The following is a 45,863-nucleotide window of genomic DNA, read 5'->3' as shown; positions in this document are numbered from 1 at the left end:
GAGCTGGCCGGCGAGCGCGCCGCGCTGGCCCTGCTGGAAGATGCGGGGCATGCGCAGCCGGCGCAGCGGGCGCGCCAGCTCGAAGCCCGCCTGGCCGCCAACGGCCGCGTGCGCGACGCGCTGGAGCGAGCCTTTCCGTTTCCCGAGGATTGGGCCGCCGACATCGCCGACGACACCGTGGTGTGCCGCTGCGAGGAAGTCACCGCGGGCACGCTGCGCGCGGCGGTCCACGGCACCGGCGCGCACGAACTGAACCGCCTGAAGGCGCTGACGCGCGTCGGCATGGGCCGCTGCCAGGGCCGCATGTGCGGCGCCGGCGCGGCCGAAGTGCTGGCGCACGCCTGCGGCGCCGGACCCGACGCGGTCGGCCGCCTGCGCGGCCAGCCGCCGGTCAAGCCCATTCCCGTGGATATCGTCTGCCAGGATCGTTCCGCAAAGGCAGCGCCATGACCGAACGCATCGACACCGAAGTCGCCATTCTCGGCGGCGGCATCGTCGGCGGCAGCGCCGCGCTGTTCCTGCGCCGGCTGGGCGTGCCGGTGGTGCTGCTGGAGGCCGCGCTGTGCGGCGCCCGCGCCAGCGGCGTCAACTACGGCGGCGTGCGCCGCCAGGGCCGCGGCCTGGAGCAGATGCCGCTGGCGCGCCGCGCGCATGAACTCTGGGGCCAGCTGCCGCAGCTGATCGGCATCGACGGCGAATACGTGCGCTCGGGGCACCTGAAGCTGGCTTGTTCCGACGCGGATCTGCAGGCCCTGCATGCCTACCGCGCGCAGACCCGCGGCTTCGGCATGAACCTGGAAATGCTGGACCGCGCCGCGCTGGCGCGGCGTTTCGGCTGGCTGGGCGCGCACGTGGTGGGCGGCTCGTTCTGTCCCGAGGACGGCCACGCCAACCCGCGCCTGGTGTCGCCCGCCTTCGGCCGCGCCGCCCGTGCGCTGGGCGCCGACGTGCGCGAAGGCACTACCGTCACGCAGGCCATCCACGACGGCGAGCGTTTCGTGCTGCGCGCCGGCGACGCGCTGGAGGTGCGCGCGCGCTTCCTGCTCAATTGCGCCGGGGCCTGGGCCGGGCGCTTCGCGCAGGACTTCGGCGAGACCGTGCCGGAGACCGCGATCCATCCGTTGATGATGGTGACCGAGCCGCTGCCGCTGTTCATGGACGTCAGCCTGGGCATGCAGGGCGGCGGCATCTACGCGCGCCAGGTGGCGCGCGGCAACTGCGTCATCGGCGGCGGCCGCGCCGTGTCTTCCGGCCCCGATCTTGCCCGTCCCGGCCGCGAGGCGCTGGGCACCTTGATGGCCAACGCCGAACGCCTGCTGCCGCCGCTGCGCGGCGCGCAGGTCATCCGCTTCTGGACCGGGGTGGAGGGCAACATGCCCGATCACAACCCGGTGCTGGGCCCCAGCGCCACCGTGCCGGGCCTGTTCCATGCCTTCGGCCTGTCGGGCGCGGGCTTCCAGATCGGCCCGGCCGTGGGCGAAGTGCTTTCCGAACTGGTCGTAAACGGCCGGTCTTCCATTCCCATCGACGCCTTCGGCATCGGACGATACACGGGGGCCGCTCACGGCGCCGTGCCTCGGTTGGGGCCTGTTCGTGAGCAAACGCTGGAGTCACCATGATGCACAAGAAACAGGGCGTTCGCCGCCCGTCCAAGGGGAAGTGGCTGCTGGGCCTGGCGCTGGCCGCGCTGTCGGCGGGCGCCATGGCGCAGCAGAAGACGCTGTACGTCGGCATGAACGGCGGCGACATGGAGCGCGCCTTCACGCAGTACGTGTTCCCGGATTTCGAGAAGGCCAACAACGTCAAGATCGTGGTGGTGCCCGGCACCTCCACCGACGTGCTGGCCAAGGCCCAGGCCTTCAAGGACAAGCCGCAGATGCACGTCATGTTCCTGGACGACGGCATCATGGCGCGCGCCATTTCCATGGGCCTGTGCGAGCCGCTCAACGACGATCCGGTGCTCAAGGACCTGTACCCGACCGCCGTCATGAAGGACCGCATGGCCGCCGGCATCGACATCGGCATGACCGGCCTGGGCTACAACACCCGCCTGTTCAAGGAGAAAGGCTGGGCCGCGCCGACCTCGTGGATGGACCTGGCCGATCCCAAGTTCAAGGGCAAGGTGGTGTTCCAGTCGGCCTCGGGCAGCACCTTCGGCCTGCACGGCTTCCTGATGTTCAATCGCATCCAGGGCGGCAATGACCAGAACACCGAGCCCGGCTTCAAGCAGTGGCCGTCCACCATCGGCCCCAACGTGCTGGAATACATCCCCAACTCGGCCAAGCTGGCCGAGATGATCCAGTCCAACGAAGCCGCCATCTTCCCGCTGACGCCCACAGCCATTGCCCGCCTGAAGAAGCGCGACATCCCGGTGGAATACGCCCAACCCAAGGAAGGCTCGGTGATCCTGATGGTGGCCGAGTGCGTCATCGCCAAGAACAGCGAGCCGGAACTGGCGCAGAAGCTGGCGCTGTACCTGCTGTCGCCGCAGGCCCAGGCCAAGGCACTGGAAATGGGCGGCCATTTCCCGTCCAATAAGAACGTTCAACCGCCGGCCGGCAGCGAAGAGGCGCTCAAGCGCTTCCAGGGTTACATGGCCAACGCCAAGATCCTGGACTGGGACCAGATCAACGCCACCCGTCCCGCCTTCAACGCGCGCTGGAACCGCACGGTCGAACGCTGAGGACAGGCGCGCCTTGCCGTCCGCGACGCTGCGCGCGTCGCGGACGGCAAGGCGCCGATCACACCCAGGGCGCGCGCGCCCTTAACGGAGTAGGCGAGGCATGCGGCTCATCATCAGGTCTGGCGGCGAATCGGCCATGGCGGAATGGCGCGAACAATTCAGGGTCCACGCGCCCGATCTGGAGATCGTCAGCTGGTTCGACGACGTCGACCCCGCCTCGATCGACTACGCCCTGGTCTGGGCGCCCGACCACGGCCGCCTGGCCACCTTCCCCAACCTCAAGCTCATCATCAGCGCCGGCGCCGGCGTCGACCACATCGTCTCGGACCCCGCCTGGCCGCGCCACCTGCGCATCGCCCGCATGGTCACCCCGCGCACCGAAACCGAGATGGCCGAGTTCGTGCTGACCAGCGCCCTGATGCTGACCCGCGACCTCAAACGCGCCATCGACCAGCAGGCGCGCCGCCACTGGGAGCTGTACGACTCGCTGCGCGTGGCCGCCGACGTGCGCGTCGGCATCATGGGCCTGGGCCACCTCGGCATCGCCGCCGCCCGCCTGCTGGCCAAAGTCGGTTTCCCCGTCAGCGGCTGGTCGCGCGGCGCCACCACCTTGCCCGACGGCCTGCCGTCCTACGCCGGCCCCGAACAGTTCCCCGAATTCCTGTCCCGGACCGACCTGCTGGTCTGCCTGCTGCCCGCCACCGAGGCCACCCGCGGCATCCTCAACCGCGACACCTTCGCCCACCTCCCCCGCGGCGCCAGTCTCATCAACGCCGGCCGCGGCTCCCACATGGTCACCCAGGACGTCCTCGACGCCCTCGACAGCGGCCACCTGCACCAGGCATTGCTCGACGTCTTCGACCCCGAACCCCTGCCCCCCGAGTCCCCCCTCTGGACCCACCCCCAAATCATCATCACCCCGCACTGCGCCGCCATCCCCGACCGCCAGGAACGCGCCCGCCACACCGCCTGGCTCATCACCGCCAACGAACGCGGCGAGGCCTTGCCCAACATCTACGACCCCGCCCGCGGCTACTGAAAACCCGCCAAGCACTTATCCACAGCCGGCCCGTTGCACAGAAAAACGAGCCCCTGTGGAAAACTCGCTTTCCCCACCAGCGCCCTTGAAGTGAAATCAACAAGAGCCCGGCACGCCGGGGCGAGGGGATGCGGGGCGTGTAGATGCGCCCGACGGAATCCGTAGGGAGCCGAAGGCGGACGAGGATGAGGATGGGGCAGTCCGGAGCGGACGCTCCGGACCGCAATCGTAGCCCCGCATCCCCTCGCCCCGGCGTGCCGGGCGTCTAAAGAACCCCACTCCCCACCAGCAACAACAACCGCCCAACCCAAAGAAAAAAACCGCAAAATCTGCAAACCAGGCCCGCCTACATTGCTCCCCAAGGAGCCACGCACTTGAAACCCCAAACTCGCACCACCTACGCCCACCGCCTGGACCCCGTCCTGCGCTGGCTGGCCAGCCACCCCGACGCCGACCCCGACCTGTACCGGTTGGCCGACCTGGCTTGCCTCTCGCCCTACCACTTCCACCGCGTCTACCGCGCCGTGATGGGCGAAACCGTGAACGCCACCGTGCAACGCATCCGCATGCACCGCGCGGCCGTCTCGCTGGGCAGTACCGGGGATTCCTTGCGTGACGTGGGGCAGCGCGCCGGCTATGAGTCGGACGCCGCCTTCAACCGCGCGTTCGGCGCGACCTTCGGCATCTCGCCGGGGCGCTACCGCGCGGCCCGCTCCCGACCCTTCGACCCCAAGGAGCTAGGCATGTATCCCATCACCATCGAAACCTTCCCCGGCGCCGTGCTGGCCGCCCTGCCGCACCGTGGCAGCTACCAGGAAATCGGCCCGGTCTTCACCCGCGCCTTCATGCTCGCCGGCAGCCGCGGCCTGGCGCGTCCCGAGGCCATCGGCTTCGGCGTGTATTTCGACGATCCCGAGCAGGTGCCGCCGGCCCAGCTGCGCTCGATGGCCGGCATGTCGGTCGCGCCCGACGCCGTGTTGGGCGACGAGCTGGAACGCTTCGAGATCCCCGCCATCCGCTGCGCGATGCTGACCTACACCGGCCCGTACAACGAGATGGACAAGCCCTATAACTGGATGTTCTCGGAATGGCTGCCCGGCAGCGGCATGGTGCCGGCCGACTTCCCCATGTTCGAGCAGTACCTCAATGACCCGCGCACCACGCCGCCGGCGCAATTGCAGACGCGCATCTGCATGCCGTTGAAGTAAGCGCTGGGCGCCGCTACCCCAGCACGCCCGCCAGGTATTGCCGCAGCCACGCATGCGCCGGATCGTCCTGGTAGCGCTCGTGCCAGTACAGCGACACGGTGATCGCCGGCAGGCTCAGCGGCGCCTTCAGCGTCACGATGCGCGCGCTGCCTGACATGGCCTTGGCGATGCTCACCGGCATCGTCGCGATCAGGTCCGAGGCTTCCACGATGAACGGACAGACCATGTAGCTCGACAGTGTCGCGACGATGCGGCGGCTGCGGTTCTGCCCCATCAGGATGCGGTCGATGGCCTTGCTGAAATAGCGCGTGTGGGCCGCCAGGTCCAGGTGCCCATAGCTGAGATAGGCATCCAGGTTCCAGCGCTTGCGCAGACAGGGATGGCCTTCGCGCACGATGCACACCGCCGGTTCCTGGTACAGGAAGCGCGTGCGCAGGTCCGGCGCCGGATCCGGAAAATAGCCGGCGATCAACTCGACGTGATTGGTGTCCAGCATGCTCAGGCCGTGCTGCGGCCGCGCCGGCACGATCAGCAGCTGGAAGTGCGGCGCGTCCACCGCCAGCCGTGGAATCAGCTTGGGCAGCAGCGTGTACTGCACGTAGTCGGTGGCGTAGAACGACAGGCTGCGGGCCGAGTGCGCGGGGTCGAACACCTCGCGCGTGCGGGTGGCGCGGCGCCAGCTCTCCAGCAGCGGCAGAAAGCCCTGGTGCAGCTCGTGCGCGCGCTGCGTCGGCTGCCAGGCGCCGCCTTCGCGCACCAGCAGCGGATCGCCGAACAATTGCCGCAGGCGGTTCATCGCGGCGCTCATGGCGGGCTGGCTGATGCCCAGCTGCTCGGCCGCGCGCGACACGTTGCGGCAGCCCATCAGCGCGTCGAAATGCAGAAGCAGATTCAGGTCCGGATTCTTCACCGCCGCCCACCTATAAATGGCATCTATATCAATATAAACCGTCAGGACTGCTGGCGCGCGCCGGCCAGGCCTAGGATGTTCCCGTTGTTGCAGTGAACCCGAGGCAAAGCCTCTCAGGTCCGACATCCATGATCGGGCCGCAAGGAAGTTCTATCAACAAGGGGAAGTCATGAACGCAGCGTTCATTCGCAGTTGCTGTCTTGCATTCGGGGCGGCCGCGCTGGCCGCCACCGCGCTACCGGCCCGCGCCGAGTGGCCCGACAAGGTGATCCGCATCGTGGTGCCGTTCGCGGCGGGCGGGTCCACCGACCTGATCGCGCGCAAGGTCGCCGAAGGCCTGGGCCAGCGCCTGTCGGCCAACGTCATCGTCGAGAACCGCCCGGGCGCCGGCGGCACCGTCGGCACCGAGTACGTGGCGCGCCAGCCGGCCGACGGCTACACCATCCTGATGGGCTCGGTCAGCACGCATGGCAGCGCGCCCTGCGTGTACACCAAGCTGCCCTACGACCCGGTCAAGGACTTCACGCCCTTGACCGTCGTCGCCACCATTCCCAACGTCATGTCGGTGAACAAGTCGGTGCCGGCCAACAACCTGCAGGAATTCGTGGCGCTGCTCAAGAAGGAGCCCGAGAAATACTCGTTCGCCTCCAATGGCCAGGGCACATCGAACCATCTGGCCGCCGAGCTGTTCAAGAGCACCGCCGGCGTGTCGATGGTGCACGTGCCCTACCGCGGTTCGGGTCCGGCGCTGATCGACCTGGTGGGCGGCCAGATCAACATGATGATGGACGTGGTGATGACGTCCTATCCGTACATCAAGGACGGCAAGATCAAGGCGCTGGCGGTGACCTCGCCGCAGCGCTCGCCCATGCTGCCCGACGTGCCGACGGTGGCCGAGTCCGGTTATCCCGGCTACGAGGCCATGGTGTGGTTCGGCATGCTGGCGCCGGCCAAGCTGCCCGAGCCGCTGCGCGCCAAGCTCACCGACGCGCTGGTGCAGACGCTGCACGCGCCCGCCATGAAGACCTATCTGGAACAACAGGGCGCGCAGGTCTCGGACGTGGCCGGCCCGGCCTTCGGCACCATGATCAAGAGCGAAATCGACAAATGGTGCGGCGTGGTCAAGCAGGCCGGCATCAAGCTGGACTGAGCGCCGCCGCGCCCTTCTTTTCTTTCAGGGAAGCACAAGCATGTATCGCATAGGGATAGACGTCGGAGGCACGTTTACCGACTTCACGATGATCGACGAAGATCAAGGCATCGTGCATTTTCACAAGGTGCCGTCGACACCGTCCGATCCGTCGGAAGCCATCGCCACCGGCATCGGGCAGATGCTCAAGGACCATGGCGTTTCGCCGTCGCAGGTGTCGCACGTGGGCCATGGCACCACGGTCGCGACCAACCTCATCATCGAGCGCAAGGGCGCGCGCGTCGGCCTGATCACCACGCAAGGCTTTCGCGACGTGCTGGAGATCGGCCGGCAGACGCGGCCGCACCTGTACGACTACAGCGTCGGCAAGCCGCCGGTGGCGGTGCCGCGCGAGTTCCGCGCCGAGGTGGGCGAGCGCGTCAATGCGCAGGGCGAGGTGCTGACGCCGCTGGATGCGGACGCGGTGCGCGCGGCGGCGCGGCGCTTTGCCGCCGCCGGCATCGACGCGGTCACGATCTGCTTCCTGCATGCCTACCGCAACCCCGCGCACGAGCAACAGGCCGCGCGCATCGTGGCCGAGGAGATGCCCGACGCCTATATCAGCCTGTCGTCGGACGTGCTGCCGGAGTTCCGCGAATACGAGCGCCTGTCGACCACGGTGCTGAACGCGGCGGTGGGGCCGAAGATGGCGCGCTACCTGGAGCGATTCCTGCAGCGCGTGCGCGAGCTGGACATCGGCCACGAGCCGCACACCATCCACTCCAACGGCGGCCTGATGTCGATCGCCACGGTGCGCCAGTATCCGGTGCGCACCTGCCTGTCGGGGCCGGCCGCCGGCGTGGTGGGCGCGGCCGCCGTGGGCCGCGCCATCGGCAGCCTGAACCTGGTGACGTTCGACGTCGGCGGCACCAGCACCGACGTGTCGCTGATCTGCGATGGCCGGCCGTTGTTCACCTCGCATCGCCAGGTGGCGGGCTATCCGGTGAAGACGCCGATGGTGGACATCCACGTGATCGGCGCGGGCGGCGGCAGCATCGCCTGGCTCGATGACGCGGGCGCGCTGAAGGTCGGGCCGCACAGCGCCGGCGCGGTGCCGGGACCGGTGGGCTACGGCCGCGGCGGCAGCGAGCCGACCATCACCGATGCCGAGATCGCGTTGCAGCGCCTGAATCCGGTGGCGCTGTTGAACGGCCGCATGCCGGTGCACGCCGAGGCCGCGCGCCAGGTTATCGACGAACGCGTGGCGCGGCCGCTGGGCCTGACGCGCGAGGCGGCGGCCGAAGGCATCCTGCGCATCGCGGCGGCCAACATGAGCCGCGCCATCCGCGCCGTGTCGACCGAACGCGGCTACGACCTGTCGCAATTCGCCCTGTATGCCTATGGCGGCGCGGGGCCGCTGCACGCGGTCGAGGTGGCCGAGGAATGCGGCATCCCCACGGTGATCGTGCCGCAGGAGCCGGGCACCATGTGCGCGCGCGGCATCCTGCTCAGCGACATCTCGTTCGACTTCGTGCGCAGCGAGATCTCGCTGGCCAGCGCGGAAAGCTGGGACGGCGTCTCGGCGATCTTCGACGGGTTGCGCGATCAGGCCGAGCGCTGGCTGGAAGAGGAACGCGTGGAGCCGGCGCTGCGCCTGTACCGCAGCGCCATCGACGCGCGCTACGAGGGCCAGAACTTCGAGGTGCAGGTGGCGCTGGACGACACCGGTGCCGACGGCTACGCCGAATTCGCGCGCCGTTTCGCCGAGGCGCACGAGCGCGAGTACGGCTACACGGTCGATGACCGCAAGGTGCAGATCATCAACTGCCGCATGCAGGCGGTGGGCCAGGTGGTGAAGGCGCCGCTGGCGCCGCGCCAGGTCGATGGCACGCTGGACGGCGCCCGCATCGGCGAACGCCGCGCCTATTTCGGCGAGCGCCACGGCTGGCTGGACACGCCGGTCTATGACCGCGACCGCGTGCCCACCGGGGTGCGCTTCAGCGGCCCGGCGCTGCTGGAGGAAATGAGCTCGACCACCGTGGTCGGCGCGGGCCAGGACGTCGAGGTCGACGCCTACGGCAACCTGATCATCCGTTTGCAAGGAGGCTCCCATGCGTGAAGCCCATGAAGCCAATCAAACCAGTCACGACGCGGGCGTGGCCCTGGCCGACCCGGTCGGCATGGAGGTGTTCTGCAACCGCCTGCTGTCGATCACCGAAGACATGAACAACACGCTGGTGCGGGCCTCGTTCTCGACCAACATCAAGGAACGCAAGGACTGCTCGGTGGCGCTGTTCGACGCCGCCGGCCGGCTGGTGGCGCAGGGCACGCAGATCCCGCTGCACCTGGGGTCGCTGGACGGCGCCATGGGCGCGATATTGCGCGCCTTCCCGGTCGACCAGATCCGCGACGGCGATGTGTTCATCTGCAATGACCCCTATCTGGCCGATGGCAGCCACCTGCCCGACATCAACATCGTCACGCCGGTGTTCTGGGAAGGCACGCTGCGCTTTTTCGCCGCCAACATCGCCCACCATTCGGACGTCGGCGGCGCGGTGCCCGGCTCGATCGCCGGCGGCCTGAAGTCGATCTTCGAGGAAGGCATCCGCATCCCCGCCTGCCGCATCGCGCGCGCCGGCGAGGTGGACGAGGACATGCTGCGCCTGATCTGCGCCAACACCCGCGACCCCGAGGAACGGGTGCTCGACCTGCGCGTGCAGATGGCCACCAACCGCCGCGGCGCGGCCGCGGTGCAGGGCCTGATCCGGCAGATGGGCCTGGCGGCCGTGCTGCGCTCGGTGGATGACGTCATCACCTATACCCGGCGCCGCCTGCTCAACCGCATCGGCGAGCTGGCGCAGGGCAGCTACACCTTCCGCAGCGACCTGGATGACGACGGCATGGGCGGCGATCCGGTGCCGATCCAGGTGACGCTGACGGTCAGCCGCGACCGGCTGCATTTCGATTTCGAGGGCTCGGGCAAGCAGGCGCGCGGCGCCATGAACCTGCCGTTCAACGCGTTGCGGGCCTGCGTGTATTACGCGGTCAAGGCGCTGCTGGATCCGGACCTGGCGCCCAACGCCGGCCTGTTCGACCCGATCAGCGTATCGGCGCCGGTGGGCACCATCACCAACCCCGAGCATCCGGCGGCGGTGGGCGCGCGCTCGATCACCGCGCAGAAGGTCGCGGGCGCCATCTTCGGCGCGTTCCGCGGGCTGCTGCCGGCGGAGAAGACCATGGCCTCCAGCAACGACTGCTGCCCGGCCATCGTGTTCTCGGGCCGCTGGCGCGAGCGCGCCGGCCACTTCGTCTACCTGGAAACGCTGGGCGGCGGCGCCGGCGCGCGCTTCGACAGTGACGGCATGGACGCGGTGCACGTGCACATGACCAATACCTCCAACCTGCCGGTGGAAGCGCTGGAGAACGAGTACCCGCTGCTGATGGACGAGTACGCCATGATCCAGGACTCCGGCGGCGCCGGCCGCACCCGCGGCGGCATGGGCATCGCCAAGCAGATCCGCGCGGTCGGACCGGGCATCGTGTTCTCGGCGCGCTCGGACAGCCACACCGTGGGTGTGGCCGCCGGCGTCGATGGCGGCGCCGATGGCCGGCGCGCGCGGCTGGTGCGCAACTTCGGCACCCCGGCCGAGGAAGAGCTGTTCTCCAAGACCGCCAACATCGCGCTGGCGCCGGGCGAGAGCGTGCGCATCGAAACCCCGGGCGCCGGCGGCTATGGCGCGCCGGCCGAGCGTTCGCGCGCCCGCATCGAGCGCGACCTGGCCGACGACAAGATCAGCGCCGCGGCGGCGCGCGCCGCCTACGGCTACGAGGCCGCTACGCCACGTTGAGCGACATCGAGTACTTCATCTTGTCGTGCGGGAAGGTGGTGATGGTGGCCAGCAGCAGCACCCCGCCGCCGCCGTAGTAGCGGCGGGTGATGACAAAGCCCGCCGTCTGCGGCTCCACCTGCAGCTGCCTGGCGATCCCGGCCGCGATGGGCGTGGCCGAGAACTCCTGGTTGACCTCGTGGATGCGGTTGCCGAAGTGATCTTCGATCAGCCGCAGCAGCGAGATGCGCGGCTGGATGTCGGCGCGCAGGTCGGAATGCGCCGGATCGGCATAGATCAGCGTGCACGCCACCGGCGTGTCCTGGTCGCCCAGCGTTTTGATGGAATTGATGTGCAGCCACGGCTGGCCGGGCTCGGCGCCCAGGGTTTCGGCCAGCCGTTTGGTGAGCTTGACCGTGCGCACGTCCTGCACCAGCAGCGCGGCGTTGCGCGCGTACTGCAACAGGTCCGGAAACTGCGAGATGCGCTGCGTGAAGCGGGTGCTGGCGTGGGCGGTCTCGACGCGCGTGCCCACCCCCGGGCGGCGCGACACCATGCCGGCCACCGTCAGCATGCGGATGGCCTCGCGGATGGTGTGGCGGCTGGCGCCGAACTGGTCGCACAGCTCGTGTTCGGTCGGCAGCAGGGTCATGACCGGATAGCGGCCGGCGCCGATGTCCTGCGCCAGCTGCTGATAGATGCTCTTGTAGCGCGGGCCGCCGGCATCGCCGTCCGGCGCCGCGGCCTGGCCACGCGCTTCGCGCGCGCCGCCCGCGGCCGGCGCGCGTTCGGAGGATCGGGTCATGGGGTGGCTCCTTTTTTCGTTCTATCGGGGTTTGTACGGACAATAACCGATTGACAGCGCCCGCCTTGCGGATCCATTATTTGTCCGGACATTCATGTACGGACAAATTGTACGGCGGACATGAGGTCGCGGGGCAAGCGGGGCCGTGTTTTTTTCGCAGCGGCGGGTCCTCCCCCGGATTCAGGCAGCACCGGCAGTTCTTGCAGTTCTCTTCCAATAACGGGGGTTTTCATGGGCAAGGTACTCGCAGTCCTGACGGCGGCCACAATGGCCGTCGGTGTGTGCGCCAACGCGCAGGCGCAGCAGAAGTTGGTGGTGGCCGGCTACGGCGGCTCGTTCGAAGACATCATGCGCAAGGACATCTTCCCGCCCTTCGCCAAGCAGCACGGCGTCGAGCTGGATTACGTGGCCGGCAACTCCACCAACACGGTGGCGCGCCTGCAGGCGCAGAAAAGCAACCAGCAGATCGACGTCGCCATCATCGACGACGGCCCGATGTACCAGGCCATCGCGCTGGGCTTCTGCGCGCCGATCCAGGGCCTGCCGGCCGACGACATCTACGGCACCGCGCGCTACAAGGACGACAAGGCCGTGGCCATCGGCATCGTCGCCACCGGCATCATGTACAACAAGAAGGTCTTCGACGAGCGCAAGTGGGCCGCGCCCACCTCGTGGAAGGACCTGAAGGATCCCAAGTACAAGAAGCAACTGGTGGTGCCGCCGCTGAACAACACCTACGGCCTGCACGCGCTGGTCGAGTACGCCCGCGAGGGCGGCGGCGGCGAGAAGAAGATCGACGCCGGCTTCAAGACCTTCAAGGACGAGGTCGGCCCCAACGTGCTGGTGTACGAGCCGTCGCCGGGCAAGATGACCGAGCTGTTCTCCAGCGGGCAGGCCACCATCGCGGTGTGGGGCAGCGGCCGCGTCAAGGCCTTCGCCGACACCGGCTTCCCGGTGGGTTTCGTCTATCCGCAGGAAGGCGCCTACGCGCTGCTGTCGTCGGTGTGTCCGGTGGCCAAGGCCAACGCCAATCCGCTGGCGCAGGCCTTCGTCAATTACCTGGTCAGCCCGAAGGTGCAGGAGCAGCTGGCCACCGCCTATGGCTATGGCCCGGTCAACAAGCAGGCCAAGGTGGCCGACGATCCGCGCGTGCCGCTGCCGATCGGCAAGCGCGCCGCCGACCTGATCGTGATCGACTGGGACACGGTCAACCAGAACCGGGACGACTGGAACAAGCGCTGGACGCGCGAAATCGAGCGTTGAGGGTCGTGCACCAGCACGCAACGGCGGCGCGGGCGCGCCGCCAGCGGGAGCATCCATGAGTTATCTCGTATTGAACCGCCTGTCCAAGCGCTACGGCGACCTGACGGCGGTCGAGGACCTGAGCCTGTCGGTCGAACGCGGCGAGTTCATCTCGCTGCTGGGGCCGTCCGGCTGCGGCAAGACCACCACCCTGCAGATGATCGCCGGGTTCGTCGAGCCCAGCGGCGGCAGCATCGTGCTGGACGGCAAGGACGTCAGCCGCACGCCGGCCAACAAGCGCGGGCTGGGCATGGTGTTCCAGAACTACGCGCTGTTCCCGCACATGACCGCGGCCGAGAACGTGTCGTTCGGCCTGGAGATGCAGCGGGTCGGCAAGGACGAGCGGCAGGCGCGGGTGGCCGAGGCGCTCAAGCTGGTGGGCCTGTCGCACCTGGCCGACCGCCACCCGGCGCGCATGTCGGGCGGCCAGCAGCAGCGCGTGGCGCTGGCGCGCGCGCTGGTGATCCGCCCCAGCGTGCTGCTGCTGGACGAGCCGCTGTCGAACCTGGACGCCAAGCTGCGCGAGGAAATGCAGCTGGAACTGCGCAGCATCCAGCGCACCGTCGGCACCACCACCATCCTGGTGACGCACGACCAGTCCGAAGCGCTGGCGCTGTCCGATCGCATCGTGGTGATGAACCAGGGGCGGGTCGAGCAGGTGGCCGAGCCGTTCGCCGCGTATGAGGGGCCGTCCAACCGCTTCGTCGGCGGCTTCCTGGGCAAGGCCAATGTGTTCACGCCCACGCCGCAACCGTATGCGGGCGAGGTGCGCGCATGCGTCGGCGAGGCGCATATCCCGATGGACGGCCAGCCAGTGCCGCAAGGCGCGGTGATCGTGCGGCCCGAAAAGATCCTGTTCGCCGAGGCCGGCGCCTGTGCCCTGCCCGGCCGCATGAAGACGCGCGTGTTCCAGGGCAACCACTGGCTGTGCCAGGTCGAGACCTCGGTCGGCGAAGTCATGGTGATCCGCCAGAACGACGGCGTGCCGGTGCCCGCCGAGGGCGCCACGGTGCACCTGCGCTGGCGCGCGCAGGACATGTGCGCGGTGGCCGGCCAGGAGCCCGGAAAATGAGCGCGCGCGCCAACCCCTGGCTGCTGAGCGCGCCGGCGCTGGCCGTCTACGCCACCTTCCTGGTGGTGCCGATGGCGCTGGTCTTGCTCATCAGCTTCTTCGACTTCCAGTTCTATGGCGGCATGCAGGCCACCTTCACCTGGAAGAACTACATCGAGATTTTCAGCGATGGCTATTACTACGAGATCTACGCCCGCACCTTCGGCGTGGCGGCGCTGGTGACGCTGGCCTGCCTGGTGCTGGGCACGGCCGAGGCCTACGTGTTGTCGCGCATGGCCAATCCGTGGAAGGGCCTGTTCCTGATGGTGGTGCTGGGGCCGCTGCTGATCTCGGTGGTGGTGCGCACGCTGGGCTGGGCGCTGCTGTTCGGGTCCACCGGCCTCATCAACAAGGCGCTGATCGGCATCGGCCTGATCGCGACGCCGATCGACCTGATGTACAGCAACCTGGGCGTGGGCATCGCGCTCACGCACGTGCTGGTGCCGTTCATGGTGATCTCGGTGTGGGCGTCGCTGCAGCGGATCAATCCGTCGACCGAGGCCGCCGCGCTGTCGCTGGGCGCCAGCCAGTTCACCGTGATCCGTCGCGTGATCGTGCCGCAGGTCATGCCGGGCATCCTGTCGGGCTCGATCATGGTGTTCGCGATGGCCGCCAGTTCCTTCGCCACGCCCGCCATCATCGGCGGCCGGCGCCTGAAGAACGTGGCCACCGCCGCCTACGACGAGTTCCTCAACACGCTGAACTGGCCGCTGGGCGCGGCGCTGGCGGTGGTGCTGCTGCTGGCGACGGTGGTGGTGCTGCTGTCGGCCAACCGGTTGATCGAGCGCCGCTATGGCGCGGTCTTCAATCCGTCGGGGGCCTGACATGAACTTCCGCAACGGCCCCATCGGCCTGCTGTTCCACACGCTCTTCATCCTGTTCATCCTGGCGCCCATCGTCATGGTGTGCGCGGTGGCGTTCACGTCCGAAGGCTTCATCTCGCTGCCCAGCGGCGGCCTGTCGCTGCGCTGGTTCCGCGCCATCCTGGACAACCCGCGCTTCATCGAGGCGTTCTGGTTCAGCCTGGGGCTGGGCACGCTGTCGGCGACGCTGGCGATCGGGCTGGCGGTGCCGAGCGCGCTGGCGCTGGCGCGCAACCGCTTCCGCGGCCGCGAGGCGCTGGTGGCGTTCTTCCTGTCGCCGCTGATGATTCCGCACGTGGTGCTGGGGCTGGCCTTCCTGAAGTTCTTCACCACGGTGGACCTGGCCGGCACTTACGTGGGGTTGGTGGTGGCGCACGTGATCCTGGTGATGCCGTACGCGCTGCGGCTGGTGCTGGCCTCGGCCACCGGCATCGATCCGGCGCTGGAGCGCGCGGCGCAGTCGCTGGGCGCGTCTCACTGGACCGCATTCCGGCGGGTGGTGCTGCCGCTGCTGCTGCCGGGCGTGGTCAGCGGCTGGGTGATCGCCTTCATCACCAGCTTCGACGAGCTGACCATGTCGATCTTCATCGCCTCGCCGTCCACCACCACGCTGCCGGTGCGCATCTTCCTGCACATCGAGGACACCATCGACCCGCTGGTGACGGCGGTGTCGGCCGTGCTGATCTACGTGACCATCATCGCCATCTTCATCCTGGACCGCCTGGTCGGCCTGGAAAAGCTGTTTGTCGGAAAGGGACGCTAATGACGGAAGCAACACAACATGCGCCGCGCGCGCCGGCGCATCGCGGCGTCTACGACGCCGTGGTGATCGGCGGCGGCCTGGTCGGCTCGGCCGTGGCCTACGGGCTGCGGCGCGAACTGGACCACGTCGCGGTATTGGACGAAGGCGACGTGGCCTATCGGGCCTCGCGCGGCAATTTCGGGCTGGTCTGGGTGCAGAGCAAGGGCATGGGCCTGCCGCGCTACGGCGTCTGGACCATGACCTCGGCCGGCGCCTGGCCGCAGCTGGCGGCCGAGCTGCGCGACGAGACCGGGGTGGACGTGCACCTGGAGCAGCGCGGCGGTCTGCACGCGCTCCTGAGCGACGAGGAAATGGAAGCGCGCGCCACCTTCATGCGCACGCTGCTGGCGCAGCCCGGCATGGCGCAGTACGACTGGAAAATGCTGGACCGCCACGAGCTCGCCGACATGGTGCCCGGCATCGGTCCCGAGGTGCGCGGCGCCACCTGGACGCCGGTGGACGGCATCGCCAATCCGCTCAAGCTGCTGCGCGCGCTGCACATGAGTTTTGCACAGCGGGCTGTGGATTACCTGCCGCGCTGTCCGGCGCAGCAGATCCGGCAGCGCGACGGCGTGTTCGAGGTGACCACGCCCACCGGCACGGTGCGCGGGCGCAAGCTGGTGCTGGCCAGCGGCCTGTCGAACAAGGCGCTGGGCGAGCAGGTCGGCCTGGCGGTGCCGGTGCGGCCGCAGCGCGGCCAGATCGTGGTGCTGGAGCGCACCCGCCGCCTGCTGGAAACGCCGCTGTCGACGCTGCGCCAGACCGACGAAGGCACCTGGCTGATCGGCGATTCGCAGGAAGAGGCCGGCTATGTGGACAACCAGGTGGGCCTGCCGATCCTGGGCACGCTGGCCGACCGCGCCGTGCGCACCCTGCCCGCCTTGCGCGAGGTGCGGGTGGTGCGCAGCTGGGCCGCGCTGCGCGTGATGTCCAGGGACGGCTTCCCCATCTATCAACAATCCGAGACGTGCCCCGGCGCCTTCGTCGCCACCTGTCACAGCGGCGTCACCCTGGCCGCCGCGCACGCGCTCAAACTGGCGCCCATGATCGCCGCCGGCCAATTGGCCGACGACATGGCGCCCTTCTCGACCCGGAGGTTCCATGTTCAAGAGGCTTGACGAGGCGCAGCGCCAGGCGCAGGGCGCGCCGGTGCGGGTGACGGTCAATGGCGCCGAACTGCAATGCCGCGCCGGCGACAGCGTGGCCGCGGCGCTGTTCGCCGGCGGCGTGCAGGCCTGTCGCGATACCGCGGTGGCCGAGGTGCCGCGCGGACCCTATTGCATGATGGGCGTGTGTTACGACTGCCTGGTCACGATCGACGGCCAGGCCAACCAGCAGGGCTGCATGACGGCCGTGCGCGATGGCATGAAGATCGAGCGCCAGCTGGGCGCGCGCAAGGTGCAGGCATGATCGAGACGACGCAATGCGATTTGCTGGTGGTGGGCGCCGGTCCCGCCGGGTTGGCCGCCGCCACCACGGCCGCGCGGCTGGGCGTGGACACGGTGCTGCTGGATGAACAGGCGGCGCCGGGCGGACAGATCTACCGCGCCATCACCACCACGCCGGTCACCGACCGCGCGGTGCTGGGGCCGGACTACTGGCACGGCGCTTCGCTGGTCGAGCCGTTCCGGCAGTCGGGTGCGCGCTACCTGCCGGGCGCGACCGTGTGGGCGGTGGCCGAACGCACCGCGCCCGAGCCGCGGCGCGGTTTCGAGGTGGCGTATTCGGTCGCGGGCGAGGCGCGCATCCTGCATGCGCGGCGCCTGCTGCTGGCCACCGGCGCGCAGGAGCGGCCGTTCCCGGTTCCGGGCTGGACGCTGCCCGGCGTCATCACCGCCGGCGCGGCGCAGATCCTGCTGAAGTCGGCGGGCGTGGTGCCGGCCGACCGCACCGTGCTGGCCGGCAGCGGCCCGCTGCTGTACCTGGTGGCCTGGCAATATCTGAACGCCGGCGTCAAGGTCGACGCGCTGCTCGAAACCACGCCGCCCGGCCGCCTGCGCCAGGCCTTGCCGAAGGTGTGGGGCTTCCTGCGCTCGCCCTATCTGGGCAAGGGGCTGTCGTTGCTGCGCGCGGTCAAGGCGGCGATACCCATCGTCAAGGGCGTGACGGCGCTGGAGGCATTGGGCCAGGACAAGCTCGAAAGCGTGCGCTACACCAACGCGGCGGGAGACACCAAGACCCTGCCGGCGCAGCAGCTGATGCTGCACCAGGGTGTGGTGCCCAACGTCAACCTGTCGCGCGCCATCGGCGCCGAGCATCGCTGGAATGCGGCGCTGGATTGCTGGGAGCCGGACGTGGATGACTGGGGCCTGACCTCGGTGGACGGCGTCGGCATGGCGGGCGACGGCGCCGGCATCGCTGGCGCGCTGGCGGCCGAGCAGCGTGGTCGGCTGGCGGCGCTGCAGGCGGCGCACCTGCTGGGCCGCATCGATGCGGCGCGGCGCGACAGCGAAGCCGCCGCGCCGCGCGCCGCGCTGGCGCGGGCGGTGCGCGGACGCGCGTTCTTCGATGTCCTGTACAAGGCGCCCGAGAACTTCCGCCGCCCCACCGGCGACACCATCGTCTGTCGCTGCGAGGAAGTGACCGCCGCGCAGGTGCGTGACACCGTCAAGCTCGGTTGCAGCGGGCCGAACCAGATGAAGGCGTTCCTGCGCTGCGGCATGGGGCCGTGCCAGGGCCGCTTCTGTGGCCTGACGGTCTCGGAGATCATCGCCGAGGAGCGCGGCGTGCCGGTGCCGGAGGTGGGCTATTACCGCCTGCGCTTCCCGACCAAGCCGCTGACGCTGGGCGAGCTGGCGTCGCTGCCGCAGACCGACGAGTCGCGCCAGGCGGTGGTGCGCCTGAAGAAATAGGAGGCCGCCATGACGGACGCTTCCCGCTCGGCCGCCGTCATCATCATCGGCGGCGGCCTGCACGGCAGTTCGGCGGCGCTGCACCTGGCGCGCGCCGGCGTGCCGGCGCTGGTGATCGAGAAGAACTACGTCGGCCGCCATGCCTCGGGCGTGAACGCCGGCGGCGTGCGCACGCTGGCGCGGCACCTGGCCGAAGTGCCGCTGGCGCTGGCCTCGCGCGAGCTCTGGTACCGCATCGGCGAACTGGTCGACGACGACTGCGGCTTCGAGCAGCACGGGCAGGTGCGCGTGGCCGAGAACGAGGCCGACGTGGCGACATTGCGCGCGCGCCTGGCCACCATGCAACAGCACGGCTACACGCACGAGCAATGGATCGACCGCGAAGAATTGCTAGGGATGATTCCCGCGCTGACGCCGACGGTAGAGGGCGGCCTGATCGCGCGCGAGGACGCGGCCGCCGACCCCTACCGCACCACGCTGGCGTTCCGCCGCAAGGCCGCCAGCCTGGGCGCGCGCTTCCTGGAAGGCGTGCGGGTGCTGCGCAGCGCGCATGAGCAGGGACAGTGGCGGGTCGAGACCGACGCCGGCGTCTACACCGCGCCGCGGGTGCTCAATTGCGCCGGCGCCTGGGCCGACCGCATCGCGGCCGAATGGGGCGAGCCGGTGCCGCTGACCGCCATCAGCCCGATGATGCTGGTGACGCTGCGCATGGACCATTTCCTGGACGCGGTGGTGCTGGGCACCGGCCGGCCGCTGTCGTTCAAGCAGCGCGCCAACGGCACCGTGCTGATCGGCGGCGGCCGCCGCGCCTGGGTCGATCGCGACGCGGAATGGACCGAGCTGGATTTCCATTCGCTGGCCGAGGGCGCGCGCACCGTTTGTGACCTGTTTCCGCACATGCGGCAAGCGATCGTGAACCGCGGCTGGGCCGGCATCGAAGCCGCCATGCCCGACGAGATCCCGGTGATCGGCCGCAGCCAGCGTTACGACAGCGCCTTCCACGCCTTCGGCTTCTCGGCCCACGGCTTCGAACTGGGCCCGATCGTCGGCCGTATCATGGCCGATCTGATCACCACCGGCGCGACCGATCTGCCGATCGCGCCGTTCGCCATCGATCGTTTCACCGGCGCCGCGGGCGCGCCGGCTTCCATCCCCAAGGAGCAGCACCCATGAATGACATCGTGCGCAAGGATTCCAACGAGCGCCTGAGCCGCATCGTGATTCACGGCGATACCGTGTACGTGGCGGGCGTGACCTCGTCGGCCGACGGCGGCATCGTCGCGCAGACGCGCGACGCGCTGGCCAAGATCGACGGCTATCTGGCGCGGGCCGATTCGGACAAGACCCGGCTGCTGTCGGTGCAGATCTGGCTCAAGGACATCGAACGCGATTTCGCCGGCATGAACCAGGTCTGGGCCGAATGGGCGCCGGCCAACGCATTGCCGACGCGCGCGACCTGCGAGGCCAGGCTGGCCTCGCCCGATCTGCTGGTGGAGATCATCGTCACGGCCGCCAGGCGGCCGGGCTATGTCGGCGGGCCGGCATCGGAAGCCTGATCCAGGCCGGGCCTGATCCCGGCCGCGCCGGAGCGCGCAATCAGCGGGCCGGCGTCTGGAAGCTGACCTGGCCCGGACGGCCCGGCAGGTTGAGCGTGGCGGTGGCCGGCGGCGTGGTCGCCACCACCTGGCCGGCGCGCAGCACCATCAGGCGCGTGGCGCGCAGGCGCAGCGCCTCGACCGGGTCGCGCGCCTGCAGCAGCACCATATCGGCGCGCTTGCCGACTTCCAGCCCGGTCTCGTCCAGGCCCAGGATTTTCGCCGGCGTGGCCGTGACGGCCTGGAAACAGGCGCGCATGGCGTCCTGCCCGGTCATCTGCGCCACGTGCAGGCCCATGTGCGCCACTTCCAGCATGTCGCCCGAACCCAGGCTGTACCAGGGGTCCATCACGCAGTCGTGGCCGAACGCCACCGGCACGCCGGCGGCCAGCAGTTCGGGCACGCGCGTCATGCCGCGGCGCTTGGGATAGGTGTCGTGGCGGCCCTGCAGCGTGATGTTGATGAGCGGGTTGGCGATGGCCGACACGCCGGCCTCGCGCATCAGCGGGATCAGCTTGGACACGTAGTAGTTGTCCATCGAGTGCATCGAGGTCAGGTGCGAACCCGTGACGCGGCCCTGCAGGCCCAGGCGTTGCGTGTGATAGGCCAGTGTCTCGATGTGGCGCGACAGCGGGTCGTCGCTTTCGTCGCAGTGCATGTCCACGCGCAGGCCGCGCTCGGCGGCCAGTTCGCACAGGATGCGCACCGATTCGGCGCCGTCCTGCATGGTGCGCTCGAAGTGCGGAATGCCGCCGACCACGTCCACGCCCATGTCCAGCGCGCGCTTCAGGTTGTCGAGCGCGCCCGGCGCGCGCAGCACGCCGTCCTGCGGGAAGGCCACCAGTTGCAGGTCCAGGTACGGCTTGACCTGCTCGCGCACGTGCAGCAGCGCTTCCACCGCCAGCAGCCGCGGGTCGCACACGTCGACGTGCGAGCGGATCGCCAGCAGGCCGCGCGCCACCGCCCAGTCGCAATAGGCCAGCGCGCGCTCGACCAGCGCTTCCTGCGTCAGCAGCGGCTTCAGTTCGCCCCACAGCGCGATGCCTTCGAGCAGCGTGCCCGACTGGTTCACGCGCGGCAGCCCGAACGACAGGGTCGAGTCCATGTGGAAATGCGCGTCGACGAACGGCGGCGCCACCAGCTGGCCGGCGGCGTCGATGGTCTGCGCGGCCTCGGCCTTCAGCGCCGGTTCGAGCGCGACGATGCGGCCCTGGGCCACGCCGATGTCGATGTGCTGGCGGCCGTCCGGCAGCGTGCAGTTCTTGAGGATCAGATCGAGCATAGTCAAACCTTGTGGATTACCGTTCGCCCTTACGGTAGGGCTTCATCAGGGCCTGCGGGTAGGCGGCGCGGCGCGCCATCACCACCAGGGCCAGGATGGACAGAATATAGGGCAGCATCAGGTAGACCTGATAGGGCAGCTCGGGCAGGCCAGGCAGCGCCGCCCCGCCCTGCTGCAGCCGCAGCTGCAGCGCGTCGAAGAAGGCGAAGATCAACGCGCCCAGCAGCGCCTTGCCGGGCCGCCACGAGGCGAACACCACCAGCGCCACGCAGACCCAGCCGCGGCCGTTGACCATGTTGAAGAAGAAGGCGTTGAAGGCCGCCAGCGTCAGGAAGCTGCCGGCCACGCCCATCAGCGCCGAGCCGGCGACGATGGCGCCCATGCGCAGTCTCGTCACCGACAGGCCCTGGCCCTCGGCGGCGGCGGGGTTCTCGCCCACCATGCGGATCGCCAGGCCCACCGGAGTGCGGTTCAGCACCCACGCCAGGATCGGCACCGCGGCCAGCGCCAGCAGCGTCATCGGCGTCTGCCCGGCCAGCACCGGGCCGATCAGCGGAATGCCGTCCAGGAACTTCATCTCGGCGAACGGCGTGATCGTCGGCGGCGTGTTCACGCTGGGGAAGGTGACGCGGTAGGCGAAATAGCTCAGGCTGGTGGCCAGCAACGTCACCCCCAGGCCCGAGACGTGCTGCGACAGGCCCAGCGGCACCGTCAGCACCGCGTGCAGCAGGCCGAACACGGCGCCCGCCAGCGCGGCCGCCAGCACACCCACGTACAGCGGCGCGCCCAGGTACACCACCAGCCAGCCGGTGAAGGCGCCGGCGGCCATGATGCCCTCGATGCCCAGGTTCAACACGCCGGCGCGCTCGCACAGCAGCACGCCCAGCGTGCCCAGGATCAGCGGCGTCGCCAGCCGCAACACCGCGACCCAGAAGGCCGCGGAACTCAACAGGTCCATCCATTCCATGGCGTGCTCCTCAAGCCCGGTTGCGGCGCAGGCGGTACTGCGCGAATAGCGTCGCGACCAGCATGGCGAGCAACGAGGTGGCGACGATGACGTCGGCGATGTAGTTCGGCACCGCGATGGCGCGGCTCATGCTGTCCGCGCCCACCAGCATGCCGGCCACGAAGATGCTGGCCAGGATCACGCCCAGCGGATGCAGGCCGGCCAGCATGGCCACCACCACGCCGGTGTAGCCGTAGCCCGGCGACATGTCGAGCGTGACGTAGCCGGTGCGGCCGGCCACCTCGATGGCGCCGGCCAGTCCGGCCAGCGCGCCCGACAGCATGGCCGTGCCCAGCATCACGCGGTTGACCGGCAGGCCCAGGAAGCGCGAGGCGTGCGCGTTGGCGCCGACCGCGCGCATCTGGAAGCCGAACACCGTGTAGCGGTTCAGCAGCCACAGACCCAGCGCCAGGCCGGCGGCCCACAGCAGGCCGGTGTGGGCGCGGGTGCGCTCGATCAGCTTGCCCAGCTCCAGGTCGGGGTTGAGCGCCACCGATTGCGGCCAGCCCATCGCCATCGGGTCCTTCATGGGGCCGTCCAGCATCATCGAGACGAACAGCAGCACGATGAAGTTGCCCAGCAGCGTGGTCACCACCTCGTCCACGCCCAGGCGCGTCTTGAGCAGCGCCGGGATCAGCAGCAGCAAAGCGCCGGCCAGCGCCGCCGCCAGCATCATGCCGCCGAACAGCGCCGGCAGGGGCAGGTCGAAGCCGGTGCCGTCATGCAGGCCGCCCACCGCCACCGCGGCCAGCGCGCCCAGGTACAGCTGGCCTTCGGCGCCGATGTTGTAGAAGCGCGCGCGAAAGGCCACGGCACAGGCCAGGCCGGTCAGCATCAGCGGCGTGGCGCGCGTCAGGGTCTCGGACAGCGCGAACTTGGAGCCGAACGCGCCTTCGAACAGCAGCGCGTAGGTGCGGCCCACCGGCGCGCCGGCCCAGGCCACCAGCAGCGTGCAGACCGCCAGCGTAAAGAGGATGGCCGCGATCGGGGCCAGGGCCAGCGCGGCGCGGCTGGGCTCGGGGCGGCGTTCCAGGATCAGTTTCATTCGAGAAATGCTCAGTAGAGGGGGCGCGGCGTCAGGCGCGCGTGCCCGTCATGGCCAGCCCGACGGTGGCGGGCGTCCATTGCGCGACCGGCTTGTCGGCGACCAGCTTGCCGCCGCACAGCACCGCGATGCGGTCGGCCAGCGCGAAGATCTCTTCCAGGTCTTCCGACACCAGCAGGATGCCGGCGCCGCGCCGGCGCGCGGCCAGCAGCTGTTCGCGCACGTAGGCCACCGCGCCGATGTCCAGGCCCCAGGTGGGCTGGTCGGCGACGATGAAGCGCGGTTCGCGCGCCAGGGTGCGGCCCAGGATCAGTTTCTGCATGTTGCCGCCCGACAGGCTGCGGGTGCGCACGTCGAGCGAGGCGGCGCGCACGTCGAACTGCTTGGCCAGCGCCGCCGCATAGGCGCGGCCGGCCTTGGCGCGGATCAGCCCGAAGCGCGAGAAGCGCGGGTCCTTCAGGTCTTCGACGATGGCGTTTTCCCACAGCGGGCTGTCGCCGATCATGCCTTCGCCGTGGCGGTCCTCGGGAATGCGGCCCACGTGGGCGGCGGTCCAGCCGGCCGGCGTGGTGGGCGCGGCGGCGTGTTCGGGGCCCAGGCGGATGGTGCCGTCGGCGGGCTGGCGCAGGCCGGTCAGCACCGACACCAGCGCCTGCTGGCCGTTGCCGGCGACGCCGGCGATGGCCACGATCTCATGCTTGTGCACCACCAGGTCCAGGCTGTCCAGGCGCGGCGCGCCGCCGCGCGGGTCGCGCACGGTGACCTGCGACAGCGTCACCACCGGCGCGGCCTGGCCGGCCGCCGCCATGGCTTCGGCGTGCGGCATGGCGACCTTGCGGCCCACCATCAGCTCGGCCAGTTCGGCCGGCGTGGTGGCGGCGGTCTCGCGCTCGGCCACCAGCTTGCCCTGGCGCAGCACCGCGACGCGGCGCGACACGGCCATGACCTCGTCCAGCTTGTGCGAAATGAAGATGACGGCCAGGCCCTCGTCGACGAAGCCGCGCAGCGTGGCGAACAGGTCCTGCACTTCCTGCGGCGTGAGGACGGCGGTGGGCTCGTCCAGGATCAGCACCTTGGCGCCGCGGTACAGCGCCTTGAGGATCTCGACGCGCTGCTTCTCGCCGACCGACAGGCTGCCGACGCGCGCGTCCGGATCCACGCCCAGGCCGAAGCGCTGGCCCAGCTCGACCAGGCGGCGGCGCGCCTGGCCGCGGCCCGAGGCCAGCTTCCACAGCGACTCGGTGCCGACCATGATGTTGTCCAGCACGGTCAGGTTGTCGGCCAGCGTGAAGTGCTGGTGCACCATGCCGACCCCCGCCGCCAGCGCGGCGTCGGGCCGGCCCGGCGGCAGCGGCTGGCCGAAGACTTCGATACTGCCGGCGTCGGCCACGTAGTGGCCGAACAGGATCGACACCAGGGTCGATTTGCCGGCGCCGTTCTCGCCCAGCAGGGCCAGCACTTCGCCTTGCGCCAGCGTCAGCGAGACACCGTCATTGGCCGTCAGGCTGCCGAAGCGTTTGGTGATCCCTGCCAGCCGCAGGGCGAGAGGCGCTTGATTCATCGTGCCGACGACTTGGGTTCTTTGTCGTTGACCTGCACGCTGAAGCTGCCATCCAGGATGGCCTTCTGCTTGGCCTGCACCTTGGCGATGAGGTCGGCGGGGATCTTGCTCTCGAAGGTGCCCAGCGGCGCCAGCGACGAACCCTTGTGCTTCATCAGCGAGTACTGGCCGAAGTCGGCGGCCTTGAAGGTGCCGGCCTTGACCTGCTTGAGCGCCTCGTCGATGGTCGGCTCCATGCTCCACAGCGCCGAGGCCACCACGGTCTCGGGGTACTGCGGCTGGGTGTCGATGACGTTGCCGATGGCCAGCTTGCCGCGTTCTTTGGCGGCGTCCGACACGCCGAAGCGCTCGGCGTACAGCACGTCCGCGCCCTTGTCGATCATGGCGAAGGCGGCTTCCTTGGCCTTCGGGGGATCGAACCACGAACCGATGAAGGTCACGGTGAATTCGGTCTTGGGGTTGATTTCCTTGGCGCCCTCGATGAAGGCCTGCATCAGGCGGTTCACTTCGGGGATGGGGTAGCCGCCCACCAGGCCGATCTTGCCGGTCTTGCTCATGCCGGCGGCGATCATGCCGGTCAGGTAGGCCGGTTCCTGGATGTAGTTGTCGAACACCGAGAAGTTGGGCTGCTGCGGCTTGCCCGACGAACCCATCAGGAAGGCGGTCTGCGGGTAGTCCTTGGCCACCTTGCGGGCGGCGGCCTCGACCGCGAAGGCCTCGCCCACCACCAGCTTGTTGCCCTGCTCGGCGTACTGGCGCATGACGCGCTCGTAGTCGGCGTTGGTGACGTTTTCCGAGAACGTGTATTCGATTTCACCCCGGTCGCGCGCGGCGGTCAGCGCCTTGTGGATGCGCGACACCCATTGCTGTTCCACCGGCACCGTGTAGATGGCGGCAACCTTGGTCTTGGCGGGCGCCTGGGCCTGGGCGCCGGCCGACAGCAGCAGCGCGCCGGCAGCGGCGGCGGCCAGCTTCAGCAGGCCGCGGCGGGCGATGCCGCCGGCGGCCGGGAGGGAAAAGGATTTCATGCGGAAGTCTCCTTCGCGAGGATGGATGGGGAATGGGCGGGATGGCGGCGATGTCCGGGCGTCGCGGTGCGGCACGCGTGGGCGGGCGGGAACGAGGGCGTGGGATCGGTCATCGGATGGGGGAGCGCCGGGGCGGCGCGCCCCATCCGAATGGGCGGGTTCGCAGCCAGTCCTGGCGAAGCAAGTTGTATGCCATGGGGCATTCCCGCGGCAAGTCGGGGGAATCCTGATGGCCGGGCGGGATTATAGGCACCCTGGCGGGGAAACGTGGCACCAACATGGTGCGCACCGTCGCGGTGCGTGGACACTTTTCGTCGTGGAACAGCTTGTTGCGGCGCGCAAAGGCCCGCCGGGCGGCCATCGGCGCGGGCGCGGGCCTAAAATCTCGCCAATGACGCCGCGCCCGTGCGCGGCAAGCCGGAACCCACCATGCAAGACATTCAATTGCTGCTCGAGCAGTACGGCGGCTGGCTCGTCTTCGCCAACGTGCTGGTCGAGCAGGCGGGCCTGCCCGTGCCCGCCTATCCCATGCTGATCGCCGCCGGCGCCCTGGCCGGCGCGGGCGGCTGGCTGGCGCCATGGCTGGCCGCCACCCTCGCCTGCCTGCTGGCCGACTCGCTCTGGTACGCCGCCGGACAGCGTTACGGCTCGCGCCTGCTGGGCGTGATCTGCAGGATGTCGCTGTCGCAGGACTCCTGCATCCGCCAGACCCAGCGCCTGTACCTGCGCATCGGCGTGCGCGCCCTGCTGGTGTGCAAGTTCCTGCCCGGCGCCGGCGCCCTGTCCACGGTGATGGCGGGCCTGACCGGCACGCCGTACCGCCGCTTCCTGGCGTACGACCTGGCGGGCGCCATGATCTGGGCCGGTTCGGCCCTGCTGCTGGGCGGCCTGTTCCACAGCGTGGTCAACGACGTGCTGGACGTGCTGGGCACCTACGGCCCGATGGGCCTGGCCCTGCTGGCGGCGGTGCTGGCGCTGTACATCATTGCCCGCGCCCTGCGGCGCTGGGTCCTCAAGCGCCACCTGCGCGTGATTCCGCGGCTGTCGGTCGACGAGCTGATGCAGTGGCGCCAGGATGGCCGCCAGGCGCTGGTGTTCGACGTGCGGCCCGAGGCGGTGCGCGAGGAAGACCGCATTCCCGGCGCCATCGCCGTCGACCTGCGCGCCCCGCTGCCGGCCCTGGAGGCCGGCGCCGAGGCCGCCGACATCGTGGTCTATTGCGCCTGCCCCAACGAGGTCTCGGCCGCCATGCTGGCCGCGCGCCTGCGCGCCGCCGGCTATCCCAACACCTGGGCCCTGCGCGGCGGCTACGAGGCCTGGGCGCGGCATATCCACCCGGCCTGAGCGCATAATGTTCCCATCGGCCCGCGCCTCTGACGGGCCAGGGAGACAGGCATGAAGTTGTTGTTCTTGGGCGCCGGCGGTACCGGCGGCTATTTCGGCGGCCGCGCCGCCCAGGCGGGCGCCGACGTGACGTTCCTGGTGCGCGAAGCCCGCGCCGCGCGCCTGCGCGAGCAAGGCCTGCGCATCGAAAGCCCGTTCGGCGACGTCACCCTGCAGCCGCAGCTGGCCACCGCCGACACGCTCAAGGGCTTCTACGACGTGGTGGTGCTCAGTTGCAAGGCCTACGACCTGCAGAGCGCCATCGACGCCATCCGCCCGGCCGTCGGTCCCGACACCGCGGTGCTGCCGATCATGAACGGCGTGCTGCAATACGACGTGCTGGACCGCGAATTCGAGCCGCACCGGGTGCTGGGCGGCCTGTGCCAGATCAACGCCACGCTCGGCGCCGAAGGCCAGGTGGTGCACCTGGGCAAGCACGCCAGCATCGTCTTCGGCGAGCGCGCCGGCCCGGCCCGCAGCGCCCGCTGCGTGGCGCTGGCCGAGGCCCTTGCGGGCGGCGAATACGTCAGCCGCCTGAGCGAGGACATCCACCAGGACATCTGGGAAAAATACGTGTTCCTGACGACCCTGGCCGCCGCCACCTGCCTGATGCGCGGCACCGTCGGCCAGATCGTGTCGACCGACGACGGTGCCGACATCGTGCGCGGCCTGCTGCGCGAATCGCAGGCGGTCGCCGCCGCCAGCGGCCATGCCGTGCGGCCCGATGCCGACGCCGCCGCGCTCAAGATCCTGACCGACCCGTCCCAGCCCATGACCGCGTCGATGTTCCGCGATCTGCGCCAGGGCCTGCCGGTCGAGGCCGACCACATCGTTGGCGACATGGTGCGGCGCGCCCGCACGCTGGGCGTGGATGCCACCACCCTGCGCACGGCGTACACCCATCTGCAGGTCTACCAGGCGCAACGCGCCGCGGCCTGAGGCCGAAGGGACGGGAACCCCGATTGGTGCATGGATTGCAAAAAACTCTTCCATCCCCGTGGGTTCCTGGATCCGGCCGGCCCGAATAGTATGGCTTTGCCTGAGCCCGGGCAGGAAAGGACCGCAACTCGCGGCCCCCGCCCGGCGCCCACCCTTCAAGGAGCAAGACCATGAAAATCGCTTTGATCGGAATTACCGGCCGCGTGGGTTCCCGCGTGGCGGACGAACTGCTCAAGCGCGGCCACCAGGTGACCGGCATCGCCCGCAACCTGGGCGACGTCAATCCCCAGCCCGGCCTGACCATCGCGCAGGGCGACGCCACCGATCCGCAGGGCCTGACGCCGCTGCTCAAGGGCCACGATGCCGTGGTCAGCGCCTCGCGCTTCGTGTCGGCCGACGCCAAGCCGCTGCTGGCCGCCGTGAAGGACGCCGGCGTGCCGCGCCTGCTGGTGGTCGGCGGCGCCGGCAGCCTGGAAGTGGCGCTCGGCAAGCTGCTGATCGACACCCCCGAATTCCCCGACGCCTACAAGCCGGAAGCGCGCGGCGGCGTGGTGTTCCTGGACGCGCTGCGCCAGGAGAAGGTCCTAAATTGGACGTTCCTGTCGCCTTCCGCGCTGTTCGAGCCGGGCGAGCGCACCGGCAAGTTCCGGATCGGCGACGACACCCTGCTGGTCGACGAGGCCGGCAAGAGCTGGATCTCGATGGAAGACTACGCCATCGCCCTGGCCGACGAAATCGAGGCGCCCAAGCATTCGCGCCGCCGCTTCACGGTCGGCTACTGATCCCGGGCAGGCGGCGCCGCGCGCGCGGTGTTGTTTGCACGCGATACCCGACCGGCACGGCCCCCTGCCCGCCCAGGGGGCCGTCCGCTTTTCGGGCAAGGCCGCACAGGCGGCAGGGTCGATTCGGCCGGTTTTGTTTGTAAACTGGCAGGCCGCCAAACCGGCGCACGACCCGAGTAGTCAGTATGAGCATGAAGTTGAAATCGTTGGCCCTGTGTTTGCTGCTGGCCGCCAGCTGTCTGGCCCCGGTCCAGGCCGCCGCGCCGCAGTCGAACAAGGACATCGTGGTGGCGTTCTTCCGCATGATGTTCCAGGACCGCGAGATCGACGAGGCGGTGCGCCTGTATGTCGCCAAGAACAACTACACCCAGCACAACCCCTACATGCGCGACGGCGTCGAGCCGATGGTGGATTTCTTCCCCCATTATTTCGAGCAGCATCCGCAGGCCAGCGTCGACATCAAGCGTGTCATCGCCGAGGGCGACCTGGTGGTGATCCACAACCTGTGGCGCGAATCGCCCGAAGACCGCGGCCAGGCCGTGGTCGACATCTTCCGCGTCGAGAACGGCAAGATCGTCGAACACTGGGACGTGAGCCAGGAAATTCCTGAAAACCCCGCCAACAAGAACGGCATGTTCTGAACAGGCTGCCCATGTCCGCTATCGAACCCGTCGAGCTGTCCCGCGCCTATCTGCTGCTGAACCACGGCCCCACGGTGCTGGTCACCAGCGCCCACGGCGGCGAGCGCAACGTCATGGCCGCGGCCTGGGCCATGCCGCTGGATTTCAGCCCGCCCAAGATGCTGGTGGTGGTGGACAAGAACACCTACACCCGCGCGCTGATCGAGGCCTCTGGCGAATTCGCGCTGTGCATCCCGTCGCGCGCGCAGGCCCAGGCCACCCTGCAGGTCGGCTCGCACTCGGGGCGCGAGGAAGACAAGTTCCAGGCCAGCGGCCTGGCCACTTTCCCCGCCAGCAAGATCGGCGCGCCGCTGGTCGAGGGCTGCCTCGGCTGGCTCGAATGCAAGGTCGTGCCCGAGCCGCACAACCAGCAGGCCTACGACCTGTTCATCGGCGAGGTGGTGGCGGCCTGGTCCGCGCCCGATGTGTTCTCCGGCAACCGCTGGCACTTCGATGACGACGCGCGCCGCTCGGTGCACTACGTCGCGGGCGGGTCTTTCTTCGCCACCGGCGAAGCCTTCTCGGTTTCCGATCCGGAGTAACGCGCCATGCGCCGCGTCTACCTGGCCGGTTTCGACGTGTTCCTGCCCGACGCGGTGGCGCACGGCGCGCGGCTCAAGGCGCTGGCCGCCGCGCACGGTTTCGAGGGGCTGTATCCGCTGGACAACGTGGCGCCCGCCGGCCTGTCCGGCGCCGCGCTGGCGCAATGGATCTACCAGGCCAACGTGGCGATGATTCAGCGCGCCGACCTGGTGATGGCCAATCTCAACACGTTCCGCGGCGCCGAGCCCGATTCCGGCACGGCCTTCGAGGTCGGCTATGCGATCGCCCTGGGCAAGCCGGTGTGGGGCTATACGGCGCAGGCCGGCAGCGTGCGCCAGCAGGTCGCCGTCGGCGTGGCCGCCGACGACCCGCAGCGCGCGGTGGACGCGCAGGGCTACACCGTCGAGGACTTCGGCCTGAATCTGAACCTGATGCTGGCGTGCAGCGCCCGCATCGTGGTGGGCGACGCCGCCGACTGCCTGGCGCGCATGGCGCGCGGCTAGCGCGCCGATACCGCGCCGTCAGCGCGAGCCCGTCATCTCGTGTCAGGCCGCGCCGGCCTTGCGGACCGCCGCGCGGGCCGGCCGGGCCTTGGCGGCAAGGGGCGGCATGCCCAGGTATCCCATCACCGCATCCACCACCGCCCGCTCCAGCTGCTGCGGGTTGAAGCCGATCGGCGGCTCCAGCGCCGCCGCGTGCACCAGCGATTCCATGATGCGCAGCACCACGTAGGTCGCCAGTTCGCGGTCCTGCTGCGCGATCTCGTCGCGATGCAGTTCCAGCAGGTGGCGCATGCGCCGGTGGATGTCCTGGTCGGCGCGGCTGTGTTCGCGCGGCTGGTCGAACAGCGGGAATTCGCGTTCCAGCACGCGGTGCAGCGCCGGCTCCAGCAGGTGCGCGTGCATCGACGCGGCCACGATGGCCGCGACCCGCTCGCGCAGCGTGGCCGCGGGATTGCCGTCCAGCACCTCGTCGATCAGCGCCAGCATCTGCTGGTCGTGGCGGTCGTGCAGCGCGGCGATCAGCGCGTTCTTGTTGGGGAAGTACTGATACAGCGAACCGACGCTGACACCGGCGGTCTCGGCGATCCGGTTGGTGTTGGTGCCGGCGTAGCCGTGCTCGGCCAGAACGCGAGCTGTCGCCTGCAAGATGGTGTCCACGGTCTGTTGCGAACGTTGCTGGCGTGGCGATTTACGGGGCTGCGGGATGGATGTCATGGAGTTCGGGGAAAGCGAGTTTCAAACCTGAGCACCGGCTCATAAAATTTCGATACGCAACTGGAATCGCGTCGAGCACCGGCCGATTATGCCATCGTCGATTACGGCGAGCCGGCCACACGGTGCCGTTTCTCCCCTTTCAAGGAATCCTCATGTCGAATGCATCGACGGCCGCGGTGCTGCCCGCGGCCGGCGGGACCGCGCGTCCCGTCTTCATGCAGATATTGCCCCTGGCGCTGGCGGTCTTCGTCGGCTTCTTCATGGTCGGCCTGCCCATGCCGGTGCTGCCGCTGTACGTCGACGGCGTGCTGGCGCAGGGCGCGCTGGTGGTGGGCATCGTCGCCGGCCTGCAGTTCGCGGCGGCGCTGCTGTCACGCGCCTGGTCGGGCGCGCTGGCCGATCGCCGCGGCGCCAAGCGCGCCGTGGTCACCGGCTTCCTGCTGGGCTCGGTGGCCGGCCTGCTCTACCTGCTGGCCGACGACCTCGCACAGCTGCAGCCGCGCGCGGCGCTGGCCGCGCTGATGGCCGGCCGCGCCCTCATGGGCTGCGCCGAAAGCCTGATCGTCACCGGCGCGCTCAGCTGGGGTGTGGGCCGCGTCGGGCCGCAGAACGCGGGCCGCGTGATGGCCTGGATCGGCGTGGCGATCTACGCCGCCTTCGGGCTGGGCGCGCCCGCCGGCATGCAGCTGTACGGTGCGACCGGTTTCGCCGGCATCGCCTGGGCCACGGTCTTCATCCCCGTGCTGGCGTTGGCGCTGGTGCTGCCGCAGCGCGGCGTGCCGCCGGCAGGCGGCGTGCGCACGCCCTTCTATCGCGTGCTGGGCCTGGTGATGCTGCCGGGCCTGGGCCTGGCGCTGACCAGCGTCGGCTTTGGCGTCATCACCGCCTTCATCACCTTGTTGTTCGCCCAGCGCGGCTGGGACGGCGCGGCGTGGATGTTCAGCCTGTTCGGCGTCGGCTTCATCGTGGCGCGGCTGTTCTTCGCCGGGCTGCCCGACAAGCTGGGCGGCGCGCGCGTGGCGCTGGTGTGCGTGCTGATCGAGGCGGCCGGCCAATGGCTGATCTGGATGGGCCCGACGCCGGCGTGGGCGTTTGCCGGCGCGCTGTTGAGCGGCGCGGGCTATTCGCTGGCGTTCCCGGCCTTCGGCGTGGAGGCGGTGCGGCGCGTGCCGCCGGCCAGCCGCGGCGCGGCCATGGGGGCGTATGTGGCGTTTCTGGACGTGGCGCTGGGCATCGCCAGCCCCGCGGCCGGCTGGTTGGCCGGCATGCAGGGCTACGGCGCGGTCTATGCCTTGGGCGGCGCGTGCGCGCTGGGCGCGGTGTTCGTGGCGATGGCGCTGCGGGGCCGGGCGGCGGCCGCGTAAGGCCGCGGCATTGCGCCGGCCCGGGCTGCGGCCCAGGGCTGGCGTATCGATTGACGATCAAGGCGCCCGCTGACGCGGGCGCCTTTTTACGTTCAGACGGTGGCGGCCATTTCCAGCACATCGTCGTCGACCGGCTGGGCCTGGCCGTCGCGCAGCTGCTGCAGGTGGTCGGCCAGTTCGGCGATGGTCAGGGCGACCAGGCCGTGCTGGGCGGCGTAGCGCTCGAGCGCGGCGCCACGCATCATGGTGCCGTCGGCGTTCATCAGTTCGCACAGCACGCCGGCGGGACGCAGGCCGGCCAGCGTGGCCAGGTCGACCGAGCCTTCGGTGTGGCCGCGGCGGGTCAGCACGCCGCCGGCCTGGGCCCGCAGCGGGAAGACGTGGCCGGGGCTGACGATGTCGTCGGCCTGGGCGGTGGGCGAGATGGCGGCGCGGATGGTGGTGACGCGGTCCACGGCCGACACGCCGGTGCTGACGCCTTCGCGCGCCTCGATCGAGACGGTGAAGGCGGTGGCGAAGCGGCTCTGGTTGCGCTGGACCATGGGGGCCAGGTCGAGACGGTCGAGGGCTTCGCCGGGCAGGCACAGGCAGACGATGCCGCTGCCGTCGCGGATCAGCTGGGCCATGACGGGCACGGTCAGCTTGTCGGCGGCGACGATGAGGTCGGCTTCGTTTTCACGGTCGAAGTCATCCATGAGGATGACGGGGCGGCCCAGGCGCAGGTGATGCAGGGCGCGTTGCAGGCGCGCGGCGAAGGGCTGGGCGGCCAGGCTGGGGAGGGACTGCGGGGTAAGGGTAACGTTGGACATTGAAACGCTCTCGCGAAAAAAGGGGGCGAAAAACGTTTCAGGGCTCATCGACAGCCGAACGCGAACCGGCTGTCCAGGCGCTTGGGCCCGGACAGGGGGGTCTTGTGACGGCACATCTTCTCTCATCCGGACTGTGACCGTCGGCTCTGGCATCTCACCAGATCTGCTGACCCCGGTGTCCTCCGTGAAGGACGCCGGGCGCTCGCGGGCTCGCCAAGTTGCTTGGCATACCGCCGGTGGGGAATTTCGCCCCGCCCTGAAGACGTACTGCTTGTTTGTCGTGTTAACGACATCGGGGATTTTACGCTTGTCTTGGGAATGGGGCGGAATATGCTTATTCGGGGTGGGGTTTTGGGGGTGTGGGGGTGGGGTTCTTGAGACGCCGGGGGTGGCGGGGCTTGGGGGGAGCGGGGCTACGATTGCGGTCCGGAGCGTTCGCTCCGGACTGCCCCTGCCTCAACCTCGTCCGCCTTCGGCTCCCTTCGGTTTCCGTTGGGCGCATCTACACGCCCCGCTCCCCCCAAGCCCCGCCACCCCCGGCTCGGTCAGCTGTACCTTCACGGGCGCTGGGGGAAAGCGGTTTGCTTGGCGTTTTGGCCCAGGATGGGGCTGGGGGGAGGGTCTTGCGGGGTCGCCAAAGGCGGCCGCGCGGGCGGCCTTCTTTGGCGTTTGAGGGGCTTGCGTCGGGGCGGTGCCGGGCTGGATGCCGGGTGTCGGGCGAGCGCAGCTGTTGGGGCTGCGCTGTGGGTGCCCTCGCCGCTTGCTTACTTCGCGGCTTCGGTTTGCGCTTCGGCCGGTTTCTTTTTCTTCTTCTTTTCGGGCAGGGCCAGCATGGTGCCGCGACACGGCGGGGTGCCGCAGAGGCACTTGTAGCCTTCCTTCAGGGCCTTGGTGATGCGGCCGTCTAGGACCAGGCCGTAGTCGTAGGAGAGTTCGGTGCCGCGCGGGATGTCGTTCAGGGCGACGATGTAGACGCGCTTGCCGTGCTTGCCTTCCTGGGCTTCGCAGTTGGGCTCGCAGGAGTGGTTGATCCAGCGGGCGTCGTTGCCCTGGTCGCCGCCGTCGATGACGCGGCCGGAGCTGAGGGCGAAGAAGAAGGTGTGGAAGGGATCGTCGGGATTGGTGGGGTGGCGACGGTCGGCTTCCTTGGCGCTGATGCGGGCGCCGCCGTACTCGATGATGCGGGTGCCCGCGGGGATCTTGCGGGCGGCGAAGACGCCGTTGCCGTGCAGCTTGGAGCGGCGCACGACGTACCAGGGCTTGATGGGGGTGTCTTCGGTGGTCATTGAGTGGCAAGTGTGGCGGTGAGACGAAACAGAATTATATCGGCGCGCTCATGACACGATGACAGGCGTATAGTGAGCGCCGCCTCGTTTCTTTGTTCACCTGCACCATGATTGTCCGTCCGCGTCCTTCCGCGCTGGCTCTGTTCTTTGTCTTGCGCGGTTCCATCATTCCCCGCATCTTCAGCCGCATCCTGGTGATCACCGTGCTGTCGTGCGTGGTGGTCTGGATGTATCACCGGCAATGGTTCTCGCCCACGCACCTGTCGGCGGTGCCGTTCTCGCTGTTCGGGCTGGCGCTGTCGGTGTTCATGGGGTTTCGCAACAACGTCTGCTATGACCGCTGGTGGGAAGCGCGCAAGCAATGGGGCGACCTGATCGTGCAGGCCCGCAGCCTGGCGCGCGAGAGCGCGGTGCTGCTGGCGGCCAGCACCGCCAATCCGGTGCAGGAGCGGCTGGTGCGGCGTTGCATCGGCTTCGGCTATGCGCTGGCGGCGCGGCTGCGCGACCAGGACATGCTGGAAGCGGTGCGGCCCTGGGTGCAGCCCGAGGAACTGGATACGCTGGCCGGCAACCGCAACGTGCCGGACGCGCTGCTGATGGCGATCAACCGCGACCTGGCGGCCTGTCTGCGGCGCGGCGAATTGACCGACATCCTGTACCAGGGGCTGACGCAGCGGGTGGCGCAATGCGCGGCGATCCAGGCGGCCTGTGAGCGCATCAAGTACACGCCGACGCCGTTCGCCTATTCGCTGCTGCTGCATCGCACGGCCTAGCTGTTCTGCCTGCTGCTGCCGTTCGGGCTGGTGGGCACGCTGGAATACCTGATGCCGGTGGCGGTCACCATCATCGCCTATACCTTCTTCGGGCTGGACGCGCTGGGCGACGAGCTGGAAGACCCGTTCGGCCTGGAGGAAAACGACCTGCCGCTGTCGGCCCTGGCGCGGGTGATCGAGATCGACCTGCTGGACGGGCTGGGCGTGCGGCCGCTGCCCGAGCCGGCGCAGCCGGTGGACTGCGTGCTGCGCTGAGCGCCAGGATTCAGGTCGTCGGCCCGTTCAGCGGCAGCATGGTTTCCTTCAGGCGCCGCAATACGAAGCAGGATTTGCTGTGGCGGATGCCGGGGATGCGATACAGCTGCTCGCGCAGCAGCCGCTCGTAGTCGCGGGTGTCGCGCACGGCGATGCGGATGTAATAGTCGTAGTCGCCCGACACCAGGAAGGCTTCCAGCACCTCCGGAATCTGCGCCAGCGCCCGCCCGAACTCATAGAGCGTTTCCTCGCTGTGGCTTTCCAGGGTCACGTGGACGATGACCGTGTCCATGAAGCCCAGGCTGGCCGGGTCGATGTCGACCGTGTAGCCGCGGATGACGCCGGCGGCCTCCATGCGCTTGATCCGGTTCCAGCACGGCGTGGACGACAGGCCGACCGCCGCGCCGATGTCGTTGAGGCTGGCGCGGGCGTTCTCTTGCAGGGCGCGCAGAATCGCCAAATCAAACTTGTCCAGGTTCATTTTCTTTGATTCCTCCGATCCAAAGATAAATTTACTGCGTTTGCCGGCAATTCGTGGAAAAGAAGATAAATATTCTCCCGGATTCCCAATAAGATGGATAGCATGAACGATCGCCTGCACCCCTCCGTCGCCGCCGCGCTTGCCGCCCCTGAAACTCCCCCCGCCAACGGGGCCAGGATTCTGCTGGAAACGCTGATCGCGCACGGCGTGGACACCGTGTTCGGCTATCCCGGCGGCGCCGTGCTGCCGCTGTATGACGCGCTCTATGCCGAGCCGCGCCTGCGCCACGTGCTGGTGCGCCACGAGCAGGCCGCCGTGCACGCCGCCGAGGGCTACGCCCGCACCACCGGCCGCACCGGCGTGGTGTTCGTGACCTCCGGCCCCGGCATGGCCAACACCACCTCGGGCCTGCTGGACGCCATGTGCGACTCGATCCCGGTGCTGTGCATCAGCGGCCAGGTCGCCACCAGCGCCATCGGCACCGACGCCTTCCAGGAATGCGACGCCATCGGCATCTCGCGTTCCGTGACCAAGTGGAACACCCAGGTGCGGTCGGTCGACGACGTCGCCGCCGTCACCGCCCGCGCCTTTGAACTGACGCGCCAGGGCCGGCCCGGCCCGGTGCTGCTGGACTTCCCCAAGGACGTGCAGCTGGCCGTGCCGCGCGATGCCGACGGCGACGACGACACCCCGTCGCAGCAGAAGCTGGCGGCGCTGCGCGCGCGGCGCCAGTCGGGCAAGCTGGCGCCCAAGCTGCCGCAGTCGGCGGTGCGCCGCGCCGCCGCGCTGATCGCCCAGGCCAAACGCCCCATTTTCTACGGCGGCGGCGGGCTGGTGAACGCCGGCCCCGAGGCCTGCGCCGCCTTCACCGAACTGGTGCGCGCCAGCGGCGCGCCCTGCACCCTCACGCTGATGGGCCTGGGGGCGTTCCCGGCCTCCGATCCACAGTTCGTCGGCATGCTCGGCATGCACGGCACCGTCGAGGCCAACCTGGCCATGCACAACGCCGACCTGGTGGTCTGCATCGGCGCCCGCTTCGACGACCGCATCACCGGCAAGCTGTCCGAGTTCTGCCCGCATGCGCGCAAGATCCATATCGACATCGACCCCGCCTCCATCAACAAGGTGGTGCGGGTGGACGTGGCCCTGGTGGGCGACTGCCTGCCGCTGGTGCGCGCCCTGCAGGCCGAGCTGGGCGGGCCGCTCGATGCGGCCCGGCTGGCGCCGTGGTGGGCGCGGGTGCAGGCCTGGCGCGCGCAGGACTGCCTGGGCTACACCCCGGCGGCCGACGCCATCCTGCCGCAGCACCTGATGTCGCGCCTGAACGCGGCGCTGGCTGGGCGCGACGCCATCGTCTCGACCGACGTCGGCCAGCACCAGATGTGGGCCGCGCAGTACCTGCGCTTCGACCAGCCGTACCGCTGGCTCACCTCCGGCGGCGCCGGCACCATGGGCTACGGCGTGCCGGCCGCCATCGGCGCGCAGGTCGCGCATCCGGACAAGACCGTGGTGTGCGTCAGCGGCGACGCCTCGGTGCTGATGAATATCCAGGAACTGTCCACCGCCATGCAGCACCAGGCGCCGGTCAAGGTCGTGCTGTGCAACAACGGCTACATGGGCATGGTGCGCCAGTGGCAGGAACTGATCCACGGCGGCCGCTACAGCCACAGCTACAACGCCTCGCTGCCCGATTTCGTGGCGCTGGCGCGGGCCTTCGGCTGGGGCGCGGCGCGGGTCGAGGACCCGGCGCAGCTGGACGCGGCGCTGGCCGAATGCCTGGCGCACGACGGCCCCTACTTCCTCGACGTGGCGGTGACGGCGCAGGAGAACTGCTTCCCCATGATGCCGGCCGGCCATGGCCACCACAAGATGATGCTGGCCGAAGGCGTCTGGTACCAGGACGAGACGACCTGAGCCGGCGGCGATTGCCGGGCAGGCGGACCTCCCACGCGGGGCCGCCGGAATGACGAAGGGGCCCTTTGCGGGCCCCTTCGCTTTTGCCGTCCTGTCAGAACTGGATCGACAACCCGCCGTCGACCACGAGCACGTGCCCGTTGACGTAGGACGCCGCTTTCGATGCCAGGAACACCGCCGCGCCGGCGATCTCTTCCGGCTCGCCCCAGCGGCCGGTCGGGTTGCGCGCCGCGATGCGCGGGCCGACCGCGGGGTCGGCCACCATCTGCGCATTGGTCTCGGTGGCGAACGTGCCCGGCGCGATGGCGTTGCTGGTGATGCCGCGTCCGCCGAACTCCGCCGCCAGCGCCCGCACCATGCCGGTCAGGCCCTGCTTGGCGGCCGGATAGACCGCGTCGCCGGCGCGCGCCAGCTCGCCCACCACGGAGGTGATGGCGATCAGGCGGCCGCCGCCCTGGCGCGCCATGCGCTCGGCGGCGTGCTTGGCCAGCAGGATGCCGGCCACCAGGTCGGTGTCGATCAGCTCGCGGATCTCGGCGGCGCTGGTGTCGGCCAGCGTCTTGCGGTTGCGCGCGCCGACGTTGTTCACCAGGATGTCCAGGCGGCCATGCTCGCGGTCGATGCGCTCGAAGGCCCGCGCCATGGCGTCGTCGTCGCTGACGTCGAAGGCCAGCGCGTGCGCGTCCAGGCCATCGGCGCGCAGCGTGGCGGCGGCGCTTTCCGCGGCCTGCTCGTTGCGGCCGTTGATCAGCACGCGCGCGCCGCAGCCGGCCAGCGCGCGGGCGATACAGAAGCCCAGCCCGCGGGCCGAGCCGGTCACCAGCGCGACCTGGCCGCTCAGGTCGAAGTTGCGCAGATAGGGCAAGGAAGTCGTCATGGTCGCGGCTCGGTTCATTCGCGGAATTCGGGCGCCCAGTGCAGCAGCCGCCGTTCCAGCCAGGTGACGCAGTACACCAGCGCGATGCCGACGATGGACAGCAGCGTGACCGCCGCGAACATGTCGGTGGCGTTCAGTGTAGCCAGCGCGGTGATCATCAGGTAGCCCATGCCGGTGGTGGAGCCGACGAACTCGGCCAGCACCACGCCGATCAGCGCGAAGCTGATGGCGTTGGGCAGCGCGGCGAAGGTCCAGGCGGCCGCGGTCGGGATGCGCACGCGCCACAGGATCTGGCGCGGCGACCCGCCCAGCGTGCGGCAGAAGTCCACCAGCTCGCGCTCGACGCTGCGCCCGCCCTTGTAGGTGTTGAAGAACACCAGAAAGAACACCACGAACCACGAGGTCACCACCTTGGACGCCAGCCCCAGGCCGAAGAACATGGTGATGAGCGGCACGAAGGCGATGCGCGGCATCGAGTTGAAGGCCACGATGAACGGGTTGAACACGTCCGCCAGGAAGCGGCTGCGGCTCAGCGTCATGCCGACGATGAAGCCGCTGCCCACGCCCACCACCAGTCCGACCAGCGTGGCCTGCAGCGTCAGCCACAGGTGCGGCCAGACCGAGCGCGGGCCGGGTTGCAGCCATTCCCACAGCCGCACCGCCACGCGCGAGGGCTGGCTGATGAAGAACGGATCGAACAGCGTGTTCTGGGTGAACCACGGGATGCGCGTCAGCGTTTCCCAGGAGCCGAGGATGAGGGCCAGGATCAGCACCTGCCACAAGGTGATGCGCATGCGCCGCAGGGCGCTGGCGCGGCGGTCCAGCCGCAGCTGGTCCTGCAGGGTATCGGTGAATTCGGGAGCGGTCATGGCGGAATCAGGCGGCGGCGCGGAACTGCTGGCCCAGCACGCTCCAGAGGCTTTGCACGTGGGTGACGAACTGCGGCGTCTCGCGCAGGGTGAAGACGTCGCGCGGATGCGGGATGGCGATGCGCTCGTCCAGCAGCACGCGGCTGGGCGGGCCGGACAGCACCACCACGCGATCCGACAGCAGGATGGCCTCGTCCAGGTCGTGCGTGACCAGCACCACGGTCTGGCCCAGCTTGCGCCAGATTTCCATCAGCTCGCGGTGCAGGTGGGTCTTGGTGTGCGTATCGAGCGCGCCGAACGGCTCGTCCAGCAGCAGGATGCGCGGCTCCACCGCCAGGCTCATCAGCAGCGCCACGCGCCGCCGCATGCCGCCCGACAGCTGGTGCGGAAAGGCGTCGGCGAAGGCCGTCAGGTGGCCCAGCTCCAGCAGCTCGGCCACCCGGCTGGCGATGCGCGCGGCCGGCACGCCCTGGAACTTCAGGCCCAGCGCCACGTTCTTCCTGACGCTGAACCAGGGCAGCAGCGTGTCCTTCTGGAAGATGTAGCCCAGCGCCGGCGGCACCTGGCCGTCGACCACCTGGCCGTCGACCCGGATCTGGCCGGTGGTGGGCGGCAGGAAGCCGGCGATCATGTTCAGCAGCGTGCTCTTGCCGCAGCCCGAGGGGCCGACGATCGACACGAACTCGCCCGCCGCGATCTCCAGGCTGACCTCGCCCACCGCGTGGGTGGTGCCCTGGCGCGTCTGGTAGGCTTTGCCCACCCGGTCCAGCGTGATCATCACAGGCCTCGCGCTTTGCGCACGAAGCTCATGTCGACGCACTTGGCGTACGGCACGGTCTTGATCTCGTCGTTCGAGAACTGGCGGCCGTCGCCCATGATCGCGGTCATGCGGTCGTAGGCGTCCTGGGAAATCAGGTTGTCCTTCAGGAACACGGTTTCCTTGTACACGCCCAGCGTCTTCTCGATGGCGGCGCGCGGGAAGGCGTTCAGATAATCGTCGTAGATCACGTCGGCGATCTCGGCGGCGCTGTGGGCGGTGATGAAGTCCTGCGCCCGCACCAGGCCCGTGACGAAGGCCTGCACCGTCTCCGGCCGCTTCTGGATGGTGTCCTGCAGCGTCAGCGCGGCGATGCCCGGCACGTCGCCGCCCATGAACTCGTTCCACGAGGCCTCGGTGGTGGCGTCGAAGATCGGCACGCCCCAGCCTTCCTGCCGGGCCTGTTCCATCATCGACATGGTGGCCATGCTGGCGGCCACCGAGCCGGTCTTGAGCGCGCCGAGCATGGTGGCCAGGTCGCCCAGGGGGCGGATGTCGACCTTGTCGGCCACGCCGGCCTTCTGCATCAGGTACAGCGCCATCAGCCAGGTGCTGGACTGCGGCTGGGTCGCGCCCACGCGCTTGCCGGCCAGGTCCTTGAGCGACTTGATCTTGCCGCTCTCGAAGTCCTCGCGCCGCACGATGACGTTGGCGTAGGTCAGCTTGCGGTCGAAGCCGAACACCAGCGTGGCCGGCTTGCCGGCCAGCGTCAGGGCCGGCGCGGCGGTGGCCGCGGTGGCGCCGAAGGCGATCTGGCCGGCCGCCAGCAGTTGGTTGGTGCGCGGGCCGCTCTGCGAATTCAGGTACTCGACCTCCAGGCCCCCTTCGCCGAAATAGCCCTTCTTGAGCGCCACATAGCCGGCCGCGAAGAACGGGTCGATGCTGCCCTGCCCGTAGACCACGCGGCCCAGCTTGGGCTGGGCGAAGGCGACGCGGCCGCCGATCAGGGTGACGCCGGCGAGCGCCCCGGTTGCGGCCAGCACACGGCGGCGGGTGGTGAAGTGGGGGCTCGTGCTCATGTCTTCCTCAGTCTCGATCGGGTGTGGTTGTTTGGCGTCAACAATACCGCAGCGGCGCCTGCCGTCCAACAATGGAAAACGCCCGGTTGCCCGGGCGTTCTCGTCGTGCCACGCAAGTGTAGACCGTGGCGGTCTATGCCGCGGTCTTCTTGGGCGCGGCCTTCTTCACGGCCTTCTTGGCGGCGGTCTTGGTCGCCGTTTTGGTTGCCGTCTTGGTGGCCGTTTTCGTGGCGGTCTTTTTCACCGCGGCCTTCTTGGCCGGCGCCTTCTTCGCCGCCGTCTTGGTGGCGGTGGCGGCGGTCTTGGCCGGCGCGCGGCCGCGGCCGGGTTTCTCCGGACGCGGTTCGAACTCGAAGCCGATCTTGCCGTCGGGCTGACGCACCAGGAAGGCCTTGAACTTGCGGTTGGTGCGGCTGGAGACGAAGCCGTCGAGCAGGTCGGTGCGGCCGTCGGTCAGCAGCTTTTCCATCTGCTCGCGCGAGATTTCCTGTTGCAGGATGACCTTGCCGGAGCGGAAGTCGCAGCTCTTTTCAGGGCCGACCGACTTCTCGCAGACATAGCTCATGCCGTGCTCGAACACGCGCGACTGGCACTTGGGGCAGTTGCCCACCGGCGTGTGGCCGGAGAAATCCACCGCCTCGCTGTCGTCCTCGTCGTTCTGGCCGAAGTCGAATTCCAGCTTGTACTCGTCGCTGATGCGCAGGATGGCGGCGAACGGCCGGCCCATCTTGCTGATGAAGCCCTGCAGCGGACCGATCTCGCGCTTGGCCAGCAGTTCCTCGACTTCCGGCAGCTCGAAGGTGCGGCCGCCCGGGTGCTTGCCGATCGAGAAGTCGCAGTTGGTGCAGGCGAAGCGGCGGTAGTTTTCCTTGACCACCCCGCCGCACTTGGGGCACGGCGTCTGCAGCGTGGCGTAGTCGCCGGGCACCGTGTCGCGCTCGTATTCCTTGGCGCGCTTGACGATGACCTGCGTCATCTGGGCGATCTCGCGCATGAAGGCCTGGCGGTCCAGCGCGCCCTGCTCGATCTGCTTGAGCTTGTGTTCCCATTCGCCGGTCAGCTCGGGCGAAGTCAGTTCCGACACGTCCAGGCCCGACAGCAGCGTCATCAGCTGGCGCGCCTTGGCGGTCGGCACCAGGTCGCGGCCCTCGCGGCGCAGGTAGACCTCGTTGAGCAGGCCTTCGATGATGGCCGCGCGGGTGGCCGGCGTGCCCAGGCCGCGCTCGGACATGGCCTCGCGCAGTTCCTCGTCGTCCACCAGCTTGCCGGCGCCTTCCATGGCCGACAGCAGCGTGCCTTCGTTGAAGCGCGCCGGCGGCTTGGTGGCCAGGCCCACGGCTTCGACTTCCTCGGTGCGCACGGTTTCACCGTCGGCCACCGGCACCAGGTTGGCGTCCTCGCCCTGCGCTTCCTTGCCGTACACGGCCAGCCAGCCCGGGCTGACCAGCACCTTGCCGTCGGTGCGGAAGCGATGCCCCTGCACCTCGGTCATGCGGGTGGTGACGCGGTATTCGGCGGCCGGGAAGAACACGGCCAGGAAGCGCTTGAGCACCAGGTCGTAGAGCTTGGCCTCGGCCTCGCTCAGGTCGTGCGGGATCTGCAGCGTCGGGATGATGGCAAAGTGATCCGACACCTTCTTGTTGTCGAAGATGCGGCGGTTCGGCTTGACCCAGTGCTGGCTGACCACGGTGTCGGCATGGCGCGACAGCCCGCCGACGGCGTTGGAGCCGCCCTTGGCCAGCGCGCGCATGGTTTCCTGCACCGTGCCGATGTAGTCCTCGGGCAGGTAGCGCGAATCGGTACGCGGGTAGGTCAGCGCCTTGTGGCGTTCGTACAGGGTCTGGGCCAGCGCCAGGGTGGTCTTGGCCGAAAAGCCGAAGCGGCCGTTGGCCTCGCGCTGCAGCGAGGTCAGGTCGTACAGGGCCGGCGACATCTGGGTCGACGGCTTGGATTCCTCGGTCACGCTGCCCGGCTGGGCGCGGCAGGCGGCCACCACGCTCTGGGCGGCGGCCTGCGACCACAGGCGCGACTCGCGCTTTTCCGGGTCGCGCTCGTCTTTCTTGAAGTCCGGGTCGATCCAGCGGCCTTCATACAGGCCGGCGGCCGCCACGAAGGTGGCGCGCACTTCCCAGTAATCGCGCGAGACGAAGCGGCGGATGCGCTCTTCGCGCTCGGCCACGATCGCCAGCGTGGGGGTCTGCACCCGGCCCACCGGCGTCTTGAAGAAGCCGCCGTCCTTGCTGTTGAAGGCGGTCATGGCGCGCGTGCCGTTGATGCCCACCAGCCAGTCGGCCTCGGCGCGCGAGCGGGCGGCGGCCTCCAGCGGCTTGAGCTGGACGTCGTCGCGCAGGTTGGCGAAGGCCTCGCGGATGGCGGCCTGCGTCATGGATTGCAGCCACAGGCGCTGGATCGGCTTCTTCACCCCGGCGTACTGGATGATGTAGCGGAAGATCAGTTCGCCCTCGCGCCCAGCGTCACAGGCGTTGATGATGGCATCGACGTCCTTGCGCTTGGCCAGGCGCACCAGCAGCTTGAGGCGTTCGGCCGATTTCTTGTCGGTCGGGCCCAGTTCGAATTCAGGCGGAATTACGGGCAGGTGCGTGAAGCTCCACTTTCCCTTGACCGGATCGTTGGGCGCGACCAAGCTCAGCAAATGGCCAATGCTGGACGCGAGTACGTAACGTTCGCTTTCAAAATAGTCGCCCTCGCGCGCAAAGCCTCCCAAGGCGCGTGATATATCAAGGGCCACCGAGGGCTTCTCGGCAATAATCAGCGTTTTATTCATGTGTATCCAGTGGCGGCAGACCCGCCTTAGTAGCGCGGATAATAAGATCGGAGATTCGCGAGATGCAAGTCGGCACTGAACGGCAAGTGGGATCCGAACTGCACGCATGGCGCCAATTCCTGGCCCGCAGCACCCTTTGGCTAGGGGTTTTGCTGCTCGGCAGCGCCGCCATCTGCTGGGTCGCGGCGAACTGGCAGGACATGACCAAAATCCAACGCTTCGCCGGCACGCAGGGCCTTTTGGCCCTCAGCGCGCTGGCGGCGGCGTGGGCCGGATTGCGCCTGCGCGCCACCCCGGGGGTGCGCCGCAGCATCCCCGGCGCGCTGCTGGCCCTGGCCGGCATCCTGCTCGGCGCCCTGCTCGCGTTATTAGGCCAAACTTACCAGACTGGCGCCGATACCTGGGAATTGTTCGCCTGGTGGGCGGTCCTGCTGCTGCCCTGGGCGCTGGTGGCGACCAGCCAGGCGGTCTGGCTGCTGTGGGTGGTGGTCAGCAACGTCGCCCTGGCCCTGTGGCTGGGTGAACGGGCGTTCAACTGGTGGCTGTTGCTGGGCGGCCCGCAGGTCGCCAGCCTGATCATGGCCGCCTGGAACCTGATTCTGCTGCTGGGCTGGGAACTGGCGGCGCGCCGCTGGCGCGCCAGCACGCTGATCGGCCCGCGGGTCCTGGCGGCGCTGGTCATCAGCCCGCTGGTGACGGCGCTGGTGTTCGGCCCGATGGTGACGGTGCTGGTGATCGGCGACGCCATGTCGCGCGGCCTGGGTTCCGTCAACAGCCTGGCCTGGATCGCGGTGACGTTGGGCCTGGGTTTCTATTACCAGCGCGGCCGCCGCGACCTGGTCATCCTGGCGATGCTGGTGGCCGGCGTCATCTGCGTGTCGCTGCGGATAGTAGGCGAATGGCTGCTGCGGCTGGAACCCGGCATCTGGGCGGCCCTGCCGCTGGCGGCGCTGCTGATGGCCGAGGCTGTCTGGGCGGCGCGCTGGCTGCGCGGCCTGGCCGCGGGGCCGCAGGCCGCCGCC

General features: G+C 69.2%; 42 protein-coding genes, 1 pseudogene and 1 riboswitch. Of the genes and pseudogenes, 27 read left to right on the top strand and 16 right to left on the bottom strand.

Translation table 11 applies throughout. The annotated features are described in order from the left end of the window. The 5 genes from H0523_RS21965 to H0523_RS21945 form a co-directional block, all read left to right on the top strand. The coding region (locus H0523_RS21965; protein ID WP_180180143.1) for a (2Fe-2S)-binding protein at positions 1–450 on the top strand (450 nt) is incomplete at its 5' end. Further along, the gene (locus tag H0523_RS21960) at positions 447–1,619 is read left to right on the top strand and encodes an NAD(P)/FAD-dependent oxidoreductase (protein ID WP_054431061.1); all 1,173 of its coding nucleotides are present in this window, start codon (positions 447–449) and stop codon (positions 1,617–1,619) included. The genes H0523_RS21965 and H0523_RS21960, both read left to right, overlap by 4 nt. After that, complete coding sequence (locus tag H0523_RS21955; RefSeq protein ID WP_054431062.1) at positions 1,616–2,683, top strand: ABC transporter substrate-binding protein; 1,068 nt, start codon at positions 1,616–1,618, stop codon at positions 2,681–2,683. Before H0523_RS21960 ends, H0523_RS21955 begins: the two co-directional genes overlap by 4 nt. A 100-nt stretch (positions 2,684–2,783) precedes the next feature. Beyond that, positions 2,784–3,722 (top strand): 2-hydroxyacid dehydrogenase, encoded by a 939-nt coding sequence (locus tag H0523_RS21950; protein WP_054431063.1) that lies wholly within the window; start codon positions 2,784–2,786, stop codon positions 3,720–3,722. Positions 3,723–4,096: 374 nt separating this feature from the next. Continuing rightward, positions 4,097–4,930, top strand: a complete 834-nt coding sequence (locus H0523_RS21945) for an AraC family transcriptional regulator (protein ID WP_054431064.1) — start codon at positions 4,097–4,099, stop codon at positions 4,928–4,930. A 13-nt stretch (positions 4,931–4,943) separates the two neighbouring features. On the opposite strand, the gene H0523_RS21940 is transcribed toward H0523_RS21945, so the two are convergent. Continuing rightward, complete coding sequence (locus H0523_RS21940) at positions 4,944–5,840, bottom strand: LysR family transcriptional regulator (protein WP_225856519.1); 897 nt, start codon at positions 5,838–5,840, stop codon at positions 4,944–4,946. A gap of 169 nt (positions 5,841–6,009) precedes the next feature. Between H0523_RS21940 and H0523_RS21935 the strand changes: the two genes are divergently transcribed. The 3 genes from H0523_RS21935 to H0523_RS21925 are packed head-to-tail and all read left to right on the top strand — an operon-like array spanning position 6,010 to position 10,817. After that, positions 6,010–6,990: a Bug family tripartite tricarboxylate transporter substrate binding protein gene (locus tag H0523_RS21935; RefSeq protein ID WP_054431065.1), complete on the top strand. Its 981-nt coding sequence runs from the start codon at positions 6,010–6,012 to the stop codon at positions 6,988–6,990. A gap of 40 nt (positions 6,991–7,030) precedes the next feature. Continuing rightward, entirely contained in the window at positions 7,031–9,088 is a 2,058-nt protein-coding gene (locus H0523_RS21930) for a hydantoinase/oxoprolinase family protein (RefSeq protein ID WP_054431066.1), read from the top strand. Next, positions 9,081–10,817, top strand: a complete 1,737-nt coding sequence (locus H0523_RS21925) for a hydantoinase B/oxoprolinase family protein (protein ID WP_054431067.1) — start codon at positions 9,081–9,083, stop codon at positions 10,815–10,817. Before H0523_RS21930 ends, H0523_RS21925 begins: the two co-directional genes overlap by 8 nt. Here the strand turns inward: H0523_RS21925 and H0523_RS21920 are convergent. Beyond that, a complete protein-coding gene (locus H0523_RS21920) occupies positions 10,804–11,601 on the bottom strand; it encodes a GntR family transcriptional regulator (protein ID WP_054431068.1) in 798 nt (265 codons plus the stop codon). The two genes, H0523_RS21925 and H0523_RS21920, sit on opposite strands and share 14 nt — an antisense overlap. A gap of 231 nt (positions 11,602–11,832) precedes the next feature. On the opposite strand from H0523_RS21920, the gene H0523_RS21915 reads away from it, so the two are divergent. From H0523_RS21915 to H0523_RS21875, 9 genes are read left to right on the top strand one after another with little or no spacing between them, the layout of a single operon-like run. After that, the gene (locus H0523_RS21915) at positions 11,833–12,864 is read left to right on the top strand and encodes an ABC transporter substrate-binding protein (protein WP_054431069.1); all 1,032 of its coding nucleotides are present in this window, start codon (positions 11,833–11,835) and stop codon (positions 12,862–12,864) included. 55 nt (positions 12,865–12,919) lie between these two features. Further along, entirely contained in the window at positions 12,920–13,975 is a 1,056-nt protein-coding gene (locus tag H0523_RS21910) for an ABC transporter ATP-binding protein (protein WP_054431070.1), read from the top strand. Beyond that, positions 13,972–14,838 (top strand): ABC transporter permease, encoded by an 867-nt coding sequence (locus H0523_RS21905; protein ID WP_054431071.1) that lies wholly within the window; start codon positions 13,972–13,974, stop codon positions 14,836–14,838. The genes H0523_RS21910 and H0523_RS21905 overlap by 4 nt, the downstream gene beginning before the upstream one ends. A gap of 1 nt (position 14,839) precedes the next feature. After that, positions 14,840–15,640, top strand: coding sequence for an ABC transporter permease (locus tag H0523_RS21900; RefSeq protein WP_054431072.1), 801 nt, complete (start codon positions 14,840–14,842; stop codon positions 15,638–15,640). Further along, positions 15,640–16,797: an NAD(P)/FAD-dependent oxidoreductase gene (locus H0523_RS21895; RefSeq protein WP_054431073.1), complete on the top strand. Its 1,158-nt coding sequence runs from the start codon at positions 15,640–15,642 to the stop codon at positions 16,795–16,797. Before H0523_RS21900 ends, H0523_RS21895 begins: the two co-directional genes overlap by 1 nt. Beyond that, positions 16,781–17,089, top strand: a complete 309-nt coding sequence (locus tag H0523_RS32335; protein WP_054431074.1) for a (2Fe-2S)-binding protein — start codon at positions 16,781–16,783, stop codon at positions 17,087–17,089. Before H0523_RS21895 ends, H0523_RS32335 begins: the two co-directional genes overlap by 17 nt. Next, a complete protein-coding gene (locus H0523_RS21885; RefSeq protein ID WP_054431075.1) occupies positions 17,086–18,531 on the top strand; it encodes an FAD/NAD(P)-dependent oxidoreductase in 1,446 nt (481 codons plus the stop codon). Before H0523_RS32335 ends, H0523_RS21885 begins: the two co-directional genes overlap by 4 nt. A gap of 9 nt (positions 18,532–18,540) precedes the next feature. Next, positions 18,541–19,704, top strand: coding sequence for an NAD(P)/FAD-dependent oxidoreductase (locus H0523_RS21880; protein ID WP_054431076.1), 1,164 nt, complete (start codon positions 18,541–18,543; stop codon positions 19,702–19,704). Next, positions 19,701–20,087, top strand: coding sequence for a RidA family protein (locus tag H0523_RS21875; RefSeq protein WP_054431077.1), 387 nt, complete (start codon positions 19,701–19,703; stop codon positions 20,085–20,087). The genes H0523_RS21880 and H0523_RS21875 overlap by 4 nt, the downstream gene beginning before the upstream one ends. Before the next feature lie 40 nt (positions 20,088–20,127). Here the strand turns inward: H0523_RS21875 and H0523_RS21870 are convergent, their stop codons facing one another. From H0523_RS21870 to H0523_RS21850, 5 genes are read right to left on the bottom strand one after another with little or no spacing between them, the layout of a single operon-like run. After that, on the bottom strand, positions 20,128–21,408 hold the full coding sequence (locus H0523_RS21870; protein ID WP_054431078.1) for an amidohydrolase family protein: 1,281 nt from the start codon (positions 21,406–21,408) through the stop codon (positions 20,128–20,130). A 16-nt stretch (positions 21,409–21,424) separates the two neighbouring features. Then, positions 21,425–22,375: an ABC transporter permease gene (locus H0523_RS21865; protein ID WP_006389489.1), complete on the bottom strand. Its 951-nt coding sequence runs from the start codon at positions 22,373–22,375 to the stop codon at positions 21,425–21,427. A 10-nt stretch (positions 22,376–22,385) separates the two neighbouring features. Beyond that, positions 22,386–23,459, bottom strand: coding sequence for an ABC transporter permease (locus H0523_RS21860; protein ID WP_006389488.1), 1,074 nt, complete (start codon positions 23,457–23,459; stop codon positions 22,386–22,388). Positions 23,460–23,490: 31 nt separating this feature from the next. Next, positions 23,491–25,020 (bottom strand): ABC transporter ATP-binding protein, encoded by a 1,530-nt coding sequence (locus H0523_RS21855; RefSeq protein ID WP_054431079.1) that lies wholly within the window; start codon positions 25,018–25,020, stop codon positions 23,491–23,493. After that, positions 25,017–26,048 (bottom strand): BMP family protein, encoded by a 1,032-nt coding sequence (locus H0523_RS21850; RefSeq protein ID WP_054431080.1) that lies wholly within the window; start codon positions 26,046–26,048, stop codon positions 25,017–25,019. Before H0523_RS21850 ends, H0523_RS21855 begins: the two co-directional genes overlap by 4 nt. A gap of 429 nt (positions 26,049–26,477) precedes the next feature. Between H0523_RS21850 and H0523_RS21845 the strand changes: the two genes are divergently transcribed. The 6 genes from H0523_RS21845 (at position 26,478) to H0523_RS21820 (ending at position 30,878) form a co-directional block, all read left to right on the top strand. Next, a complete protein-coding gene (locus H0523_RS21845) occupies positions 26,478–27,392 on the top strand; it encodes a rhodanese-like domain-containing protein (RefSeq protein ID WP_054431081.1) in 915 nt (304 codons plus the stop codon). 51 nt (positions 27,393–27,443) lie between these two features. Beyond that, positions 27,444–28,370 carry a 2-dehydropantoate 2-reductase gene (panE, locus tag H0523_RS21840; RefSeq protein WP_054431082.1) on the top strand — a complete coding sequence of 309 codons (927 nt, stop codon included), beginning with the start codon at positions 27,444–27,446 and terminating at the stop codon, positions 28,368–28,370. Between the two features lie 170 nt (positions 28,371–28,540). After that, positions 28,541–29,152 carry an NAD(P)-dependent oxidoreductase gene (locus H0523_RS21835; RefSeq protein ID WP_054431083.1) on the top strand — a complete coding sequence of 204 codons (612 nt, stop codon included), beginning with the start codon at positions 28,541–28,543 and terminating at the stop codon, positions 29,150–29,152. A 185-nt stretch (positions 29,153–29,337) separates the two neighbouring features. Next, a complete protein-coding gene (locus H0523_RS21830) occupies positions 29,338–29,793 on the top strand; it encodes a nuclear transport factor 2 family protein (RefSeq protein ID WP_054431084.1) in 456 nt (151 codons plus the stop codon). 11 nt (positions 29,794–29,804) lie between these two features. After that, entirely contained in the window at positions 29,805–30,374 is a 570-nt protein-coding gene (locus H0523_RS21825; RefSeq protein ID WP_054431085.1) for a flavin reductase family protein, read from the top strand. A 6-nt stretch (positions 30,375–30,380) separates the two neighbouring features. Next, entirely contained in the window at positions 30,381–30,878 is a 498-nt protein-coding gene (locus tag H0523_RS21820; protein ID WP_054431086.1) for a nucleoside 2-deoxyribosyltransferase, read from the top strand. 42 nt (positions 30,879–30,920) lie between these two features. Here the strand turns inward: H0523_RS21820 and H0523_RS21815 are convergent, their stop codons facing one another. Continuing rightward, positions 30,921–31,592, bottom strand: coding sequence for a TetR/AcrR family transcriptional regulator (locus H0523_RS21815; RefSeq protein WP_054431087.1), 672 nt, complete (start codon positions 31,590–31,592; stop codon positions 30,921–30,923). A 152-nt stretch (positions 31,593–31,744) separates the two neighbouring features. On the opposite strand from H0523_RS21815, the gene H0523_RS21810 reads away from it, so the two are divergent. Further along, a complete protein-coding gene (locus tag H0523_RS21810; protein WP_054431088.1) occupies positions 31,745–32,956 on the top strand; it encodes an MFS transporter in 1,212 nt (403 codons plus the stop codon). A 92-nt stretch (positions 32,957–33,048) separates the two neighbouring features. On the opposite strand, the gene ribB is transcribed toward H0523_RS21810, so the two are convergent. Then, positions 33,049–33,765: a 3,4-dihydroxy-2-butanone-4-phosphate synthase gene (gene ribB, locus H0523_RS21805; protein WP_054431089.1), complete on the bottom strand. Its 717-nt coding sequence runs from the start codon at positions 33,763–33,765 to the stop codon at positions 33,049–33,051. A gap of 110 nt (positions 33,766–33,875) precedes the next feature. Next, a riboswitch (FMN riboswitch) is annotated at positions 33,876–34,033 on the bottom strand. Positions 34,034–34,529: 496 nt separating this feature from the next. Then, positions 34,530–35,051, bottom strand: coding sequence for an SET domain-containing protein (locus H0523_RS21800; protein WP_054433829.1), 522 nt, complete (start codon positions 35,049–35,051; stop codon positions 34,530–34,532). Positions 35,052–35,158: 107 nt separating this feature from the next. Between H0523_RS21800 and H0523_RS21795 the strand changes: the two are divergent. Further along, positions 35,159–36,079: pseudogene (locus H0523_RS21795) on the top strand (bestrophin family protein). A 10-nt stretch (positions 36,080–36,089) separates the two neighbouring features. On the opposite strand, the gene H0523_RS21790 reads toward H0523_RS21795, so the two are convergent. Continuing rightward, the gene (locus H0523_RS21790) at positions 36,090–36,560 is read right to left on the bottom strand and encodes an Lrp/AsnC family transcriptional regulator (protein ID WP_054433830.1); all 471 of its coding nucleotides are present in this window, start codon (positions 36,558–36,560) and stop codon (positions 36,090–36,092) included. Between the two features lie 93 nt (positions 36,561–36,653). Between H0523_RS21790 and ilvB the strand changes: the two genes are divergently transcribed. Then, positions 36,654–38,474, top strand: coding sequence for a biosynthetic-type acetolactate synthase large subunit (gene ilvB, locus H0523_RS21785; RefSeq protein WP_156333485.1), 1,821 nt, complete (start codon positions 36,654–36,656; stop codon positions 38,472–38,474). Positions 38,475–38,568: 94 nt separating this feature from the next. Here the strand turns inward: ilvB and H0523_RS21780 are convergent, their stop codons facing one another. From H0523_RS21780 to H0523_RS21760, 5 genes are all read right to left on the bottom strand, one after another. Continuing rightward, positions 38,569–39,351 (bottom strand): SDR family oxidoreductase, encoded by a 783-nt coding sequence (locus tag H0523_RS21780; RefSeq protein WP_082404740.1) that lies wholly within the window; start codon positions 39,349–39,351, stop codon positions 38,569–38,571. 14 nt (positions 39,352–39,365) lie between these two features. Beyond that, positions 39,366–40,220 (bottom strand): ABC transporter permease, encoded by an 855-nt coding sequence (locus tag H0523_RS21775; RefSeq protein ID WP_054433832.1) that lies wholly within the window; start codon positions 40,218–40,220, stop codon positions 39,366–39,368. Between the two features lie 7 nt (positions 40,221–40,227). Beyond that, the gene (locus H0523_RS21770) at positions 40,228–40,998 is read right to left on the bottom strand and encodes an ABC transporter ATP-binding protein (protein ID WP_054433833.1); all 771 of its coding nucleotides are present in this window, start codon (positions 40,996–40,998) and stop codon (positions 40,228–40,230) included. Beyond that, the gene (locus H0523_RS21765; RefSeq protein ID WP_054433834.1) at positions 40,998–42,056 is read right to left on the bottom strand and encodes an ABC transporter substrate-binding protein; all 1,059 of its coding nucleotides are present in this window, start codon (positions 42,054–42,056) and stop codon (positions 40,998–41,000) included. The genes H0523_RS21770 and H0523_RS21765 overlap by 1 nt, the downstream gene beginning before the upstream one ends. Positions 42,057–42,189: 133 nt before the next feature. Next, positions 42,190–44,841, bottom strand: a complete 2,652-nt coding sequence (locus H0523_RS21760; protein WP_054433835.1) for a DNA topoisomerase III — start codon at positions 44,839–44,841, stop codon at positions 42,190–42,192. A gap of 62 nt (positions 44,842–44,903) precedes the next feature. Between H0523_RS21760 and H0523_RS21755 the strand changes: the two genes are divergently transcribed. Further along, the coding region (locus tag H0523_RS21755) for a DUF2157 domain-containing protein (RefSeq protein WP_180180142.1) at positions 44,904–45,863 on the top strand (960 nt) is incomplete at its 3' end.

Origin of the sequence: Achromobacter insuavis (assembly GCF_902859645.1) — a bacterium.
Classification (GTDB): domain Bacteria; phylum Pseudomonadota; class Gammaproteobacteria; order Burkholderiales; family Burkholderiaceae_B; genus Achromobacter; species Achromobacter insuavis.
The sequence above is the reverse complement of the archived record's forward strand: the minus strand, read 5'-3'. Positions and strand labels throughout refer to the sequence as shown.

What these genes read in the sequence shown, in the direction of transcription:
- H0523_RS21960 (WP_054431061.1), top strand. Translation starts at nt 447, where the DNA reads ATGACCGAACGCATCGACACCGAAGTCGCCATTCTCGGCGGCGGCATC.
- H0523_RS21955 (WP_054431062.1), top strand. Translation starts at nt 1,616, where the DNA reads ATGATGCACAAGAAACAGGGCGTTCGCCGCCCGTCCAAGGGGAAGTGG.
- H0523_RS21950 (WP_054431063.1), top strand. Translation starts at nt 2,784, where the DNA reads ATGCGGCTCATCATCAGGTCTGGCGGCGAATCGGCCATGGCGGAATGG.
- H0523_RS21935 (WP_054431065.1), top strand. Translation starts at nt 6,010, where the DNA reads ATGAACGCAGCGTTCATTCGCAGTTGCTGTCTTGCATTCGGGGCGGCC.
- H0523_RS21930 (WP_054431066.1), top strand. Translation starts at nt 7,031, where the DNA reads ATGTATCGCATAGGGATAGACGTCGGAGGCACGTTTACCGACTTCACG.
- H0523_RS21925 (WP_054431067.1), top strand. Translation starts at nt 9,081, where the DNA reads ATGCGTGAAGCCCATGAAGCCAATCAAACCAGTCACGACGCGGGCGTG.
- H0523_RS21920 (WP_054431068.1), bottom strand. Translation starts at nt 11,601, where the DNA reads ATGACCCGATCCTCCGAACGCGCGCCGGCCGCGGGCGGCGCGCGCGAA.
- H0523_RS21915 (WP_054431069.1), top strand. Translation starts at nt 11,833, where the DNA reads ATGGGCAAGGTACTCGCAGTCCTGACGGCGGCCACAATGGCCGTCGGT.
- H0523_RS21910 (WP_054431070.1), top strand. Translation starts at nt 12,920, where the DNA reads ATGAGTTATCTCGTATTGAACCGCCTGTCCAAGCGCTACGGCGACCTG.
- H0523_RS21905 (WP_054431071.1), top strand. Translation starts at nt 13,972, where the DNA reads ATGAGCGCGCGCGCCAACCCCTGGCTGCTGAGCGCGCCGGCGCTGGCC.
- H0523_RS21900 (WP_054431072.1), top strand. Translation starts at nt 14,840, where the DNA reads ATGAACTTCCGCAACGGCCCCATCGGCCTGCTGTTCCACACGCTCTTC.
- H0523_RS21895 (WP_054431073.1), top strand. Translation starts at nt 15,640, where the DNA reads ATGACGGAAGCAACACAACATGCGCCGCGCGCGCCGGCGCATCGCGGC.
- H0523_RS32335 (WP_054431074.1), top strand. Translation starts at nt 16,781, where the DNA reads ATGTTCAAGAGGCTTGACGAGGCGCAGCGCCAGGCGCAGGGCGCGCCG.
- H0523_RS21885 (WP_054431075.1), top strand. Translation starts at nt 17,086, where the DNA reads ATGATCGAGACGACGCAATGCGATTTGCTGGTGGTGGGCGCCGGTCCC.
- H0523_RS21880 (WP_054431076.1), top strand. Translation starts at nt 18,541, where the DNA reads ATGACGGACGCTTCCCGCTCGGCCGCCGTCATCATCATCGGCGGCGGC.
- H0523_RS21875 (WP_054431077.1), top strand. Translation starts at nt 19,701, where the DNA reads ATGAATGACATCGTGCGCAAGGATTCCAACGAGCGCCTGAGCCGCATC.
- H0523_RS21870 (WP_054431078.1), bottom strand. Translation starts at nt 21,408, where the DNA reads ATGCTCGATCTGATCCTCAAGAACTGCACGCTGCCGGACGGCCGCCAG.
- H0523_RS21865 (WP_006389489.1), bottom strand. Translation starts at nt 22,375, where the DNA reads ATGGAATGGATGGACCTGTTGAGTTCCGCGGCCTTCTGGGTCGCGGTG.
- H0523_RS21860 (WP_006389488.1), bottom strand. Translation starts at nt 23,459, where the DNA reads ATGAAACTGATCCTGGAACGCCGCCCCGAGCCCAGCCGCGCCGCGCTG.
- H0523_RS21855 (WP_054431079.1), bottom strand. Translation starts at nt 25,020, where the DNA reads ATGAATCAAGCGCCTCTCGCCCTGCGGCTGGCAGGGATCACCAAACGC.
- H0523_RS21850 (WP_054431080.1), bottom strand. Translation starts at nt 26,048, where the DNA reads ATGAAATCCTTTTCCCTCCCGGCCGCCGGCGGCATCGCCCGCCGCGGC.
- H0523_RS21845 (WP_054431081.1), top strand. Translation starts at nt 26,478, where the DNA reads ATGCAAGACATTCAATTGCTGCTCGAGCAGTACGGCGGCTGGCTCGTC.
- panE (WP_054431082.1), top strand. Translation starts at nt 27,444, where the DNA reads ATGAAGTTGTTGTTCTTGGGCGCCGGCGGTACCGGCGGCTATTTCGGC.
- H0523_RS21835 (WP_054431083.1), top strand. Translation starts at nt 28,541, where the DNA reads ATGAAAATCGCTTTGATCGGAATTACCGGCCGCGTGGGTTCCCGCGTG.
- H0523_RS21830 (WP_054431084.1), top strand. Translation starts at nt 29,338, where the DNA reads ATGAGCATGAAGTTGAAATCGTTGGCCCTGTGTTTGCTGCTGGCCGCC.
- H0523_RS21825 (WP_054431085.1), top strand. Translation starts at nt 29,805, where the DNA reads ATGTCCGCTATCGAACCCGTCGAGCTGTCCCGCGCCTATCTGCTGCTG.
- H0523_RS21820 (WP_054431086.1), top strand. Translation starts at nt 30,381, where the DNA reads ATGCGCCGCGTCTACCTGGCCGGTTTCGACGTGTTCCTGCCCGACGCG.
- H0523_RS21815 (WP_054431087.1), bottom strand. Translation starts at nt 31,592, where the DNA reads ATGACATCCATCCCGCAGCCCCGTAAATCGCCACGCCAGCAACGTTCG.
- H0523_RS21810 (WP_054431088.1), top strand. Translation starts at nt 31,745, where the DNA reads ATGTCGAATGCATCGACGGCCGCGGTGCTGCCCGCGGCCGGCGGGACC.
- ribB (WP_054431089.1), bottom strand. Translation starts at nt 33,765, where the DNA reads ATGTCCAACGTTACCCTTACCCCGCAGTCCCTCCCCAGCCTGGCCGCC.
- H0523_RS21800 (WP_054433829.1), bottom strand. Translation starts at nt 35,051, where the DNA reads ATGACCACCGAAGACACCCCCATCAAGCCCTGGTACGTCGTGCGCCGC.
- H0523_RS21790 (WP_054433830.1), bottom strand. Translation starts at nt 36,560, where the DNA reads ATGAACCTGGACAAGTTTGATTTGGCGATTCTGCGCGCCCTGCAAGAG.
- ilvB (WP_156333485.1), top strand. Translation starts at nt 36,654, where the DNA reads ATGGATAGCATGAACGATCGCCTGCACCCCTCCGTCGCCGCCGCGCTT.
- H0523_RS21780 (WP_082404740.1), bottom strand. Translation starts at nt 39,351, where the DNA reads ATGACGACTTCCTTGCCCTATCTGCGCAACTTCGACCTGAGCGGCCAG.
- H0523_RS21775 (WP_054433832.1), bottom strand. Translation starts at nt 40,220, where the DNA reads ATGACCGCTCCCGAATTCACCGATACCCTGCAGGACCAGCTGCGGCTG.
- H0523_RS21770 (WP_054433833.1), bottom strand. Translation starts at nt 40,998, where the DNA reads ATGATCACGCTGGACCGGGTGGGCAAAGCCTACCAGACGCGCCAGGGC.
- H0523_RS21765 (WP_054433834.1), bottom strand. Translation starts at nt 42,056, where the DNA reads ATGAGCACGAGCCCCCACTTCACCACCCGCCGCCGTGTGCTGGCCGCA.
- H0523_RS21760 (WP_054433835.1), bottom strand. Translation starts at nt 44,841, where the DNA reads ATGAATAAAACGCTGATTATTGCCGAGAAGCCCTCGGTGGCCCTTGAT.